Genomic DNA, 55974 nt, shown 5'->3' on the forward strand with positions numbered 1-55974 from the left:
GGATCAGGCCGAACGGCGCGGGCATGCGTTCGTAGAGATCGATGCTGACCTCGGCATCGGACTTCATCAACGCGTCGGCGGCGTAGATCCCGGCCGGCCCGGCGCCCACGATCGCGATGCGGAGCGGGCGTGCGCCGCTGGCCGGCGCTGCACTCTGTTCGGTCATCTTTTACGCGCACCCTTATCGGTCGAAAACTTCAACTGGAGTTTGTTCTCAGCTTAGGCCCTTGTAGTTAGCCCAGGCTAAGTCGACTCATCGATCCGGCCACCACGTCGGTGTGGACGTCAGCCGCTCGCCGTCGGAATCCAGGTCACGGCGGCTCCTCGCGGGGCCGTGGTCGGCAATTCTATCGGTGGGGTCCGAACGCGCTCGAACCGTGGTCCCCGCCGTCTCCCACGCTACCTGTGTGAGCTCGGCGGGCAACCACAGCGGCCGGGGGGCGCCGCCCGTCCGTGCCTGCTCACCAGGGATCATCGAGGGATGGCCGACAGCGAACCCTCAGCACAGGACGAGCCCGTCATCCCGATCGATCAGACCGACGAGCGGTCGATGACGCCGTTCATCGCCGCCGCGGTGGTCGCGGTGCTGGTGGTGGTCGGCATCGTGCTCGGCGCGATCCTGTCGCCCGCTGAGAAAAATGTCACAGAGGCCGACCGGATCACCGCGGCCGTGCAGAACTTCGTGGAAGGCACCAATGCCACCGACGAGGTGCCGCCGCCCGGTTCCGCCTGCGCGGATTTCGACCCCGGCCGTTCGCCCCTGGCCGATCAGGAAGGTATCGGCAAGACAATCGAACTGAGGTCGGTGACCGGTCAGACCGTCATTGGCGATCGCGCGAAGGCCACGGTCACGACCGCTGTCGACGGTGCGGAGCGGACCGCCACCTGGAACCTGGTACGCGTCGACCGGGGATGGCTCATCTGCACCGACTGAATCGGTTGACAGCGCGACTTCACGGCAGGCAATCTCAGTGCCGAGGTCATGAGTACCAGCGCCAAGCCCCGGCTGGCTGGTCGGCAACCCTCCTCCGCGGTGGGGTGCTCCGGGTGACGACCCGGCCGTACCGACGACGGTGCGGCAAGTGCGGATTCACAGGAGGTTGGAATGAGTTATGCCGGGGACATCACCCCGTCTCAGGCGTGGGAGCTGTTGCGTGACAATCCCGCGGCTGCCCTGATCGACGTGCGCACCGAAGCCGAATGGCGCTTCGTCGGCGTGCCCGACACCAGTTCCATCGACCGGCCCACCACGCTGATCGAATGGGTCGACGGCACGGGCTCGCCCAATCGGCGCTTCGCCGAGCAGTTGAGCAAGGCGCTGGCCGGTCGCGATCCCGAGGCCCCCGTCGTCTTCCTGTGTCGTTCCGGCCAGCGCTCCGCCAACGCCGCGACCTTGGCCACCGATCTGGGAATCGCTCCCGCCTACAACGTGATCGACGGTTTCGAAGGTCCGCTGGACGCCGACGGGCGTCGCGGCGGCGCGGGCTGGCGGGCCGAGGGGCTGCCGTGGAGGCAGTCGTGATCACCGGAGGTTCGTTCGACAAGCCGCTGCCCGAGGGCGTCGGCCCCGCCACCGTCGGGGTGCGCGGCGGGCTGCGCCGCTCCGGTTTCGAGGAGACCTCCGAGGCGCTGTACCTGACCTCCGGATTCGTCTACGAGAGCGCCGAGGCCGCCGAGGCCGCGTTCACCGGCGAGGTCGAGCACTTCGTCTACTCCCGCTACGGCAACCCCACCGTGGCGATGTTCGAGGAGCGCATCCGCCTGATGGACGGCGCGGAAGCCGCGTTCGCCACCGCCAGCGGTATGTCGGCGGTGTTCACCGCGCTCGGCGCGCTGCTGAAGGCCGGTGACCGGCTGGTCGCCGCGCGCAGCCTGTTCGGTTCCTGCTTCGTGGTGTGCAACGAGATCCTGCCGCGCTGGGGCGTGGAGACGGTGTTCGTCGACGGCGAGGATCTCGACCAGTGGGAGCAGGCGCTGTCGGTGCCCACCACGGCCGTGTTCTTCGAGACCCCGGCCAACCCGATGCAGACCCTCGTGGATGTGCGCCGGGTGTCCGAACTCGCCCACGCCGCGGGCGCGAAGGTGGTGCTGGACAACGTCTTCGCCACCCCGCTGCTGCAGAAGGGCTTCGATCTCGGCGCCGACGTGATCGTCTACTCCGGCACCAAGCACATCGACGGCCAGGGCCGGGTACTCGGCGGCGCCATCCTCGGCGATCGGGAATACATCGACGGCCCGGTCAAGAACCTCATGCGTCACACCGGCCCGGCGCTGAGCCCGTTCAACGCGTGGACCCTGCTCAAGGGCCTGGAGACCATGCCGCTGCGGGTTCGGCACTCGACGGAATCGGCACTGAGGATCGCGCGGTTCCTCGAAGGCCACTCCTCGGTCGCATGGGTGAAGTACCCGTTCCTGGAGTCGCATCCGCAGTACGACTTGGCGCGCGGCCAGATGTCCGGCGGCGGCACCGTGGTCACCTTCGAGCTCGCGGCCGGTGACGGCGAGGGCAAGAAGCGCGCATTCGAAGTGCTCAACCGGTTGCGGATCGTCGACATCTCCAACAACCTGGGAGATGCCAAGACACTGATCACCCACCCGGCCACCACCACCCATCGCGCGATGGGGCCGGAAGGTCGAGCCGGTATCGGCCTGAGCGACGGCGTGGTGCGCATCTCCGTCGGCCTGGAGGACGTCGAGGATCTGCTCGGCGATCTCGAACACGCCCTGAGCTGAGACGATCGAGCCGAACCGGGCTCGACACGACTCGGAGCGCATCGAGTTCGGCTCGCGCACAGACTACTTCGGCCCCGCCGCTCGAGATGAGCGGCGGGGCCGAAGTCGTGCACTCGACCGGGTGCGCGACACGGTGCGGCTCAGGCGTGGACATGATCGACCCCGCTCGTGTGTTCGCCGAGGCCGCTGAGGGCGGCTGGCTGCGCAGGCCGGGCCGCCCCGGCCGGGTCGGCGACCCGACCGGTGGCCGACCCGATCGGCGGCGGTCCGATTCAGCCCAGTGCGCGCAGGCGCGGGGCGAGATCGCGCTGGAACAGCCCGAGGAATCGGCGCTGGTCGTGGCCGGGCGCGTGGAAGACCAGGTGGTTCAGGCCCGCGTCCAGGTACGGCTTGATCTGCTCCACGGCCTCGTCCGGGTCGCTGGCCACGATCCAGCGCTTGGCGATCTGCTCGATCGGCAGCGCGTCAGCAGCGGCCTCCATCTCGATCGGGTCGGTGATGCTGTGCTTCTGCTCGGCGGTCAGCGACAGCGGCGCCCAGAAGCGCGTGTTCTCCAGCGCCAGTTCGGGATCGGTGTCGTAGGAGATCTTGATCTCGATCATCCGGTCGATGTCGCCGACCGTGCGCTCGACCTTCGCCGCGCCCTCGGCCAGCGCGGGCATCAGCTTCTCGGTGTAGAGCTCCATGCCCTTGCCCGAGGTGCAGATGAACCCGTCGCCCGCGCGACCGGCGTAGCGGGCCACCAGCGGACCGCCCGCGGCGATGTAGACCGGCAGGCCACCCTCGGGCACGTCGTAGATCGACGCGCCGACGGTCTTGTAGTACTGCCCGTCGAAGTCGACGCGATCACCGGTCCACAGCGCCCGCATCAGGTCCACCGACTCGCGCAGCCGCGCGAACCGCTCCTTGAACTCCGGCCATTCGCCCTGGTAGCCGGTGGCGATCTCGTTGAGCGCCTCACCGGTGCCGACACCGAGCATGACCCGCCCCGGGTACAGGCAGCCCATGGTGGCGAACGCCTGCGCGATCACCGCGGGGTTGTAGCGGAAGGTGGGGGTCAGTACGGAGGTGCCCAGTTGGATGCGTTCGGTGCGCGCGCCCACCGCCGCCATCCAGGCCAGCGAGAACGGCGCGTGCCCGCCCTTGTGCCGCCATGGCTGGAAGTGGTCGCTCACGGTGGCGGAGTCCATGCCGTGCTCCTCGGCCAGGACCGCGATGTCCACCAGTTCGCGCGGACCGAATTGTTCCGCCGACGCCTTGTATCCCAGCTTGAGATCGCCCGTCTCGAGATCACCCATGTGCGTGTCTCTCCTGTCGCTTGTGTGCTCTGCTCTCGCACGGCCGATTTCCGACATTAGTCACGTCGGCCGTGCGCGGAACAGACCGTCCCTGCCGAAGAGGACGCGCCGAGGGGTCAGTCGACCGGCGCCACCCGGATCAGATTGCCGTCGGGGTCGGTGGCGAGGAAGGTGCGCCCGAACACCTCGTCGTGCGGTTCCATCGCGATGCGCACACCCCTGGCCACCCAGTCGCGGTGCAGTGCGTCGATCCGCTCGGCGCCGCCGTCGACCGTCAGGCACACCTCGCTGGTCCGCGTGACGGAGCCGAGGCTGTCGTCTTCGACCCCGCTCCACAGCGCGAGCTGAACGCCGCCGCCCAGGTCGAAGGCGATGAAGCGGGGGCTCTCGTAGAGCGGCTTCATGTCGAAGAGCTCGCCGTAGAACCGGGCCGAGGCCGGCGCGTCGGTGACGTAGACGATGAACATGTTCGGTGCGGTCATGCGCGTTCTCCTTGTGTCGTTGACAGTGACCGCAGCACAGTGCCATTCATATAAGACGGAATCCGTCGTGATTTCTGGAATTCTCGGAAATATGACCCCGGACCGCTTCTTCGCCCTGCTGCTCGCCCTGCAGACGCGCGAGTGCCTCACCACCGCCGACCTGGCCGATCAGGTAGGCGTCTCGCCGCGCACGGTGGTGCGCGATTTGCGGTGGCTGCAAGACGCCGGCTTCCCGATCCTGATTCGCCGCGGCCGGTGGGGTGGAGTCTCGCTGCTGCCCGGCGGCAGCCTCGACACCGCCCGCCTGACCCCCGACGAGCGCGATCACCTCGCCTTGTCCGGCCTCGACGACGCCCAGCGCGACCAGCTCGGCGGCCGTGCCGACGGCCGTAGAGCCCTGGACAAGGTGATCCCGCGTGGCCGGACGCGTCCGGGACAGCTGCTGCCGCTGAGCGCGGTGGTCGTCACCGACAACCGTCCGTGGTTCTCCGTGCAGGCCGGCGGTGTGGAACCGGCGCGGCTGCTGGGTGATCTGCGGCGCGGCGTGCGCCTGCGCATCAACTACCGCCGCGCCGTCGAGACGGAACCGACCTGGCAGGTCGTCGACCCCTACGGCCTGCTCGCCAAGGGCGGTCGGTGGTATCTCGTCGCCGACAAGCAGGGCAGTCCACGCCTGTATCTGCTCGAACGTCTCGTCGAGTGGGAGCCGCTGCGCGTCCCGCGCCGATTGCGGCCGGGCGTCACCGCGGCGCAGATCGCCGCCCAGCTCACCGCGAACTGGGAGAACACCGAGAACCTGCGCGTCGAAGGCCTGCTGCACGTGGCCCAGGTGGAACGCGCCCAGCGCATACTCGGCACCCGCCTGACCCTCCACCCGCCCGCGGACGGCGAGCAGATGCCGTTCACCCTCACCTGCCGCGTCCTTCAGGAAGTGCGACAGCTCCTGCCGTTCGCCGACCAGGCGATCGTCACCGCTCCCGCCGAAGCCCGCGCGTACCTGCGTGACCTGGCCGCCCGCACGCTGGCCCGATACAGCTCACCGTGACGGCCGTGCGCGAGGTCCACCCGGCGATGGCGCAGAATACGACGGGTGACCAAGAGCCAGGCGAGCGAGAGCCACCTCAGCGACGACGAGCCCGTCCTGTCCTACCTGACCGACATGGACGGCGTCTTGGTCAGCGAGGACCACCTGGTCCCCGGCGCGGACAAGTTCCTCGCCGAACTGCGCACGAACGAGATCCCCTTTCTCGTCCTCACCAACAACTCCATCCGCACCCCGCGCGACCTGCAAGCCCGCCTGCGCCTGACCGGCCTGGACATCCCCGAGGAGGCCATCTGGACCTCCGCCCTGGCCACCGCCGCCTTCCTCGACGCCCAGCGCCCCGGCGGCACCGCCTACGTCGTCGGCGAATCCGGCCTCACCACCGCCCTGCACGAGATCGGCTACGTCCTCACCGACCGCGACCCCGACTACGTCGTTCTCGGCGAAACCCGCACGTACTCTTTCGAAGCCATCACCACCGCCATCCGGCTGGTCGAGCGCGGCGCCCGGTTCATCGCCACCAATCCCGACGCCACCGGGCCCTCCCGCGAGGGGCTGCTCCCCGCCACCGGCTCGGTCGCCGCCCTGATCACCCGCGCCACCGGGCGCGAGCCGTACTACGTCGGCAAGCCGAACCCGCTGATGATGCGCTCGGCCCTGCGTCGCATCGGCGCGCACTCCCAATCGGCCGTCATGATCGGCGATCGGATGGACACCGACGTCATCTCCGGCCTCGAGGCCGGTATGCGCACCATCCTGGTGACCACCACCGGCATCTCCACCCGCGCGTCGGTCGAGCAATTCCCCTACCGCCCGACACTGGTGCTGGACACGGTAGCCGATCTCGTCGGCCGGACCGCGAACCCCTTCGCCTGAATCCTCGCCGTTACGCCTGCAAGAGAAGACGGCACCAGCGAGATCGCGGGGTGCTCCAGATCAGTCGAGACCGTCGAAACCTTCGTCTCACGGATTCTTATGAAGTACCGTTCAGCCGTCGTCGGGGGCCTGGTCGTAGGCGCGGCGAGCTCGTCATCGCCACATACGGCGCGACCCGTGGCCAGGCGTGGCCTGTATGGCCGGGCCGCTGATCGGGGTCGCGGTCCTGCTTGCCTGGTCCACGTCGCTCTCAGCTGTGCAATCGAGGCCACGCCGTCCCGGTGTCTACTCGCCGCCGCGATTCGGTGGTTATCCGCTGCTCGGGAGTGCCCGGTCGAACTCGCCGGATGACAATGCCTATCGCGAAACAAGCTGTGCCAAGGGTAATCTCAAAGCTGAAGCCGAAGGCTGCCATGAGAACGTAGGTAGAATCAACGGGCTGTCACTGGCCGAACGAGGGGGCATGATGGGGTTGCAGTCAGCGAACTGGCGTGACTGGTACCGCTTCCGCCATAAGGAAGAATGCTTCCACTCTGGCGCACCGTATGAAGAGTACGTCGCCACAGTCCTGGCACGCTTCCATGATGACTTCATAAACCCTGCTCCGGCTGGTCGCCTTGGCGATGGAGGATGCGATGGCATCGCGGAGAGTGGTACCATCGCCTACGCTTGCTACGGTCAGAGACCTGGACGAAATGCCGAGAACGAGTTAGCCAAAAAGATTCGTAAAGACTTCGATCGTGCCTACAGTCAGTGGAAGACGTTCGAAACCTGGCGGTTTGTAACCAACGCGCCGGTTGGTCCGAAGGCGGCGCAGGTATTCGTCGACCTTCAGCAGGCTCATGGAGCACATCCGCTGCGCCCACTCAAGATTCGCCACTTCGACACAGAGAAGTTGTGGATCGAGGTGGTGAGCAAGCTTGAAGTAGGCGTCCTAAACGAGATTTTCCCTGGAGTGCCCGGCGCTACGAATGTGGAAATGAACGACTTGATCCCGCTACTCGATAAGCTCGGCGCTGCGGCCTCCGCCCCGTACCCACCCGATACGATCCGACCGGTTCCACCAGATAAGATGGAGTTCAACTCGCTCCCCGAGAGTAGTCGCGTCGAGTTCAACAATGGCCGCCTCCTCGCGCCCCGGATCAATGAGTGGTACGCGAGTGCCGCAGACCCGACTCTCTACGACACGCACGGCGACCGCTTCCGAGCCCTATACCGGGATGCCCGGGCGGTGACGACACAGCCCGCCGAGATCCTGGAGCGGCTGTATGTGGCAGTTGCCGGCTCGGACGCACGCATGGACGCCAAGCGCGCCAACGCAGCCTACGCTGTAGTGTCGTACTTCTTTGACTCATGTCACATCTTCGAAGAGCCGCCCGGCGCGGTTGCGGCATCCGGCGAGGAGGTTGCAAGTGCTCTTGCCCACTAAGGGAGTCTCGGTCGACCGCGCCATGATTACGGTCGGTGCCGACCTCCTGGAAGATCTATGCGACCCGCTGTCGGTATCCGCGCTATGGGAACGCTACAGCGAACGTCAGCGCCTCTCAAGGAAGACGGGAAAAATTACCTTCGACTGGTTCTCATTGTCGCTTGCAGCCCTATATGCAATGAGGCTCATTGACATCTCAGCCGACGGCTACCTGCGGCGGACGCATGTTTCTTAGTGAACTCACCTGCTCGGATCCAAGATTCAAGACATTGAATTTCCGATCGGGTCTGAATATTCTCGTTGCGGATCGAACCGAAGTTTCCGATCAGGGGGAGAGTCGCAATAGTAGCGGCAAGACCAGCTTCGTCAAGATCCTGCGTTACTTGGTGGGTGGGGATCTTCCGTCGGAGCTCAGGTCGGCTCAACTCGCCCAGCACGTGTTTACGGCACACCTGAACCTGCCTGTTTCTGACGACTCGGAGCCAGCACTCGTTAGCGTCAGTCGAGCAGTCCAAGCGGGGAACCGAGTGCAGGTTCTCGGTTGGGCGGGTAGATCCTCCCCGCTCGGTTCCGAGCTTCGAGTGGACGAGTGGAAAGATCTGCAGGCGAGGCATTTATTCCACATTCCCGCCAATGCTGAACGTCCGACCACCAGCCAATTGTGGGCTCAGCTGATTCGCACCCATTTCGGTAATCCAGTTAAAAGCTTTCCTGCAGAATCGGATTGGGAGTCGGGGGTGCGGCTCGGCTTCATGCTTGGACTTGCCCCAGAAACTCTCGGCAGAGCTGGCGAAATAGATCGTCTTGACAAGCAGGGCAGAGCGATTCGCAAAGCCGTCAAGGAAGGTGTCTTCACTCACCTGTCACTCGATGAATCCGACCTGCGAGCTCAACTTGCCATCGCGCGTCGACGCCGTGACCGGTTACAGGAGGACCTGCACAGCTTTCAAGTCGATGAACAGTACAGCGAACATCAACGCGAAGCCGACCGCCTCACCAGGGACATAGAGAGGCTAAACGACGAAGGGCTCTCACTTCAGCGCCGAACACGGGAAATTGAGCAGGCGCTGCGTGATGAGGTCTCAGCCACATCGAGCGGCGAGTTGACCGAGAAAGTCAAGCGAGTCTATGCCGAGATCGGTCTTGTGCTGCCGGAATCGGTCACGCGTCGTTATTTTGAGGTTGCTGCGTTCCATGAATCTATAGTTCGCAATAGACGGATATTTCTACAACAGGAACTCGATATAGCTCAATCCCGTCTGGCGGCCATCGATCGCGAGCGCCGAGATTTGGGTCATCGGCGTAGCCAGGTAATTCGCCTGCTTCGCGATACCGTTGCACTCGACACCTTTCTTAGCGCGCAACAGGACTTGGCCACGCTCGAAGCTGATGTCGCCGATATCGAACGCCGTCTCGATGCGGCCCAGTCGATCAGCTCGATCAACGACACGATCAAGATAAAGACGGCTGAACTGGTAGCCGCTGTTCGGGCCGAGACCCATGAACGAGCAAATCAGCTCGATGAGTCTATATCGCTGTTTAATGAGTTGGGTGCGGAAATATATTCCGACCGTGACGCTTCCTTGTATATTGCGCCGTCCTCGAAGGGGATACTTAAGGTTGAGCCCAGGATTTCGGGCGATGCAAGTACTGGGGTGAGAAGCGTCGAAACATTTATGCTTGATTTAGTTTGCACCCTCGCTTCGATCAAGGCGGGGCGGGGGCCGAGAATCCTTGTCCATGACAGCCACCTATTCGATGCGATCGACTCGCGTCAGGTGGCATCTTGTCTAAATATCGGGGCCCGTCTCGCCGATAAGCATGGATTTCAGTACATCGTGGCCCTCAACTCTGATTTCCTGGGTAGTGTAGAAACACAAAGCGAGCGCGCATTCGATGCCGGACCGTATATTCTCGATCAGCGACTGACTGATGAGACGGAGACCGGTGGGCTATTCGGATTCCGCTTCGATTGAGTCTCGGACATATTGTCCGTCCTTCTGGCTTCCGTCAGCAATAGCCCCGCCCTGGACCAGATTCTGAGCCAGGCGGATCTGCCATGCGGTCCGCTCGCGCGGGTAAGCCGACATGCCGCTGATCGCTGACTGCAGGTAGGCGGTCGCCGTCCGGTGATCGGCCAGGCGCATGTAGGCCAGGCCGGTCAGGCCGTAGAGCTGGGCTTCTGGCATGTGTGCCAGATACTCGGGATCATTCCCTCTTGTCGATTCAGTCGGAGCGCGGCTTCTTCGCAGGCAGCCACCGCCCCGAGCTGTTTCTGGTACGGACGAAGGGCCGCTCGCGCCAGTCTCCGTACTTATCAACAAGTTCCGGTCGCCACACGGCCCAGATCTGGGTACTCATATGTGCTTTGCAGCGATAATACTTCGGTGTCCTCAGTGCCATACCGGTTCCATCCGCGTGATACTGCCGAAGGTCTGTTCGGTGCTGAACTACGCGCCCGCCGTATCGAGGCGGGATTGTCGCTGCGTCGGCTGGCACCGCTGGTGCTGGTGAGCCACGACCTGCTGGCCAGGGTTGAGAAGGCGCAGCGGCGACCGCAGTCCGATCTGGTCGAACGGCTCGATACCGTACTCGGCGCAGACGGTGAACTTCGGCGGCTGGCAGCGCCTTTCACCGATTGGACCGCGCCGCGTCGGCCACAGGGCGTGGAGTTGGAGCCAGAGACCGCCGTGTCTACGGTGCGGTCGCTGATCGCACAGGTGCGGGCGGCGGATCACACGATGGCCGCCGCGCATCTCGAGGAGATTTCGGCCTATACCGCAGCTGCGCGGCAGGTCGTTGTGAAGCTTGCGTCCCCGCAGCGGCAGATGCTGTATCAGCTCATCGCCGAGGCACATCAGTTGTCGGGCTGGGTGTTGTTCGATCGGGGGAGCCTTGCTTTGGCTGAAAAAGCTTTCGCTGCGTCGAGAGTGGCAGCCGAGCAGGCGGATGCGTTGGATCTGATGGCCTATATCGGTGGGCCGAACTCGGCCTTCATGAGTATCTGGTCCGGCGAGCCCGCACGCGGCGCGGAACGCGCCTACGGTGCGTTGTCATGGGCGCGGCGAAGTGGAAACCGGCGATTGTCGGCGTTCGTGCTGACCATGTCGGCTCGCTCGCATGCGCGCCTCGGTGAGTCGGAGTTGTGCACGCGGATGCTGCGAGAAGCGGAGTCGGAGCTTTCGAGACATCGCCCTGACCAGCCTGATCCGATCTGGCTGGAAGTCTTCGATGCCGCCGCACTGGCTGGGCATCGAGGGTCTTGCCTTCTCGATCTCGGCCATCACGATCATGCGATCGCTGCTTTGCAAGAGCAGGCATCCGCGAGCGACGAACGGTTCGTTCGCAATCGCACGATCTGGCTGCTCGAACAGGCGGAAGCACAGCTCCGGCTCGACCGGCGTGAGGCTGCCGCGTACACGGTGAACGAGGCGTTGAACCAGGTAGGTGGCGGAACTGTCTCCCCCAGGGTGCGGCGCATGTTTCGTGCGGTGCAACTGAGGATGGGCACATGCGCGGACCCGGCCGTTCGCGATATTGCCGAGAGGTTGCGAGAGTTCAACGCGCAGAGCGCGTGAACGGGTATGTCGCCCAGTAAATTTCAGGGCCATTGGGCGTATCTGCCACCAGCAAGAGTTCCCCTAGTAGGCGACCGGCCACTGCGCGGAACCGTCCGGGACCTTCCTCGACGAATCGGGTGTCTGTCATTGCGGGCTTACGCGCAAGACAGGCGTGTAGACCGTCGGATTCCCATCGGAACAGGGTCTCATCAGCTTCGGACCACCAACTACCCAGCAATGGCTCGATATGGGGCGGGCATTCGGCCAGCCACCACTGCGGTGGCGGGGGAGCGGGGTGTTCGACGATGGCCTCGCACAGGATCTCCGCCGCCAGATCGCCGGGCTCGATTCCCCGGGTGGTATTGGCCAGAACCGCCACCGAAAGACCACTAGCGCGATCGAGCGCAAGCGCGGATTGGAAGCCAGGCATCGCGCCGGTGTGGCCGGAGATGATGACACCGTCGCGTCGTTCCAGGATCAGGCCGAGCCCCCAACCTCGGGTCCAACCGGAGGTGTCGACCATGACGTGCAGGGTGTGCATCTTCTCGACCACCGTCTCGGGCAGCACCGAAGGCTCGTTGCCGCCCAACGCGTGAGCCCAGCACAGGAGATCACCGGCTGTGGACCACAGTTGACCGCCGGCGCCGATCGCACCTTGATCCATGACGGGCTCGCGGTGCACTGTGGCTACGAACGGATCCAACCGGTAGCCGAGTGCGGCCTTCTCGGGCTGGGTCCAGCATGTTCGGTCCATTCCCAGCGGCCGAAGCAGGGTTTCGTCGATCACCGATTCGAACGGCCGACCCGCGACTGCCTCGATCACCTGACCGAGGATCGCGTAGCCGAGGTTGGAGTAGTGCCACCGTTGACCTGGCTCGGCAACGAACTCGACGCGGGAGAACCTTTCCCGGAGTGCGGCGGGAGACGGGCCGAGCATGCTCTCCCACATGTCGGTGGGCGCCTCCCGTTGCAGGCCGCTGGTATGTGACAACAGCATGCGTAGCGACACATGTCCGAACGGTGTGCCCGGCAGGTAGCGCTGAACGCGGTCGTCCAACCCCACTTCGCCGGAGTCGGCCAGCAACACCGTCGATGCGGCGGTGAAGGTCTTGGTGATCGAGCCGATGCGGTAGCTGACTTCTTCAGTCGCCGGAACCCGGTTCTCCGCATCCGCGCAGCCGGACACGGCCACAGCCCGTGACGCGCCACCGACGCCGATCGCCGCCAGCAGACTCGGAATTCGCGCGCTGGACTGCACCTCGGCCACTCGCGCGGACAGCCTGGTCTGCAAGTCCCTGTCCATCGGTTCCTTCCCGTCACCACCAGGATCGCACGAACGAAGATCCGACTTCTGTGCCGTCTGCGCGACCGGTACAGCACTGCTCAGGTGCGCGTCCTGTGCGCTCTTGCGCGAGCGAGAAAGCCCTGCACCGCAGGGGAATTGACCGACAAGGGGTTGATCGGGCCGACGGTCCTCACTCTCGGCTGCCTCATGCGCAGGCAACTGGTGGGTTCCCGGGTGATGCGCCGCTCCGATCTCGAGCGTCCGACCCCGGTCTATACGCTGACCGGCAAGGGCGAAATCGTCGCCGCCGAAATGATTGCCGCCCATATTCAGTGCTGATGGGGTGCGGCGGCTGGACCGCGACCTGCCAGAGCCTGACCCGGGCGAGAGCGTCGCCGTACACGGTGGCCACATCCCCCGGCCCTCGATGTGGAAGCCGGCGTGGCGGTCTCCGAGGAGATTTCGACGGTTTCACACTGCGACGACGGCGATTCCCGGCCCGCACAGCAGCGTGAGATCTTCGGTATCGGAGGTGAGAACGGTGACGGGCGGTGGCGCTGTCCTCGCCACAGCGGCCAGGACGGCATCGATGGCGTACTTGTGGCCGTGGAGACTGTGCGTCCGGATCAGCTCGGCGGCGTCGTCGCTCACCCGTCGAGTGATCTCATGGACGTCCAAGCGGGACAGCGTCCACGAGATTCGATTCTTCGGGAGACGGCCGTGCTCGGCCCCCAGCCGGGTCATCGTGGTGGTGCCGACCCGGATGTTCTCCAGACGCGCGGCTTCGACCCAGGTCACCACCGCGCGATCGCCGCGATAGAGCTTCGACAGCCCTTCGCTGTCGAGCAGCAGTGTGCCGGCCATCAGGCAGCGGCCCCGGACTTCCCGTCGGAGTCGTGGCGCAGCGCGGCTCGGGCGGCATCGATCTCTTCCTGAGTCAGCGGCCCATGGTCCCGGGTGTGGTCCTCGACGATTTCACCGAGCTTGTCCATGGCCACCCGGTGCTCCAGTGCCTCGGTGACATAAGAGGAGAAGCCGCCGGGGCCGACTTGGGCGCGGATGGCCTCGGCCAGCGACTCCGGCAAGCTGACGGAGTATTTTCTACTACCGCTCATGCCACTTATCCTACCATCAGTAGTGTAGTTGCGGTGACGGCGATCGGTGAATTGCACCGATCGCCGGTCGCTCGTGTCCGGATCGACCCCGGTCGGGGTTGGCGGGATCGATCCGGGTTCAGCAGGTGCGCCTGGCCCGCGTAGCGCACGCGGCCGGTGGATCGCGGTTGTGCGATCAGGGAACGAACACTTCTGTTGTCGCCGGGATGCTCGGGCGGTCGGTCCGCACGGTGAGCGCGACCCGTCCGGGCCCCGGGTGGACGTACACGAAGTCGGGGTGGGAGCCCGTCCGCCACGCGGGGATGAAGCGGGTCACCGAGCCGCGCTGGCCGGTGTCGAGGTTGTGCCAGTCGATGATGGCCGTCACGTCGCAGGCCAGCAGGCTCGGCGCCCAGTCGCCCAGCGGGGAAAAGCCTTGCAAGAGACGCAGTTCGATGGAATGGGTGCTTCCCGGCGCGCCGTAGTCGGTGCTGGGCAGGGGCCCGTCGTAGGCAGTGCCTCCGGCGGTGAGCATGCCGACGCAGACGCCGTTGCCCAATGTCCACGTCGGAGCCGAGTTGAACTGCGTCATGGCGCAGCTGCGGGGGCCGACGTTGGACCATCCGAGTTGACAGGGGTCGGCGGCGTTGGCGGTGCCCGGCGCTGCGACGGCCATCGCGGTTCCGACGAGTGCGGTGGCTACGGTGGCTACGAGTCCACGTCCGATTTTCATATACGGATGATCGAGGGCTGTCGTGCGAACATTACTGTTCTCTATGTCTCGATTCGGTCTCCGTGTGGTTCGCCGCAGGACTGCGCCCGGTCGGAATCCGCGGCGGCGCTTGGGTAATGCCCTCAGCGGAGCAAGGATTCGATCAGGTCCATCTCGGATCCGCGCGCGACGGGAGGGCGCCGCCGTCAGCGGGCGGAGCGCACCTTCTGCGACCACAAATCTGAGCACATGCGCAGGACCGTAACAGCGCGCCTCGCACAGGATCGCGCCATTTCTCCGTGAACTCTCGCCGACAGCGATGAGTCCTCGGGCACTGCTCCGTCCTATCAGTTGAACGCGCTACCAACCCGGCGCGACCGACCAGAAGGACCGGATATGACCATCGCCAACCCCTCCGCCGCATCCTCCGCCGACGTCACCAACCGCCCCGGCGCGATCCGCAACCGTGTCCTGTGGACCCTGCAGATCCTGCTCGGCCTGTTCTTCATCATAGCCTCCGGCGGGCCGAAGCTCCTCATGCCGAACGCGCTGGCCGAGAACGCCCCCGAGAATCTGACCATCCCCCTGGCACTGCTGATCTTCATCGGAGTCGCGGAGGTCGCCGGCGGCATCGGCCTGATGGTGCCCCGGCTCAGTGCCCTCGCCGCCGCGGGCCTGTCCGTTCTCACCGTGCTCGCCGCCGCGACGCAGGCGTTCATCGCCGACAAGCCCGCGATGGCGATCTTCCCGCTGGTGCTCGCCGCGATCTTCGCCTGGATCGCCTACGAACGTCGCGCCACCGTTGCCGATCTGCGTAACTTGTTCGCGAGGTGACACTTCCATGATTACGACCGGCGATCGGTGGCACCCACCGATCGCCGCTCGTGCGTTCCCGGATCGATCCCCCGTCGGGTTGGCGGTGCTCGATCCAGCGGCCATCCGGTACGCGGCGCCCCGGCGGGGCGCCGCCTTCAGGTTGCCGTCATCGCGTCCGAGCGTAAGCGGCTCACCGAGGCCGTGCGCTCGCTGCTCGCTGGAGCATGGTCCAGCCGGTCCAGCCGCGCTCGGTCAGCAGCTCGATCAGTCGACGGGCGGGCGGCCAGGTGTCGAATGCCAGTGCGTCCAGCAGTTCGACCAGCATGGGTTCGATGCCGCCGCCGACGTAGTCCTCGCCTTGTTCATCGGCGATCGTCGTGAGGTAGGCGGTCATCTTGTCGGCGAGTTCGATCATCTGCCGGTCGTCGGTGTGGTCGAGGGCCCGACCGAGGCTGCGATAGAAGTCGGTGAGCCGCGGATCGTCGAGTTGTCCTTGTTTGCGGGCGATCCAGTCCAGGATCTTGTCGGGTGAGCGCGCGGCAAGCGGGATCCAGCCGTCGCGTTCGATCCGGACGACCCGCTCGTCGATCCCGAGGGCTCGCAGCCGGTCGAGAAACTCGACCACTTCCGGTGGCAGGACCAGGCGGTCTCCGGCGGTGAGGCGGGCGATCTGTTCTCGGTGTCGCTGCCGCTCGCGGATCTCGGCCTGGAGTCGCTTGTCGATGTCGGCGATGGCTGCGGCGAAGCCTTCCGTATCGGCCTGTAGCAGCTCTCGCACGCGTGCCAGCGGGACGCCGGCTCGGGCCAGCGTCCGGATCTTGATCAACTCGACCAGATCGTCGGCGGTGTATCTGCGATAGCCGGAGTGGTCTCGCTCCGGTTCCGGCAGCAGCCCTTTCGCGTGGTAGTGCCGCACCGCCCGCACGGTGACTCCGGCGTACGATGCCAGCTCGCCGATGGTGAGCATCAGATGACTCTCCTGGACTTCGGTGTCGCTGCTGCCGCCGCTCAGGCGACCGGATGTCGTCGACCGTGCAGGATCCGGGCGATGTGCGGGGCGTGCGTGATGACCGATCCATGGTCGGCGTCGAGCCATGATGTGGTGATGTGCGGTCGCGCGCGGAGCAGCCGCTCGATGCCTGCCCGCCAGTTCCGGTTGTACCGTATCGCGCGCTCGTCTGCGTTGTCGCCGGCCATCGACGACGACATGAGCATGTGGATCGGGCAGTCGATCTCCTGGTACCGGTCGAGAAGGCCGGACCGTATCGCGTCCAATTCGACGTTGAGATCGACGATCTGCTCGGTGGTGAGCAATATCTGACGCGGCGTGCCTCGGGCGGCTTCGTTCGCCCACACGGCTTGCTTCCACATCGTGTGGAACGACGATAGTTCGGCCTCGGTGAGGAACGGCTCGGGCACGGGGTTCGCTCCGTCGATGAGAACGAGTTCTGCGGCTTCGCCGGCATGTTCGGCGGCATAGTGCACGATCAGGTCCGCCCCCAGCGAGTGACCGACGAGCAGAGGCGCCGAGGGCAGGCGGAGGCGTCGGAGTTCGGTCATCACGGCGGCGAAATCGCTCAGGAACGCGTCGAAGGAGTACCGTTCGCCCGCCGACGAGAGACCGTGGCCGCGCAGGTCGAACGTCATCACGTCGAAGTCGAGCCGCAAGAGGTGGATGAGTTCTCGCAGATCGGCTTGTGTCGTGAGGAGCCCGGGGCACAGAACCAGCGGTCGGCCTCGGCCGCCGCGAGTGACCGGGATGGTGACCCCGTCGCGGCGAACTGCGAACTGATCGGTTGTCGTCGTCATGTCGCCATGCTGAGGCGTTGCCCCTGCGTCATGGTCAACCGCCGGCGAGCCGGAGCGATACCGAATCGGCTCGAGGTGGGTCGCCGGTCCGGCCCGGTGTCGGCTACGGTGAGCCGACCGCACGGGCTACGAACAGGAGGCGATGAATATGGCTGCGCACAGCCTGTTTCGTCATGTCCTCCGGCAGGAGCACTCCCGGCGCTAGCGCCATCGGCTCCCGCCTCTCCCGAACAGGAGCATTCCCGTGCCGATCGATTCCGATCACTCTCGTACTTTCGAAACCCCCGGCGCTGCCGATGATCTCGTCACCGCGCGGCTGCGCCTGCGTCGCTGGACGCCCGATGTCGCCGCCGAAGTCGCCTACGGACGCCGCAGCCCGCGGTGGGCCGAGGACTTCCCCGCCGACGGCGACATCGTCATAGCCACCGAGCTCTCGAATCACCCGTCCTGGTACGGCCCCTTCGGCCACCGCCTGATCGTCGAAGCCGCGACCGGGTTGCTCGTCGGCTCGACCGGCCTGTTCTGGCCACCCGCGGACGGCATGCTCGAGATCGGCTACGGCATCGCCGAGTCCCGGCGCGGGCGCGGCTACGCCACGGAGGCCGTCGCCGCGCTCACGGCCCACGCCCGCACGGCACCCGAGGTGCGGACGGTGTTCGCGCGGGTCTCGACCGACAACCCGGCTTCGATCGCGGTCCTGCGTGCCTGCGGATACCGGGCGACCGGAAGCGACGGCGGCATCCTCCGCTACGAGGCGTAGCCGCTCCCGATCATCGGCGGGCGAGCACATCGACCGGCTCGCCCGCCGATGCCCGGACACACCGGCACGCCTCGAGGGCGCACGATCCGCCCCGACCGCTGCCACGAGGCGATATCGGCGGTACCGAACGAATCAGCCTGCGCGCCTATGCGGTATCCAAGTCGCGTTCCCGGAACGCAAAGGCGCCCGCAACCACCGCCGCGGCCGCCAAGGCGGTGAGCACGACGAGCGCGGGCCAGCGCATCTCTTCCATCGGTATGCGGGCGATGTGCTGGAACGGGGACAGGTCGTGGATCCATTGCGGCAGATTCATGAGCGGTCCGAAGAAGCCGAGAACCATCGAGAATCCGAGCAGGGCCCAGGTGGCACCGACAGCTTGCGGGAAGAACCCATAGAGCAGCGCGGCGACCGCCAGCACCAGGAGTACCGCGGGAGCGAACAGCAGGTGGGCGAGGAGGGCGTCGACAATGTATGCGCCGTCGCCGACCGACAGCGACAACGCGATGCCGAACGCCGCGCCGGTCGCGGCGAGCAAGGCGAGCACCCCGATGGCCGCGACACCGATCCACGCGGCGAACCACCCCGCCCGGCCGGTCGCGGTCGCCAGCACCGGTTCGGTGCGACCTCTGGTTTCCTCGGTTCGCAGGGATTGCACAGCCAGGATCGCGAAGACGGCGACCAGGAGCGCGTCGAACAGCGCCATGGTGCCCAGATAGCCGTCGAGCATACGGCCGGCATCACCGCCCATCACATCGATCATCTGATCGGGCAGGTCGTCGAAGGAGTCGACGATCGTGTTGCCGATCCCGCCGTAGAGTGCGCCGCCGGCGACCAGGGCACAGGCCCAGCCGACGAGACCGGCGCGTTGCAGCCGCGCTGCCAACGCTACGGGGGTGTCCATCCAGTTCGCGGCATGTCGCGGGCCGGGCCGTGCGGGGACCAGTCCGGCGCCGAGGTCGCGGCGCGCCGACAGGAGGTAGGCGAGGACGGCGAGAATCAGAGCCGAAGCGATCGAGAGCGACAGGGGCCACCACCGCCCTTCAGCGTAGGCACGGGTCTGCTGCGACCACGCCAGCGGCGAGAGCCACGACAGCGCGCTACCACCCTCTCGAATCGCGTCCCCGGCCGCACGGAGGACGTAGGCGATGCCGAGGGTCAGCCCGGCGAGTCCGGATGCCGCGCGCGAATATTCGGTGACTTGGACGGTGATCGCGGTGATCGCGGCGAATACGAGGCCGACCGCGCCGACTCCGGCTCCGAACAGCAGTGCGTCGGAGGTGTCGAGGCCGGTCGCGGCGAACGAGCTCGCGATCAGCACTGCCACCGCGATGTCTGAGATGAGAGCGACGAGCAGGGCGGCGGTGAGCTGGGCGTGGCGGCCGACCGCGTTGGCGCGGACCAGTTCCGCGCGTCCGGCCTGTTCCTCGACACGGGTGTGGCGAGAGATGAGCAGGATGTTCATCAGCGCGGCGAGCAGCAGGAAGTACAGGCCGTACACGGCGACGATCACCGATTCGATCGTCGGGTCCGCCAGTCCGAAACCGGGTCCGGAGATGAGTGCTCCGACGACTCCTTCGGCGAACTGGCTGACCGCTCGCAAGTCCTCGGGCGTCTTGTACACCTGCTGCAATGCGCCGGCGTAGTAGAAGCTCATCGCCGTGATGCCCAACAGCCACATCGGGAGCTTGATGCGGTCGCGGCGCAGGTCGAGTCGCAGCAGTATGCCTGTGCCCGCGAGTGGACCGCGCCAGGTGCCCGGCCCCGCGTCGGGCGGGGCAGCGGAAGGTGCGCCGGAATAGGTTGTGGTGCTGGTCATTTGAGCGCCCCATTACCCGAAGTGGCGAATTCGCCGCCGTAATGACGCAGCATGAGCTCTTCGAGCGTGGGCGGGTGGCTGGTCAGCGCGCGGAGCCCGGCGCGGCTGATTTCAGCGACCGCGTCATCGAGCGTATCGGCGTCGACATCGAAGCGAACCTTGCCGTCCTCGGTGTGCACGTTGTGCACGCCGGGCAGGCTGCAGAGATCGCCGATCGGGCGTTCGGTGACGGCTTCGATCGTGGTGCGGGTCAGGTGCCGCAGTTCGGTGAGGGTGCCGGTCTGCACCACCCGGCCGGCGCGGATGATGCTCACCCGGTCGGCGAGTTTCTCCACCTGGGCCAGGATGTGGCTGGACAGCAGCACCGTGCCCCCACGTGCCTTCACTTCGGCGACGACATCCTGGAACACCACTTCCATCAGCGGGTCGAGCCCCGCGGTGGGTTCGTCGAGCAGGAACAGTTCCGCGTCCGAGGCCAAGGCCGCGATCAGCGCGACTTTCTGACGATTGCCTTTGGAGTAGGTGCGGGCCTTCTTGGTCGGATCCAGGTCGAACCGCTCGATCAGCTCGTCGCGGCGGGCCGGGTTGGCCGCGCCCCGCAGCCGGGCGAACACATCGATGGCCTCCCCACCGGTCAGATTCGGCCACAGCTCCACATCACCGGGCACGTAGGCCAGGCGTCTGTGCAGTGACACCGCGTCGCGCCACGGGTCGCGACCCAGGAGTTGGACCGATCCGCCGTCCGGGCGTAGCAGACCCAGCAGCACGCGGATCGTCGTGGTCTTCCCGGCGCCGTTGGGACCCAGGAACCCGTGTACCTCGCCTCGGCTCACCTCGAGATCGAGCTCATCGAGGGCGGTGGTGCGGCCGAAAGTCTTACGCAGGCTGGAGATTGCGATGTCCATCCCCTGAGCGTACATAGATTTCACAAATGTGTGAATAGTATGAAGGCTATGATGTAGCGGCGGCTTGCCACAGACTCCCGGAGGTTGGTAGTGGACGAGCAGGAACAGGCTGTCCTGCGATTTGTCGAGCAGTTCGCGCTGCTGCTCGTGGATTCCGGCATGCCGAGGATGGCGGCCCGCGTCTTTGCCTATGTCCTCGCCGACGACGCCGAGCGCTACACCGCCCAAGAGCTCGCGACCGGCTTGCGGGTGAGCCCGGCGGCGATTTCGGGAGCGGTCCGCTACCTCGTGCAAACCGGGCTGCTGGGGCGCGAACGTGAACCGGGTGCCCGCGCCGATACTTACCGTGTCTATGACGACGACGTCTGGTACGCGATCACCGCTCAGCGCCAAGAGGCGCTCGACCGCTCGCTGCGCTTCCTGGCCGAAGGGGCCGAATTGCTCGACGAGGCCCGCCCCGGCGGCCGCCGCGTTCGCGAGACCCTGGAGTATTACCGGTTCATGCGCGCCGAACTCCCCGAGCTGATGAGTCGATGGCGGAAACATCGGCGTGAAATGTTTCCCGAGGGCCGCTGACCTGCCCTAGGCGCTCGATTGCCGGCACTCTCTGATGTGCCTCGCCCGCCCGTGCCCGGCCGGCGGGCTGCCCTTCGGGGGACGCCATGTACCGCCGGCGCATCGTTCCGGTCGGCGGTGCCGAGGGCGCAATCGCGCCACGAGCGGGCGGCCGATGCCCGCTTCGGGCCGGTACGTTCGAAGTATCGGCTTCGACAAAGCGAACAACCGGAGGTGCGCGATGGGAATGCTCGGCAAAGCCATCAAGAGTGGTATCGCGATCAAGGCTTTCCAGGTCGTCAAGCGTGAGGCGGCCAAGCCGGAGAATCAGCGCAAGGCTCAGGAATTCGCCGCCAAGCTCGGTCAGCGGCGCCGCTCGCGCTGAATCGTCGCGGAGCCGCGGATCAGCCGGCCCGGTCTGCGCGTCCGTCGTGAGCGGTGATCGTCTCGACCGCGGCGGTCAGCTCGGTGAGGGCGTCGACGATCTCGGCGAGGCGGTCGCGCCCGAGGTGATCGGCGAGTTCGGCGGCTCGGCGGGCGTGCTGGGGATTGATGGCGCGCACGGCGGCGAGCCCTTCGTCGGTGACGGCGACGAGCTTGGCGCGGCGGTGGGCGGGGTTGGGCCGGTATTCGGCCAGACCCTTGATGACCAGCAGGTCGGCGATGCGCTGGACGCTCTGGCGGGTGATGCCCATGGCGCGGGCGATCCCGGCCACGGGCAGCGGCTCGTGCAGAACAGCTCCGAGTACCTGCCACCAGGCGGCGGTCAGTCCGGCGGGCCGGGCCAATTCCTCCGCCAAGGCGAGGAATCGGCCGTTGAGGCGGAACGTGGTGATGGCGGCGGTACTGAACAGCTCCTGTTCGGACGGCGCAGGACCGGCGCTCACGCCCGCGCTGCCTCGTAGGCTTCGAGTTCGGCGTAGGCGGCGGCATCCTGGCTGTCGAAGACGCGGAACCAGGCGTCGAGGATGCGCGGTTCGTAGAGTCCGAGTACGCCGAAGATCTCGCGGGCGAATTCGAACGGCGCGGTGCCCGACGCGGTCACCAGAATGCCCGCGTCGTCGGTGACGGCGGGCTGGGCGATGTAGAGCTCGCTACCCGCGTAACCGCTGTAGGCGAGGAATTCGGGCGCGTTGCTGGTGTGCTTCCTGGTGTCGAGCAGGCCGGCGGCCGCCAGACCGAAGGTGGCGCCGCAGATCGCGGCGACCGGTGTGCCCGCGGCGAGGAACTGCCCCGCGGCGTCGGCGAAGGCGGCGAGTTCGCCGGTGACCCAGGTGTCGGCCCCGGGAAGGATCAGCATCGCGCCGCGGCCGGGGCCGATCTCGTCCAGTGCGAGGTCGGGCACGATCCGAGATCCGCCTTTGGTCCTGATCGGGTCGCGGGTCGGCCCGACCGTCACCACCTCGTAGCGCCCCGGCTCCAGTTGGCCCGAGGGATCGTTGATGTGCGCGGTGGCGGCGCCGATCTCCCAGTCGGCGAGGGTGTCGTAGACGGCGGCGTACACGGGAATCGGGGACATGCGGTTTCCTTCCGGAGGGTTGACAGTATGTTGTCATTGTTGACAGTGTGCTGTCAATAGTTGATCTCCCGTCCGTCGCCTCCGGTTGTCGCGCCACGTGTGGCCCGGCGCGAGGCGGCGACGAGGTGGACCCGGGCGCGATCGGCGCCGCTCACTAAGCTCTGGAGGTATGGCCGAACCTGCTCCGTCCACCGTCTACATCGCCTCCCCCGAGGGAGAGACCGGGAAATCGACGGTCGCCCTCGGCGTATTGCAGATGCTCTGCGCGACCACCGCGCGGGTGGGAGTGTTCCGGCCGATCACGCGCTCGACCACCGAACTCGATCACATCCTGGAACTGCTGCTCGAGCACAGCACCGCCGACATCGACTACACGCAGGCCATCGGCGTCACCTACGAGCAGGTGCACGCCGACCCGGACGCCGCGATCAGCGAGATCGTCGAGCGCTTCCACGACGTCGCCGCCGTCTGCGACGCGGTGGTGGTGGTCGGCAGCGACTACACCGAGGTCGCCAGTCCCAGCGAGCTGCGGTTCAACGCCAGGATCGCGGTGAACCTGGGCGCGCCGGTGCTGCTGGTGGTGCGCGGCGCCGACCGCACGCCCACCGAGATCAAGCATCTGGTCGAGGTGTGCCTGAGTGAGTTGCGCACCGAGCACGCGGGCGCCCCGGTCGCGGTCGTCGCCAATCGGTGCGACCCCGAGCAGATCTCCGAAGTGCTCTCGGCCCTGACGGCATTCGACATGCCCTCCTGGGCGTTGCCCGAGGTGCCGTTGCTGATGGCGCCGACCATGGCCGAGCTCTGCGAGGCTGTCGACGGGCAGATGTACAGCGGCGATCCGGAACTGCTGCAGCGCGAGGCGTTGAAGATCATGGTCGGCGGCATGACGGCCGAGCACATCCTGGAACGGCTGGTCGACGGTGTGGTCGTGGTCGCGCCCGCGGATCGCTCCGATGTGCTGCTGAGCGTGGTGAACGCGCACGAGGCGGTCAGCTTCCCCTCGCTGTCGGGCATCATCATGAACGGCGGCCTGCTACCGCATCCGGCCATCGCCCGGCTGATGGAGGGCTTGAAACCCCGGCTGCCGATCCTCACCACCGCGCTGGGCACCTACGACACCGCCAGTGCCGCCTACCGCGCCAGGGGCAAGATGTCGGCGGGCAACCCGCGCAAGGTCAACACCGCGCTGGCGCTGATGGAACAGCACGTCGACGCGCCGGAACTGCTCAGCCGCATCCGCGTCGAGCACAGCGACGTGGTGACCCCGCAGATGTTCGAATACCAGCTCCTCGAACGCGCCAGGGCCGACCGCAAGCGCATCGTGCTCCCCGAGGGCGACGACGACCGGATCCTGCGCGCCGCGGGCCGGGTGCTGCAACGCAAGATCGCCGACCTGGTGATCCTGGGCGACGAGACCGCCGTGCGTGCCCGCGCCGCCGAACTCGGCGTCGACATCGGCGAGGCCGAGGTTCTCGATCCGCGCACCTCCGAGTACCTGGACAAGTTCGCCGCGACCTACACCGAGCTGCGCAAGCACAAGGGCATGACACTGGACAGGGCGCGCGAAAAAGTGTGCGACATCTCCTATTTCGGCACGATGATGGTGCACGAGGGCATCGCCGACGGCATGGTCTCCGGCGCCGCGCACACCACCGCGCACACCATCCGCCCGTCCTTCGAGATCATCAAGACGGTGCCCGGCGTGGACACCGTGTCGAGCGTGTTCCTCATGTGCCTGGCCGATCGCGTGCTCGCCTACGGCGACTGCGCGGTGGTGCCCGACCCGAGTGCCGAACAGCTCGCCGACATCGCGATCTCTTCGGCGGCCACGGCCGCCCGGTTCGGCATCGAGCCCAGGGTGGCGATGCTGTCGTACTCCACCGGTGAATCCGGCAGCGGCGCGGACGTGGACAAGGTGCGGTCGGCGACCCGCCTGGTGCGTGAGCGCGCGCCGGAGCTGCTGGTGGAGGGCCCGATTCAGTACGACGCGGCCATCGAGCCGACCGTGGCCGATGCCAAACTGCCCGACTCCGAGGTCGCGGGCCGCGCGACGGTGTTCATCTTCCCCGACCTCAACACCGGCAACAATACCTACAAAGCGGTGCAGCGCAGCGCGGGCGCGGTCGCGATCGGCCCGGTGCTGCAGGGCCTGAACAAGCCGGTCAACGATCTCTCGCGCGGTGCGCTGGTGGCCGACATCGTCAACACCATCGCCATCACCGCCATCCAGGCGCAGGGCTGAGCGAGAGACACGGAGAGGTGAGTGGAACGGGCGTGGCTGTGACAGCGTGTGAGAACCACGTGCTGGTGATCAATTGCGGTTCGTCGTCGATCAAATATCAGCTGCTCGAACCGGACTCGGGCGAGGTGGCGGCCTCGGGCCTGGTCGAGCGCATCGGTGAGGACGACAGCGCCATCGAACACCGATGCGGTGAACGCGTGCTGGAACGCCGCGGGCGCATCCCCGACCACCGGGCAGGGTTACGGCAGGTCTTCGAACTGTTCGACGAGACCGGGTTCGATCTGGCCGGGGCGGGACTGCGCGCGGTCGGGCACCGGGTGGTGCACGGCGGTGAGGTGTTCCACCAGCCGACGCTGGTGACCGACGAGGTGGTCGCGACCATCCTGGAGCTCACCGACCTCGCCCCCCTGCACAACCCGCCCAATGCGATCGGCATCGAGAGCGTTCGCGAGCTGCTGCCCGATGTGCCGCAGGTCGCGGTGTTCGATACGGCCTTCTTCTTCGACCTGCCCGCCGCCGCGGCGACCTACGCCATCGACAGGAAGGTCGCCGCCGAATACGGCATCCGCCGTTACGGATTCCACGGCACCTCGCACGAATACGTCTCCGGCCGGGCCGCCGAATTCCTCGGCCGCGATCCGAAGCAGTTGCGCCAGATCGTCTTCCATCTCGGCAACGGCGCCTCGGCCTCGGCTGTGCGCGACAGCAGACCGATCGACACCTCGATGGGGCTCACCCCGCTCGAGGGCCTGGTCATGGGCACCCGGCCCGGCGACCTCGACCCCGGCATCCTCGGCCATCTCGCGCACGCGGGCGGTTTCGATGTCGAGCGCATCGACGCGCTGCTCAACCACGAGTCCGGACTCAAGGGCATGGCCGGGGTCAACGACTTCCGGGAACTGCGCAGGCTCATCGACGCAGGCGACCAGCACGCCCGCCTGGCCTACGACGTCTATGTCCACCGCCTGCGCCGCTACCTGGGGGCGTATCTGGTGGCGCTCGGCGGCGTCGACGTCATCACTTTCACGGCGGGCGTCGGCGAGAACAATCCGCACGTGCGGGCCGACGCGCTGGCCGGTCTGAGCACCTTCGGTATCGAAGTCGATCCCGCCCTCAACGCGTCGAAAGACCGGACAGCTCGGCGGATTTCGCCACCGGATGCGCCGGTCACGGTGCTGGTGGTGCCGACCAACGAAGAGTTGGCGATCGCCCGCGCGGCGAGCCGGGTCGTGACCAGCACCTGAGCCCGGCTCGCAACGGGTCATCAGCGCGGCGAGCCGACCGGCCGGGACGACGAGTTCCGAATCCGGGGTCGTGCGGGATTCTGCGTGGCGCGTCGGGCCGCAGGATCTGTCCCTGGCTCGATGAGGAGAGGACGATCGCGCCGGGTCGAAACCATGCTCAGAACAGGGTTTTCGCGCGGAGCGCGTTGGCCAGATCCACGAGCGCGTAGCGGTGGGTGCGGCCGGGAGCGACGCGGGCGAGCGCGCGCAGACCGGCTTCGGTGCCCTCGCGCAGGTCGCGCTCGGTGAACGGCGCGCCGAGAAGTTCGGCGCCGCGGCGGCTGGGTTCGTTGCCCGCCCGCAACCAGGCCAGGGCCGTGCCGAGCACGATCACGCGCATCTGCGGGACCCGGCCCTCACCCGCGGGCAGTGCCGCGATCCGGCCCGCGGCGACGTGCAGGGTCGTTTCGGGCAGTTCGGCGACCGGAGCGGCGGTGAGCAGCAGCAGGATCGCGGTGAGCCGGGCGGTGGTGAAGGCGCGGGAGGTGGCGGGGACCTCGTCGAGAGCGCGCACCGCGTCGTCCACCCGGCCCGCGGCGGCGAGCTGACGGGCCAGGCCGAAGGCGGCGCTCACCACGGCGCGGTCGGTGCGCCAGACGGTCTCGTAGTACTTCTCCGCGTAGGCGCGCCACTGCTCGCGGTCCGGAGAATCCCAGTGCTGGAGAATCAGTTCGGCGGTGGCGGCGAGTGCGAGCTTGGGCGCGATCTCGCCGGGCAGCAGTCGCAGCACCTCCTCGAAACCGGCGAAGGCGGACTCGAACTGCTGCTCGCGCAGGTCGGCGAGTCCGCGGAACCAGTGCACCCGCCAATCGCCCGGCTCGAGTCCGGCGAGCAGGCGCAGCGATTCGGCGGCATGCCCCTGATCCAGACGGATGCGGATCTCGGCCAGACGCAGTTCCGTGCGCGCGGTGTCCGGGGCGTGCTCGGGATCGGCCTCGATCCGTTCGCACGCCGCGCGCAGTGCCTCGAGCGCCTGCTCGGGGTCGGGTTGCAGGGTCGCGGCCAGCAGTCCGGCGGCCGGGTCGGTCGGGTCGATGAGCGGGATGGGCAGGGCGAGCGCGACATCGGTGGCGCGCAGCAGGGCGTCGCGGGCGACGCCGTCGACGTAGGCGTCGGTGCGGCTGATGAGTTCCTCGGTGCCGAACCCGGCCCGCTGGGGACTGAACACTGTGGACAGCTGAGGATGTTCCTCGCCGGTCTCCAGCGCGAGGATCTCCCGCAGCACGCCCGCCGCCTGCGCCGACATCGCGCGTGCCGAAGGGAACCGCCGGGTGGGGTCGGGGTCGGTCGCGCACAGCAGCAGCCGGTGGAAGAACTCGTGACGAGCGAGCACCGGATGGCCGGCCGGGTCGGGGATACCGGCGATGTAATAGCCGCGGTCCATCGGCAGATCCAGCGTCAGCACCGCCAGGGTGCGGCCGACGGTGTGGATGTCGGTGGCGACGGTGGGTCCGGTGGAGGCGATCTCGGGGGCTTGGAAACCCTTGGTGCCGTACAGCGTTCCGTAGGCGTCCAGCGCGGTGACCGCGCCGAGGTCGATCAGTTTGACCTGGTCCTCGGTGATCATGATGTTGTCGGGCTTGAGGTCGTTGTAGGCCAAGCCGATCGAATGCAGGTAGTCCAGCGCGGGCAGGATCTCGAGCAGGTAGGCGATGGCGACGGTGACCGGCATCCGCTCCGGGCGCGGATGATCGTCGAGCAGCGACCGCAGCGACCGGCCGCCCACGTACTCCATGACGATGTAGCCGACCGGCTCGCCGTCCTTGCCGGGATGCTCGACGAAATTGTGGATCTTGACGATGCTCGGATGCGCCACTTCGGCCAGGAACTGCCGCTCGGCCACCGCGACCGCCTGCGCTTCGGCGTCCCCCGCGTGCAACAGGCCCTTGAGCACCACCCACCGGTCGCTGACATTGCGGTCGATCGCCAGATAGATCCAGCCCAGCCCGCCGTGCGCCAGACAGCCCTGGATCTCGTACTGTCCGGCCACCATGTCGCCCGCGCGCAGCGACGGCCGGAAATCGTAAGGCGCGCCGCAGTTCTCGCACACGCCCGCCGAAGTCGCCGGGGTCACCGCCGTCGCCCGGCCCACCGGTTTCGCGCACCGCCCGCAGTAGCGCCTGCCCTCGCTGACCACCGGGTCGGTCAGCACGGCGGCCAGCGGATCGGCGGGCGGGATCGCCGGGACCGGAACCAGCCCGCCGCCGAGCCTGCGCACGGTGGGCCGGGATCGGGAGGTGCGGACGCTGCGGCCCGAGGCGGTCGGCATCGAACCCGGGCCCGTGCCCGAGCTGTGCTTCGCGTTCGTCCCGAAGCCCTTCGAGCGCGGTCCGGGGCTGGGCTCGGAAACCGGTCTCGGGGTGTATCCCGTGGCCTCGGCACCGGATTCGGGTCGAGGCATCGCGCCTGTCGGTGGGACGTCGTCGTTGCCGGGTGGGGCGACCGCCTCGGTCGGTGGGAAACTCTCGGCACCGGGCCGACGCACCGCTCCCGTCGGTGCGTAGTGCTCGGCAGTGACGCCCTGCGAGGTGTCGGTGCGCGGGAAGTCGTCAGCGGCTGAGCCGGGCATGTCGCCCGTGCGCTGGTCGTTGTCACCGCCAGGCCGGGCATTCGTTCCTGGGGAAGGCTCGGCGTCGGCTCGGGAGACCTGCGCGGCGGGCGGTCGGGACACGAGACCGGTGGCAGGGATGTCACCCGGCTCGCGCGTCGGCCAGGCGACGGTGGCGGGCGCGACCTCGGTGGCGTTCCGTCCGGTGCGCAGTGGCTCGGTGCGGGCGTCCGCCGTCTCATCGGGCGCGTGCGGGAGTGCGGCCTCCGGTTGCCAGGCGTCGGGAGGCGGGGCGTCGGGGCGCGGGGCGTCGGGTTCGGTCATCGGCGCTCAGTCCTGGTAGGTCGCGGCGGGCGGGCTCGGCGCGGGTCCGAGGACCGAAAGCCATTGCTGGTGAAGGCGGGTCCACGTGCCGTCGGAACGCAGGCGTTCGAGCGTGCGGTTGACGAAGCGCACCAGGTCCTCGGCGTCCTTGGGGATGCCGATGCCGTAGGGCTCGGCGCTGATGCTGTCGCCGACCACCTGGGTGTAGGGGTCCTGGGCGGCCAGGCCGGCGAGGATCGCGTCGTCGGTGCTCACCGCGTCCACTTGGCGTTGCTGCAACACCACCAGGCAGTCGGCCCAACTCGGCACGGTCAGCACCGCGGCGGCGGACTGCTCGCGGCGGATGCGGTCCAGCGACGTCGTGCCGCGCACCACGCACACCCGTTTGCCCGCCAGGTCGCCGATGCCGCCGATGCCGGAGTCCTTCATCGCCAGCACCCGCTGGTCGGCCCGCAGATACACCGTCGAGAACGCGACCTTCTCCTTGCGCTCGCAGGTGATGGTCATGGTCTTGGCGACCACATCCACGGTCCGGTCCTGCAACGCCTGCTCGCGATCGCCCGAACTGAGTGTGCGGAACTCGACCAGCTCCGGATCACCGAGCAGGTCGGCGGCGATCTCACGGGCGATGTCGGCGTCGAAACCGACGACCCGGCCGGTGGTCGGATCGCGGAAGCTGAACAGGTTGCTTCCGGTGTCCAAGCCGACCACCAGCCTGCCGCGCCGACGGATCGCGTCGAGGGTGGGCCCGGCGGCCGCCCCATCCGGGCGCAGGCTCGCGGTCGGGTCACCGCAGGCCGCCTCGTCGCGCGGGGGCAGCGGGGCGGCGGTGTCCAGCAGCTCCGCTCCGGCGGGCAGCGGCGGACCGCCGATGTCCGGCCCCGACGGGCGACCGGCCGGCTCCGGCGCCGACCCACAGCCGGTGAGGATCGCGCATCCGGCCAGCAGTGCGGCGCACACCGCGCGCCGGGCCCTCACCGGTACTCCCGCAGTCGCGGCCAGATACCCGCGCAGACGCCGCCGATCGCGAGCAGCACGAGCACCAGCGCGCCGGGGGAGAGAAAGTCCAGCGCACGCGCGGCGTGGGAGATGTGATCGCGTTGGTGGACGCGGGTCTCCTCCAGCGCGCCGTCCAGCGCCAGATCCAGCGCGTCGACGGCCGCCGAGGTCTCCGCGACGCCGGAACCGGTGGCGACCTGCGCGGCGCCCGGGTAGTCGCCGCGCGCCAGCGCGTCGTTCATCCGCTGATGCGACGCGCGCCAGCGGTCCAGCGCCGCCGTGGCCGAGTCGACCGCGTCGGTGGCCGGCGCTTCGTCCGGGTAGCCTTCGAGCAGGTCGGCGATCCGGGCGATGCTCTCGTCGTAGATCCGGTCGTAGTCGCCTGTCGCGTCACGCCTGGCCAGTTTCAGGGTCTCCGCCGTGCGCGCCTGGTGGGTGAGGATGCGGCTCTCCACCAGCCGGGAACCGGGTACCGTGCCCTCGTCGCGACCGCCGATCATCGCCGCCGCCGAGATCGATCCGGCGATCACCGTCCAGGCCAGCAGGATCAGCATCGCCGCCGACGCGGCCAGCAGACCGGGATTGAGCACTCGGCGCCATCGTCGGGTGAGCAATGTCTGTACCCACGCCAGCGCGCCGAGCGCCACGAGCAGCAGCACGATCGCCGTCCACGGTGGCCGCACATGCCTGCGTCCGGCCTCGTCGACCGCCGCCGACCGATGGTCCTCCAGCTCCTCGGCCATCGGCAGCAGCGTGCTCTGCATCTGGTGGGATGCCTCGCTCAGATACGCCGCGCCCACCGGGTAACCGCTGCGATTGTTGGCTCGTGCGGTCTCGACCAAGCCCGTGTACACCGGCAGACCGGTGGCGATGCCGGTGCGCAGTCGGGCGTCGGCTTCGGCGTCGCCCGCGCCGATCACCACTTCGGCCGCGGCCGCGCCGACGGCCTGGGCGTAGCGTTCGCGCACTGTCTGCGGTTCCAGACCGCCGGAGATGAAGGCGGTGCTCGCGGCGGCGTCGGCGATCGACAACGAGGTGTAGAGCCGGTGCGCCGAATGCGCCTCCGGTTCGGTCTCCGCCAGCAGCACGTCCAGTGCCAGCTGCCGGTCTCCGACCATGTCGGCGGTGACGACGGCCGCGCTCGCGCACAACGCGATCAACAGCAATCCCACCGCGATCAGCAACCCCGGCGAGGATGTCGCGAAGGCCCGGACGTTGGCCGGGTCGAGCCGCTCGCGCACGGCGGCGGCCGCGGCGCCTCGCTGCCCGGTGCGTGGCTTCCGCGGCGGCCGCGCCTCCCGTGTCGGCCACGGCTGCCTCGTATCCGCCGTCGTCGGCACTCGATCATCTCCGCCGCCCGGCGCGGGGCCTGCCCGTGTGCCGCGGACTGCCGTCCGCGTCCGCTCGTCGGCCTCCGGATCAGCGTCCGTCCCGGTCCCGAGCCCCGCTCCTGCGCCGCGCCCGCTTTCCGCCCGTGTCATCCGTCCACCTCCGCGGTCCGCGTCCCGGCCGTGCGCCTGCATCGCAGTTTATTGTGGTCATATCGATGCCGCGGTGCGTCGGACACCCCCGGGCGGGTGCGGCGGGGGTGGTGCGTCGCGGCGGAACGAGGATGGTTGCGATGCGTGGTGACGGCGACGGGTGGTCCATCGGCCCGGACGGCCTACGGCACTGGGGCAAGTACGGTGCTGCCGGATTGTTGCTGCGAGCGCCGCTGGCGGGCGGAGGCTCGGCCGTACTGCTCCAGCATCGGGCCCCGTGGAGCCATCAGGGCGGCACCTGGGCGCTGCCCGGCGGCGCCAAGGACAGCCACGAATCCTCCGTGCACGCCGCCGTCCGCGAAGCCGAGGAGGAAGCGGGCATCGCGCACACCGAGATCCGCGTCCGCGCCGAGCGGGTGACCGCGTCGGTTCTCAGCGGCTGGACCTACACGACGGTCGTCGCCGACGCCCCGGCCACACTCGAGACCAGCGCCAACCGTGAAAGCCTCGAACTGGCCTGGGTCCCGGAGGACGAAGTCACCGACCGCCCCCTGCACCCCGGCTTCGCCGCCGCCTGGCCCACCCTGCGCGCCACCCCGGCGCGCGCCGTATGGGAGGAATTGGCGGCCGCCGGTGACGCCGAGGCGATCGCCGCCGCCCTGCCCCGCACGGTGGACCTCGCCGACCAGGGGTTCTACTGGTTGCACGCCGACCCGGCCGGGCCCGGCGGCGAAGCCCACATCGTCGCGGCCGCTGAAGGAGCGGGCCCAGTCTCTGTGTCCACGCTGTCGATGACCGTCCGCCAAATACTCGCCTGAGCTGTTCCACCGGCTCAGGCCGGTCGATCCAGGGGTGGAACTACACGCGGCCGGATTGCGGCGCGCAGGTCGGTTGGGCGCGACCAGCTCGCGCACTACTCCGGGGCGGCGGTCAGCAGGGCGTCTTTGAGTTCCCTAGCCGCGGCCTCCGGATCACGGGCTTCGGTGATGGCCCGCACCACGACGATCCGCCGGGCGCCCGCCGCCAGCACTTCCGGCAGCCGCTGCGCGTCGATGCCGCCGATGGCGAACCAGGGCAGGGTGGGATGGGACTCGGCGGTGGAGCGGACCAACTCCAGACCGGCGGCTTGCCTGCCGGGCTTGGTCGGTGTCGACCACACCGGGCCGGTGCAGAAGTAGTCGATGTTCTCGTCGATCGCGGCGAGCCCGGCCTGGGCTCGGTTGTGGGTGGAGCGGCCGATCACCACGTCGGGACCGAGGATGCGGCGGGCATAGGAGGGTGGCAGGTCCCCCTGCCCGAGGTGCAGGACATCGGCGCCCGCGGCCAGGGCGATGTCGGCGCGATCGTTCACCGAGAGCAGTCCGCCGTGCCTGCGCGCGGCGGCCTTGAGTTCGGCGAGCGCGCCGAGTTCGGCCTCGGCCTCCAGCGGGCCGAATCGGGCTTCGCCCGCGGAGCCCTTGTCCCTGAGCTGGATGATGTCGACGCCACCGGCGAAGGCGGCGTCGGCGAACCTCGCCAGATCGCCCTTTTCGCGGCGCGCGTCGGTGCACAGGTACAGCCGCGCCGTGGCCAGGCGCTCGCGGGGCGGCAGGGGACGGTTCTGGTGGGAGGGATGCACGTCACAGACGGTAGCCGCGCTACCGTGGGGAAGCGAGCACAGGGCGTCCCCGCGCAGCGATCAGGTGCGCAGCGGGTAGGCCGGGTAGGTAGGTGGAAGACATGCGGACTCTGGCCGTCGTCGGCGGCGGCGCCATCGGTTTCGCGGTGGCCTGGCGGGCCGCCGAGGCCGGGTGGCAGGTCACGCTGTTCGACGCCGCCGCGGGTTCGGGCGCCTCCCGGGTGGCGGGCGGCATGCTCGCTCCGTTGTCGGAGGGCTGGCCCGGGGAGGACAGCGTTCTCGGCTTCGGCGCGGCCTCGCTGGCGCGCTGGCCCGATTTCGCGGCGCGATTGGCAGCGGCCACCGGGGTGGACGTCTTCGTCGCCGACCAGACCCTCACCGTCGCGCTCGACTCCGCCGACGCCGCCGATCTGCGCACCGTCGCCGATTGGGTGGGCGAACGGGGCCACGAGCTGCGACTGCTCGACCGCGCCGCAGTCCGTGAGCTCGAACCGGCGCTGGCCAGAACCATCCGGGCCGGACTGCTGTCGAGCGAACCTGCCATCGACAACCGGCTGCTGTTCGGTGCGCTGCGTGAGGCCGCGGTCGCCGCGGGGGTGGACGTGCGCGAGCACGCCGTGACCGATCCGGCCGCGCTGGAGTTCGACCAGGTGGTCGTCTCCGCGGGCGCCGCCTCCGGCGGGTTGTGGCCCGATCTGCCGGTCCGCCCGGTCAAGGGCGAGATCCTGCGCCTGCGGCAGCGCCCCGGCGTCGCGCCCGCGCCCAGCCGGGTGATCCGTGCCAGGGTGCACGGCCGCCCGGTGTATCTCGTACCCCGCGCGGACGGGATCGTCGTCGGCGCCACCCAGTACGAGGTCGGCTTCGACATCACGGTCACCGTCGGTGGCGTGCGCGACCTCATCGCCGACGCGGAAGCGATCTTTCCCGCGATCGGCGAATACGAACTGGCCGAGGCGAGTGCGGGCCTGCGCCCCGGCACCCCTGACAATCTGCCACTCATCGGCAGGCTCACCGATCGCGTGGTCGCCTCGACCGGCCACGGACGCAACGGCATGCTCGCCGTCCCGCTCACCGTGGATGCCACGTTGGCCGCGTTGGCCGGTGACGCGCTGCCCGAGGCCGCGGGCGCCGACCCGCACCGCTTCACCCGGACGCCTGCCCCGGCGTCGCCGTCCGTCTCAGGAGGAGTTCGATGACCGCCATGTCCATCCCGATCGGTGTCACGGTGAACGGCGAGGACCACGAGTTCCCGGAGCCGCTGACCGTGCGCGAACTGCTCGAGCGGCTGACACTGCCGTGCCAGGGCGTGGCCGTGGCCGTGGACGGCGTGGTGTTCCCGAAGTCGCGCTGGGACGAACCGGTCGGCCGCGGCTGGTCGATCGAGGTGCTGACGGCGGTCCAAGGTGGCTGAGCTTTCCACACTGCCGCCGCTGCGCATCGCCGACCGCGAATTCGGTTCCCGGCTCATCATGGGCACCGGCGGCGCGGAGAATCTCACCGTGCTGGAGGAGGCATTGGTCGCCTCGGGCACCGAGCTGACCACCGTCGCCATGCGCCGTGTCGATGCCGCGGGCGGCACCGGCGTGCTGGATCTGCTGAAGCGACTCGACATCATGCCGCTGCCCAACACCGCGGGCTGCCGCACCGCCGCCGAAGCCGTGCTCACCGCGCAGTTGGCCGCCGAAGCGCTCGACACCACCTGGGTCAAGCTCGAGGTCGTGGCCGACGAGCGCACCCTGCTGCCCGACCCGATCGAACTGCTCTCCGCCGCCGAACAGTTGGTCGACGCCGGTTTCACGGTCATGCCCTACACCAACGACGACCCGGTCCTGGCCCGCCGCCTCGAGGACGCCGGTTGCGCGGCCGTCATGCCGCTGGGCGCCCCCATCGGCACCGGTCTCGGCATCGGCAATCCGCACAACATCGAGATGATCGTGGCGGCGGCGGGGGTCCCGGTGATTCTCGACGCGGGCATCGGCACGGCCAGCGACGCCGCCCTGGCCATGGAACTCGGCTGTTCGGCGGTGCTGCTGGCCACCGCCGTCACCCGTGCCAAGCAGCCTCCGATGATGGCCGCCGCGATGGCCGACGCGGTGCGCGCGGGCCTGCTGGCCCGGCAGGCCGGTCGTATCCCCAAGCGTTTCTGGGCCCAGGCTTCGTCGCCGCAGCGCTGACCGGACGGCCGAACAGCCATCCGCTCGGTGACGACCCCGGCGGTCTCGCCGGATGACCCCGAGACCGCCGCGGCTCGAGGTCGATCTCGAGGATGACCGGAATCCACCCCTGAGTGGTGACGCGGAAGGCCCGTCGGTAGGGAATGCTGGTGCCCATGATCGAAGTGAGGGGTCTGACCAAACATTACGGCCGGACCGTCGCCGTCGAGGATCTCACCTTCACCGTCCGACCCGGACAGGTGACGGGTTTCCTCGGACCCAACGGCGCGGGCAAGTCGACGACGATGCGGATGATCCTGGGACTGGACCGGCCCACGGCGGGCACCGCGCTCATCGACGGAAAGCCGTACCAGGAAATCGACAACCCGCTGCGCACCGTCGGCGCCCTGCTCGACGCCAAGTGGGTGCACCCGAATCGTTCGGCGCGCGCGCACCTGCAATGGATGGCCGCGTCCAACGGCATCGAGAAGGCGCGGGTCGAGGAGGTGCTGCGACTGGTCGGCCTGTCCGAGGTCGCCGACCGCAGCGCGGGCGGGTTCTCCCTGGGCATGTCGCAGCGGCTCGGCCTGGCGGGTGCCCTGCTCGGCGATCCGAAGGTGCTGCTGTTCGACGAGCCGGTCAACGGTCTCGACCCGGAGGGCATCCTGTGGATCCGCCGGTTCATGCAGCGCCTGGCCGCCGAGGGCCGCACCGTGCTGGTGTCGAGTCACCTGCTCTCGGAGATGGCGCAGACCGCCGAGCACCTGGTGGTGATCGGCCGCGGCAAGCTCATCTCCGATACCACCACCAAAGAGTTCATCGAGCGCGCCTCCGAGCAGAGCGTACGGGTGCGCAGTCCCCAACTCGACGAACTGCGCAGCCTGCTGACCTCCGAGAACCTGACCGTGCGCGACGACGGCTCGAGCTCGGGAGAACCGGCTCTGCTGGTGGCGGGCGTGACCAGCGACGCCGTCGGCATGCTGGCGAGCAAGAACAACATCACGCTGTTCGAGCTGTCCCCGCAGCGCGCCTCGCTGGAAGAGGCGTTCATGCGGATGACCGGCGGCTCGGTGCAGTATCACGGCGAAGGCGCCGACCAAGTGGGCGTGCCGGGTCCCGGCGCGCAGATGGCAGCGATGGGAGGGGCGCTCCGATGAGCGTGTTGGCCGCGGAACGAATCAAACTGACCTCGACCCGATCGCCCTGGTGGTGCACCGGCCTGGCGATCGTGTTCTCCCTGGGCATCACGGCGCTGTTCGGCCTGCTGCTGAACGTCACGATGAGCGCCTGGAAGGACGACCCGTCGATCGCGCCGGAACCGCCGCTGGCCGACAACGTGCTCTCCGCGCTCGGCATCACCGGCGCGGCCTTCCTGCCCGGCTTCGGCTACATCCTCATCATGATCATGTGCGCCCTGGCCGTGACCAGCGAGTACCGCTTCGGCACCATGCGCGCCACCTTCCTGGCCGTCCCCAACCGGACCGCGGTGCTGGCCACCAAGGCCGGGATGCTGGCGGTGGGCGCGGCTGTGCTGTCGGCGGTGCTCACTTTCCTGGGCTTCCTGATCCTGAAGGTGGTCACCACCGACGAGGTGGGGGTGAAGCTCAGCCTCACCGAGGGCGACACCAAGATCTTCTACGCGGTCCCGATCTTCATCGCCCTGGTGGCCGTGCTCTCGGTCGGTGTGGGTGCGCTGATCCGCCAGTCGGCGGGCGCGATCTCGCTGTTGATCGTCTGGCCGGTACTCATCGAGCCGATCATCGGCGCCTTCGGCAAGTACGGACGTAATATTCAAGTGTTCCTGCCGTTCCAGAACGCGAACCGCTTCCTCGGCATGGAGGACCCGGGCCTTCCGTGGCACTGGGGAGCGTGGCCCGCGCTCGCGTACTTCACGGCTTTCGTCGCGGTCGTCTTCACCGCCGCGGTGGTCGTGGTGAACAGGCGGGACGCCTGACACAGAGCCCCCCGGGCAGCGCCCTCGCCGCCCGGGAACGCGGAGGCGACCTCGTCAGCAGGTCCGCTCCGCGTCGGCGCGATCATCACTGCCCGATGGTCGCGCCCCCCGCCGGCCCGGTGTGTGAAGGACTTCCTTCCACACCGGGCCGTCGGCGTTTCCTCGGAGCCAGCCAGGGCTTTCGACGATCAGTCTTCCCAGGGATTGACGATCTCGATGCCGATCTCGGCGAAGTCCTTTACGTTGCGGGTAGCGACAGGGCAGTTTTTCGCCGCGCAAATGGACGCTATCTGTGCGTCGGCGTAGCCGATGGGGCGGCCGAGTCGACGGCGTGTCGAGACGATCCGGCCGTACAGACGCGCCGCTTCGTAGTCGAACGACTCGATTTCCGCCCCGAATTCGTCGAACAATTCCTCTGCGAGCCCACGCAGACCTGTTTTCCGTCGGCCGTCAGGTAGGTTTTCGATTCCCGCCCAAATCTCACCGACGGTCACCGACGTGATCGTGACGTCGGATGTGCTCTCCAGCCAAGTGACGACCTGAGGTGCCGGGGTGGGCCTGAACAGCTCCGACACGACGTTGGTATCAGCGATGATCACAGTGGCGCTGCTCCGGCCTCCGGCTGCTCCGGGATGTCCAGATCCGCGGCGTACGGTCGGCTGCGTTCGTACAGTTCGCGCAGTAGAAGCTTCGGTTTGACAGCTTCGGAGAGAATGGCCCGCGCCTCGGATTCCATGCTCCTGCCGTGCGCTGCGGCTCGGCGCCGCAGGCGCTCTTTCACGTCGGGATCCAGGTCGCGGATAGTGATGGCAGCCACGAAATCAATGCTATCAATGATTCGATCGTGTGTCTCGGATCGTGCGGCGGCGCGGCGCCGAACTGCCCGTGTGGCAGGATCATTCGTTCTCGGTGAGACAACGTGATCCCATCGGATTCACTCGCCGCTGATCGCGGGCGCGGGCCGCCGCCTATCCGATGGGCGCTGCGTTCAGCCCAGCCCCCAGAAGAGTCCGGCCGCGGCGGCGAGCGCGCCGCACGCCGCCAGCCCGATCGCCAGCGGCCGGGAGGTCTTCCAGAGCGAGTAGGCGCCGCCGAGCAGGAAGCCGGCGAGGGCGAGCATCAGCATCATCGTCACGTCGGGGGACATTGGGCCGATTCTGCCGTGTCGCTGGATCGGGCGGTGCACGATAGGCGGGTGGCGCGTCCGCATGGGCTCGCCGGTGCGGCGTATCCGCGGGTTCCGGCTGTCCGGGCAGGGCGCTGACCTGCATGGACAATTAACAAGCACGCTAGCTTGATTTTTTCTTGCCCGGATGTGATGCTGGGCCGGACACGAACGACGAGGCATGTCGAAGGGAGGCCCCGGGCTGATGGGCAGACTTGCCGCCGACCCCGAGGTGATCAGGATCGGCAATTGTTCCGGGTTCTACGGCGACCGGCTCTCCGCCATGCGCGAGATGCTGGAGGGCGGGGATCTCGATGTGCTCACCGGTGACTATCTGGCCGAGCTGACCATGCTCATCCTCGGCCGCGACCGGATGAAGGACGCGAGCCTCGGCTACGCCAAGACCTTCGTCGCCCAGATCCGCGACTGCCTCGGCCTCGCACTGGACAAGGGCGTGCGCATCGTGGTGAACGCGGGCGGACTGAACCCCGCCGGTCTGGCCGACAAGGTGCGCGAGATCGCCGCCGAACTCGAACTGGACGCGAAGGTCGCCCACGTCGAAGGTGACGACCTGCTGCCGCGTGCGAGCGAACTCGGGCTCGGCGCGCCGTTGACCGCCAACGCCTATCTCGGCGCGTGGGGCATCGTGGAATGTCTCGGCGGTCGCGACGGTCGGCACACAGCCGCCGACATCGTGGTCACCGGCCGCGTCACCGACGCCTCGGTCATCGTCGGACCCGCCGCCGCGCACTTCGGCTGGACCCGCACCGACTACGACGCCCTCGCCGGCGCGGTCGTCGCCGGGCACATCATCGAATGCGGCACCCAGGCCACCGGCGGCAACTACGCTTTCTTCACCGAGATCGCCGACCTGGGCCGACCGGGCTTCCCCATCGCCGAGATCCGCCGCGACGGCAGCAGCGTCATCACCAAGCACGACGGCACCGGCGGCGCGGTCACCGTCGATACGGTCGAAGCCCAGCTCATGTACGAGATCCAGGGCGCCCGCTATGCCGGACCGGATGTCACCGCCCGGCTGGACAGCGTGCGGCTCACCCAGGACGGCCCGGACCGGGTCCAGGTCTCCGGTGTCACCGGGGAGGCCCCGCCGCCGCGGCTCAAGGTCTCGCTGAACACCCTCGGCGGCTTCCGCAACGAGATGGAGTTCATCCTCACCGGCCTGGACATCGAGGCCAAAGCCGACCTGGTGCGCGGGCAGCTGGAGTCCTGGCTGCCGGTGCGCCCGGCCGAGCTGGACTGGACGCTGGTGCGCCTGGACCGCCCCGACGCCGAGACCGAGGAGCAGGCCAGCGCTCTGCTGCGCTGCGTGGCGCGCGACCCGGATCCGAAGAAGGTGGGCCGCGCGTTCTCCGGGACGGCCGTGGAGCTGGCGCTGGCGAGCTACCCGGGGTTCAGCTCCACCACCCCGCCCGGCAACGGTTCGCCCTACGGCGTCTACACCGCGGGCTTCGTCGACGCCGCCGAGGTGCCGCACGTCGCGGTGCTGCCCGACGGCTCGCGAATCGACATCGCGCCGTCCGAGCAGACGAGGCCGCTCGAACCCGTCGGCGAACCCGAACTGCCGCAACCGTTCTCGAGTGAGCGCTCCCGGCGCGTCCCGTTGGGAACGATCGCGCTCGCCCGCAGCGGCGACAAGGGCGGCGACGCGAATATCGGCGTCTGGGTGCGCACCGACGACGCCTGGCGCTGGCTCGCGCACACCCTCACCGCCGACAAGCTGCAAGAACTTCTGCCCGAAACCGCGGGTCTGACCGTCACCCGGCATGTCCTGCCGAATCTGCGCGCGGTGAACTTCCTCGTCGCGGGTTTGCTCGGCAAGGGCGTGGCGTACCAGGCCCGGTTCGACCCGCAGGCCAAGGGACTCGGCGAATGGCTGCGGTCCCGTCACATCGATATTCCCGTGGAGTTGCTGTCATGACTGCATCTGTCAATCCGTGGACGACCCCGGAGCGTCGCGAATTACGCGCCACCGTGCGCGGTTTCGTCGAGCGCGAGGTGCTGCCCCACCTGGACCAGTGGGAGCGTGACGGCGAGCTGCCGCGCGATCTGCACAAGAAGGCGGGCGAACTCGGCCTGCTCGGCCTGCAGTTCCCCGAGGAGGTCGGCGGTGGCGGCGGCACGGCCATCGACACCGCGATCCTCTGCGAGGAGATCCACCAGGCCGGCGGCTCGGGCGGGCTGTTCGCCTCGCTGTTCACCTGCGGCATCGCGGTCCCGCACATCGTCGCCTCCGGCAACCAGGAGCTGATCGATCGCTACGTCAAGCCGACCCTGGCCGGCGACATGATCGGCTCGCTGGCCATCACCGAGCCCGGCGGCGGCTCCGACGTCAACAACCTGTCGACCACCGCGCGCCTGGAAGGCGACCACTACATCGTCAACGGCGCCAAGACCTACATCACCTCCGGCTGCCGCGCCGACTTCGTGGTCACCGCGGTCCGCACCGGTGGCAAGGGCTCCGCCGGCATCTCGCTGCTGGTCGTCGACAAGGGCACCCCCGGCTTCACCGTGAGCCGCAAGCTGGAGAAGATGGGCTGGCAGGCCTCCGACACCGCCGAACTGTCCTATGTGGACGTCAAGGTGCCGGTGTCGAACCTGGTCGGCCCGGAGAACGCCGGTTTCTACCTGATCGCGGGAGCGTTCGTCTCCGAGCGGCTCGGCCTGGCCGTGCAGGGCTACTCCCAGGCCCAGCGCTGCCTGGACCTCACCCTGGAGTGGGTGCGCAACCGCGAGACCTTCGGCCGCCCGCTGATCAGCCGCCAGGCCGTGCAGAACACCGTCACCGAGATGGCCCGCCGCATCGATGTGGCGCGCGTCTACTCCCGCGAGGTCGCCCGCCGCGCCGCCGAGGGCGAGACCGATCTGATCGCCGAGGTGTGCTTCGCCAAGAACACCGCCGTCGAGGCCGCCGAATGGGTCGCCCACCAGGCGGTTCAGCTGCACGGCGGCATGGGCTACATGCGTGAGGCCGAGGTGGAGCGCCAGTACCGCGACATCCGCCTGCTCGGCATCGGCGGCGGCACCAGCGAGATCCTGTTGGGTCTGGCCGGTAAGCGTCTGGGCTACCAGGCGTGATCGGGGGCGGACAGGCATGACCGTGTTGCGTAGCGTCCTGGACTCCGGCACATCGGAGTACCGTGCGGCCGCCGAGGCGATGAGCGCCAAGCTCACCGAGGTCGAGGCCGAATTCGTCAAAGCCGTGGAAGGCGGCGGGCCGGACAAGCTGGCCCGGCACCGCAAGCGCGGCAAGCTCACCGCTCGTGAGCGCATCGAACTACTCGTCGACGAGGATTCCGCGTTCCTCGAACTGTGCCCGCTCGCCGCTTGGGGCAGCGAATTCCATGTCGGCGCCAGCGTCGTCACCGGCATCGGAATCGTGGAAGGCGTCGAGTGCATGGTCGTCGCGCACGACCCCACCGTGCGCGGCGGCACCTCCAACCCGTGGACGCTGCGCAAGAATCTGCGCGCCAACGACATCGCCCGCCAGAACCGGCTGCCGCTGGTGAACCTGGTGGAGTCCGGCGGCGCGGACCTGCCCACCCAGAAAGAGGTGTTCGTTCCCGGCGGGCGGCTGTTCCGCGACATCACCCAGCTGTCCGCCGAGGGCATCCCGACCATCGCCCTGGTGTTCGGCAACTCCACCGCCGGTGGCGCGTACGTGCCGGGCATGTCGGATTACACGGTGATGATCAAGGAACGCTCCAAGGTGTTCCTCGGCGGCCCGCCGCTGGTGAAGATGGCCACCGGCGAGGAATCCGACGACGAGTCCCTCGGCGGCGCGGACATGCACGCCCGCGTCTCCGGCCTGGCCGACTACCTGGCCGCCGACGAACAGGACGCGATCCGCCTCGGCCGTTCCATCGTCAAGCGCCTGAACTGGCGCAAACAAGGCCCAACCCCCCAGCCCGCGCTCGAACCCCGCTACGACGCCGAGGAACTGCTCGGCATCGTGCCCTCGGATCTGAAGATCCCGTTCGATCCGCGCGAGGTGATCGCCCGCGTCGTCGACGATTCCGATTTCGACGAGTTCAAGCCCCTCTACGGCAGCAGCCTGGTGACGGGCTGGGCGCGACTGCACGGCTACCCGGTCGGCATCCTCGCCAACGCGCGCGGCGTGCTGTTCTCCGAGGAAGCGCAGAAGGCGGCCCAGTTCATCCAGCTGGCCAACCAGTCCGACACGCCACTGCTGTTCCTGCACAACACCACCGGCTACATGGTCGGCAAGGAGTACGAGCAGAAGGGCATCATCAAGCACGGCGCGCTGATGATCAACGCGGTCTCGAACTCGAAGGTCCCGCACCTGACCCTGCTGATGGGCGCCTCCTACGGTGCGGGCCACTACGGCATGTGCGGGCGCGCCTACGATCCCCGTTTCGTCTTCGCCTGGCCCAGCGCCAAATCCGCCGTCATGGGCGGCGCGCAGCTGGCGGGCGTCATCTCCATCGTGGGCCGCGCCGCCGCCGAAGCGCGCGGCAAAGCCTTCGACGAGGAGGCCGACGCGGGCATGCGCGCCATGATCGAAGCGCAGATCGAAGCCGAGTCGCTGCCGATGTTCATGTCGGGCAGGCTCTACGACGACGGCGTCATCGATCCCCGCGATACCCGCACGGTGTTGGGCATGGCGTTGTCGGCCGTCCACAACGCCCCGATCGAAGGCGCCGCGGGCTTCGGCGTCTTCCGGATGTGAGGCTGTCATGACAAGGGATCGGGACACATCGATCTCCACCGTGCTGGTGGCCAATCGCGGCGAGATCGCGCGGCGGGTCTTCGCCACCTGTCGCCGGATGGGGCTGGGCACCGTGGCGGTCTACTCCGACGCCGACGCGCAGGCTCCGCACGTCGGTGACGCCGACGCCGCCGTCCGCCTGCCCGGCAACACTCCCACCGAGACCTATCTGCGCGGCGAGTTGATCATCGAGGCGGCGCTGTCCGCCGGTGCCGACGCGGTGCACCCCGGCTATGGATTCCTCTCCGAGAACGCCGAATTCGCGCGGGCCGTGCTCGACGCGGGTCTGACGTGGATCGGTCCGCCGGTGGCCGCCATCGAGGAGATGGGCTCGAAGGTCGCCTCGAAGAAGCTGATGGCCGCGGCGGGGGTTCCTGTTCTTCCGGAACTGGACCCCGCCGAGGTCGCCGAGAGCCACCTGCCGGTGCTCATCAAGGCATCGGCAGGCGGCGGCGGTCGCGGCATGCGCGTGGTCCGCGATCTGAGCGAGCTGTCCGGACAGATCGAGGCCGCCCGCCGGGAAGCCGAATCCGCGTTCGGTGACCCGACCGTGTTCTGCGAGCGGTACCTCGAGACCGGCAGGCACATCGAGGTCCAGGTGATGGCCGACACCCACGGCACCGTGTGGGCGCTGGGCGAGCGGGAGTGCTCGATCCAGCGCAGGCATCAGAAGGTCGTGGAGGAAGCGCCCTCGCCGCTGGTCGAGCGCATCGACGCGGCGTCGGCCGACGACCGTCCCGGTATGCGGGACCGGCTGTTCGAGGCCGCCCGGCTGGCCGCGTCCGCGATCGGCTACACCGGCGCGGGCACCGTCGAGTTCCTGGCCGACGAGACCGGCGAGTTCTACTTCCTGGAGATGAACACCCGCCTGCAGGTGGAGCATCCGGTCACCGAATGCACCACCGGCGTCGATCTGGTCCGGCTCCAGCTGGCGGTGGCCGCCGGTGATCGGCTGCCCGCCGAGCCGCCGGTGATGCGCGGCCACTCCATCGAGGTCCGCCTCTACGCCGAGGACCCCGCCCACGACTGGCAGCCGCAGAGCGGCACGGTGCACCGCATCGACATTCCGCACGTGGCAGCCGAGTTCGAACCCCTCACCCGCGCGGGCATCCGCCTGGACACCGGCGTGCTGGACGGTTCCGTGGTGGGCGTGCACTACGACCCGATGCTCGCCAAGGTCATCGCCTTCGCCGAAACCCGCACGGAGGCAGCTCGACTGCTGGCCTCGGCATTGCGACGCGCCCGCATTCACGGCTTGGTCACCAACCGCGACCTGCTGGTCCGCGTCCTGCGCCACCCCGCGTTCCTGGCGGGCGACACCGACACGGCGTTCTTCGCGACCCACGGTCTGGACACCCTCGCCGCCCCGCTGGCCGAGCCCGCCGACGAACGCCTGTCCGTCGTGGCCGCCGCACTGGCGGACGCCGCCGTCAACCGCGCGAGCGCGCGGACCGGCGGCGGATTGCCCAGCGGCTGGCGCAATCTGCCCTCGCAGTCGCAACGCAAGTCCTACGACAGCCGTCGCACCGGCACCCACGACATCGACTACCGGTATGTCCGTGGCCGCGCCACGGTCGAAGGACACGACGGCCTCGAGGTCGTCTCGGCCGGTCCCGACCGGGTCGTGCTGTCCGTGCCGGGCGAACGCGGCCCCGTGCGCCGGAGCTTCGACATCGCCCGCTACGGCGAACTGGTCTGCGTCGACTCTCCGCTCGGCCCGGTGAGCGTGCGCAGACTGCCGCGCTTCAGCGACCCCGCCGACCAGTTCGCCACCGGTTCCCTGCTCGCCCCCATGCCGGGAACCGTGATCCGGCTCGGCGCCGCCGTGGGCGATCGGGTGAGCGCGGGCCAACCGGTGCTCTGGCTGGAGGCCATGAAGATGGAGCACACCATCGCGGCGCCCGCCACGGGCGTGCTCAGCGCGTTGAACGTCGAGGTGGGCCGTCAGGTCGAGCTCGGCACAGTACTGGCCGTCGTAGATCCCGACGACGCGATCGACGAGAAGTAAGGACCGACCATGAGTTTCATCGAAACCGACGAACGCAAGGCGCTGCGCGCAGCTGTGGCTCAGCTGGCCCTCAAATACACCTACCGCGACTATGTGCTGCCCAAGGCGCGCAAGGGCGAGCCGCTCACCGAACTGTGGCAGGAGGCGGGCGCGCTCGGCTTCCTCGGCGTGAACATCCCCGAGGAATACGGCGGCGGCGGCGCGGGCATGTACGAGCTGTCGCTGGTCATGGAGGAACTGTCCGCCCAGGGCGCGGGCCTGCTGCTCATGGTCGTCTCGCCGGCCATCTGCGGCACCATCATCAGCCGCTACGGCACCGACGAGCAGAAGCAGAACTGGCTGCCGCGCATCGCCGACGGCTCGGCCAAGATGGTCTTCGGCATCACCGAGCCCGACGCGGGCTCCAACTCGCACCAGATCACCACCACCGCCCGCCGCGACGGCGACGACTGGCTGCTGACCGGCCGCAAGATCTTCATCTCCGGCGTCGACCAGGCCGAGGCCGTGCTGATCGTCGCGCGCACCGAGGACCACAAGACCGGCAAGCTCAAGCCCGCGCTGTTCATCGTCCCCACCGACGCCCCCGGCTTCACCAAGGTGGCGCAGGAGATGGACATCATCGAGCCCGACCACCAGTACAACCTGTTCCTCGACGACGTCCGGCTGCCCTCGACAGCGCTGGTCGGCAAGGAGGACGCCGCGCTCATGCAGCTGTTCGCGGGCCTGAACCCCGAGCGCATCATGGGCGCCGCCATGGCCGTCGGCGTGGGCCGCTACGCCATCGATCGCGCCGTCGAATACGCCAAGGAACGCACCGTCTGGAAGACCCCGATCGGTGCCCACCAGGGTATTTCGCACCCGCTGGCGAAGGTGAAGATCGAACTCGAGCAGGCCAAGCTGATGATGCAGAAGGCCGCCACCCTCTACGACGCCGGCGACGAGATGGGCGCCGCCGAGGCCGCGAACATGGCCAAGTACGCGGCGGGCGAGGTCAGTATCAACGCACTCGACCAGGCCATCCAGACCCACGGCGGCGCGGGCCTGACCGCCGACTACGGTCTGGCCGCCATGCTCGGCGCGGCCCGCATCGCGCGGATCGCGCCGGTCAGCCGGGAGATGATTCTCAACTTCGTCGCCCAGCACTCGCTCGGTCTGCCGCGCTCGTACTGATCCACGCCTGTTCGTAAGGAGACCACGATGTCTGATCCCCGGCCGTCCGAAGGCGCGGCGTCCCGTCCGGCCTCGTCCGAGGCCGGGGTTCCCGGGGGCGTCAGCTCCGATGCCGCGACCTCGGATGACGCGCCGTCGGGTGTGGAGGTGTCCGCTGCGACGCCGCCGCTGGTGCGCTACGAAGTCCGTGACCGTTTCGCGGTCCTGACCTTGGACTCCCCGCGCAACCGGAACGCACTGTCGACCCGCCTGGTCGCCGAACTGCTGCGCGGTCTCGACGACGCGGCGGCCGACCCGGCGGTGCGCGGCGTCGTGCTCGCCCACACCGGCAACACCTTCTGCGCCGGCGCCGATCTCACCGAGGCGAGCGACGCCGATCCCGCCGTGGCTGCCGACCAGCGGACCAGGACCATGATCGGTGTCCTGCGCAGGCTGGTGGACCTGCCCAAGCCGGTCGTGGCGCAGATCGAGGGCAACGTCCGCGCGGGCGGTATGGGCATCGTGGCCGGCTGCGACCTGGTCGTGGCGGGCCCGTCCAGCTCCTTCGCCCTCACCGAAGTGCGCATCGGCCTGGCCCCGTTCATGATCTCGCTGACCCTGCTCCCGCGGCTGGATCCCCGCGCGGCGAGCCGCTACTACCTGACCGGCGAGAAATTCGACGCCGCCGTCGCCCAACAGATCGGCCTGGTCACGGTCACCGCCGACGACCCCGCCGCCGAGGTCGCCCGGCTGTGTGCCGAACTGCGCAAAGGCGCGCCGCAGGGCTTGGCCGAGGCGAAGCGGCTGGTCAACGCCGCCGTCCTCGCCGAGTTCGATCGCTCCGCGGAGGAATTGGCGCGACGCTCGGCCTCGTTCTTCGGAACCCCGGAGGTGCGCGAGGGCATGACGGCCTTCTTGCAGCGCCGGCCGCCGCACTGGGCAGAATGACGATCATGGCGACACCGCACGAACCCAAGCAGGACCGCAGCCGGGCCACCCGGCAGCGGCTGCTCGAGGCGACCATCGACTGCCTGGCCGAAATGGGCTGGGCCGCGGCCACGGTCGCGGTGGTCGCCGAACGCGCGGGCGTCTCCCGTGGCGCGGCCCAGCACCACTTCCCGACCAGGGAAGAGCTCATCACCGCCGCCCTCGAGTACATGTTCGACGTCCGCACCGAACAAGCCCTCAGCGAAGCGGGAGCCCTCTCCGAGCATCTCGACGGCATCGCCCGCACCGAGGCGGTCGTCACCGGCCTGGTCGAATCCTGCACCAGCCCCTTGTTCAAAGCGGCCCTCCAGGTCTGGACCCACGCCGCCGCCGACCCCGCCCTCCGTGAACGCATCGTCCCCCTGGAAGCCCACTTCGGCCGAGCCTCCCACCGCCGCGCCGTGGAAGCCCTCCGAGTCGACGACTCCGATCCCGTCACCCACCACCTCGTCCAGGCCACCCTCGACCTCGCCCGTGGTCTCGGCCTGGCCGACGTGCTGACCGACGACTCGCAGCGGCGTAAGCAGATCGTCAAGCAGTGGGCCGCCACCCTCCACACGGCACTCGCCACGACATCGGCCGTGAACCTCGGTTGACGTCTGCGAGGCCCGGTCGCGCCTACCGGGAACGTCTTCGTCGACAACGTCCCCGTCGGCACGCACACCATCTCGGCGTGGTGTCCGAACGGCGGGATCGCGACAACGACGGTGGAGATCACGGGCTGACCTGACATGACAGGCTGAACAAACGAGTCCACCCGGTGTATCCGCGCCGGGTGGATTATTTCGTGAGCGTTCAGAGGCCTGTGGTTCCGTCGATGCGTTCGCGGATGAGGTCGGCGTGGCCGCAGTGGCGGGCGTACTCGGCGATCATGTGCGTGTAGATCCAGCGCAGACTCACCTGGCTGTCCATGAACGGACTCGTGTCGTCCAGGTGGCGGGTGGCGCAATTGCGGCGGGCGTGGGCGATCTCGTCCTGCCAGACGGCCAGGGCGGTGTCGTAGGACGAATGGTCGAACACCGCGAAGCCGCCGTCGTGCCCGGCAGTGTCGGCGCGCGGGTCGTGGATCGGCGGGGCGGACTCCCCCGCGAGGACCCTGCGGAACCAGTTGCGTTCGACCTCGGCCATGTGCTGAACCAAGCCGAGCAAGGTCAGCGGAGAGGGCGCCGCGGAGGCGATACGCAACTGAGCGTCGTCGAGTCCCCGGCACTTCATCACCAGCGTTGTGCGGTAGAAGTCGAGCCACGATTCCAGCGTGGCGCGCTCGTCGGCGTTCAGCGGCGGCATGGGCCGTTCATCGATCGTCACGAAGGTCGATGGTGCCATCGGGGTCCGACATGGCACGCACACCATTGGGCTCGGAGCCGCGTTCAGAAGGTTTCGCCGGTCCGCTCCAGGTAGCGGGCGACGATACCCAGTTCTTCTTCGGTGAACTCGGCGTTGGCCTGGTAGAGGGTCTCGGTGTGTTGCCCGTAGCGGCTGATGATCGGTGCGATCTGCTCCCAGTCGAGTTCGATGTTGACCCGCCGACGATCGCCGGGATCGTGCGCGCGCCGCAGGTAGCCGGCGTTTTCGAGTCGATCCAGAACTCGCGTCACGGTACTGGTCGGCAAGCCGGTGGTCTGGCTGAGTCGCTTCGGGGTGCGCACGTCTTCGCGCAGGACGAGCAGGTGCAGCGTCTGCAGATCGGTGACCAGCAGGCCGAATTCCCGTGCGATGCGCTCGTTTCCGAGCACGGCGTTGACCAGGGCGCTCTGCAGGGCGCGCTGGATACGGACGCTGTTGGGGCTGGACACCGCATGCCTCCCGGTTCTAGTATTCCCGTTACGGGATTGTTCCGATGCGGGAATAAACGTGAACGGGACGTTCCCGCCTCCGAAATTCTAGGGGACTCCAACGCCATGACCACGCGCGATGCGGTCCCACCGTGTTCCACAGAGGGAGTCGGCACATGTCGGATGTAGGGGCGTTGCCCGGATGGTTGAAGCCCGCGAACCACGTCGTGAAGTTCTTGCACCGCCTCGGCGTCCCGCTCGGCACCATCCACATCATCACGATCCCCGGCCGCGTTTCCGGCGAGCCGAGATCGACGCCGGTCTCACCGCTGACGGTGGACGGACGGCGATATGTCATCGCGGGACTGGCGAATTGCAGCTGGGCGAAGAACGCCAGGGCCGCTGCTCACGGCACGCTGAGCAAAGGGCGTGCGCGTGCGGACATCACTCTTACCGAAGTCACCGATCCGGCGATGCGAGAGAAAGTCATGACCGCCTTCCCCGCCGAGGTGCCGCACGGCGTGCAGTTCTTCATTCGCATCGGCGTGGTCGAGAGCGCCGACCCCGCCGAATTCGGCGCGGCCGCCGACAAAGTCGCTGTGTTCGAGATTCGCCCGGCCGCGGGCACGTCTTCGAACCGTTGAGTAGCTCGGGCGGCGAATCACGGCCCCGATACTCGGCGAGAGCTTCGAGCGGGTCACCGTGGTCGAGCGCGACCCGTCGCCGAACCGAGCGCAGGATCGTCCGCCGTTCTCATAGTTCGCACATGAAACGAATCGTCTTGTGCCTCCGATGATTCGAGCAGCACCTGTCACCCAGCGGGGCTCAACCCTCGGAGGAAACATGAACCGATCCGTTCTGCTCATCGTTGCCACGACCACCGCCGCGGCCGTGCTCACCGCGTGCGGCGGCGAAGACGCCTCCGACAAGGGCTCCGCGGCCTCGACCGCCGTGTCCACGAGCGCGTCGGCCCCGGCGACCGCACCCGGCGCCCCGGCCCCCGGTCCCGATGCCGGAACCGCGGCCCCTGCTCCCGAGACCACCGTGCCGGCCCCCGAGGCGACGGTGCCCGCTCCCGAGGCAACGGTGCCCGCTCCGGAGCCGACCGTGCCCGGCGACACCGGCGTGACCGAATCCCCGGCGCCGTCGGAGGACCACTGTGCCATAGTGGGAGACGAGTATCTGACCACCTCACTACAGATGACGGGTGGTTCCACTCGCCTTGTCCCGCTCCAGGACTCGCGCTGCACCGGCACTTTCGCCTCGGCGAACCACTGGCCGGAGGGCGCCCAACATCCCGAGCTGTACCTGTTCCGGTACTCCGAGGCGCACGGGCACTGGCGCTTCGTCGAACACGGCTACGGCGGCATGAACTGCGCCGGCAAGTACGGCCTGTCGGCGGAGGACGCCTCGATCCTCCGCTGCTGATCGCGCATCCTCACCGGGTGGCCGATCAACGTCCTTCCGGCCGGACGAATCCGTCGAGGTCTTCCACCGACTCGACAGGCGTTGTCACCTGAGGTCACCCGCTCGCTTCGACCCCGGCAATCCGCTCGCCAATCTGGGGTTCCGCGGCTGACCTACGGAGCATGCGTCGTGGCCGGAGGTGGCGGGCACGGTCAGCGCGGAGCGGTCAGGTCGTAGACGGTCACGCCGTCGACCTCGGTCGGGGTGAAGTTCTGCTCGACCCAATCGCTGATGCGCGAACTCTCCGACTCGGCGCTGCCGCCCGGACCAACGCGCCCGCCGCCGAGGAAGTAGTGGATCTCGCGGTCGCGCACGTACTGCTGGAACTGTTCGAGGGTGGGGGACGGATCGCTGCCGTTGAACCCGCCGACGGGCATGACGGGCATTCCGGTCGCCAGCTGCACACCCGCGGCGCTGTTGGAACCGACGGCCGCGGCGACCCAGGTGTAGTGCGAGCTGTCGGTTTCCATCAGGGCGACGAGTTCGCTGCCCGCGGTGGCTGCGGCGAGCAGGCCGCCGGGGCCGCCCGGCATACCCGGGCCGCCGATCCCGCGTCCGACGGGGGGAACGCTCGCCGGTTGCCCGGCGACGGCCTCGTTCGGCGCGGTCGGGGCGGATCCGCTCGAATTGCGTGCGGCGCCGAGGAACGGGTCGGTGTCGTCGGTCGATCCATCGCTGGGCCGCGACGGCGAGGGGAACGGACCTCCCGGCATCGGGGAGCCGCCGGGCATGGCGCGCAGCTCGCCGGGCATACGTGGTCCGGGCCCGCCCCAGCCTCCGGTGACGGGGCCCGCGGTGGGGATGGAGCCCTGATGGGAGTCGCCGAGCGTCTGGACGGTGTAGGCCACCGGACCGGCGAGGCTCGCGAAAGCCGCTGCCACGGCGACACCGGTCAGCGCCGTGCGCGGCGCGCGAACGAGCACACCCACGGCGGCGGAGATGCCGGTCACCAGAACCGCCCAACGCAGCCAGGGTACGAAATCCGCGCTGCGCGACAACAACATCCACGCGGTCGCCGCGCTGAGGGCCGCCGCGGCCGCGAGGGCGAGCCGCACCCACGGCCGGTCACGCTCGCGCCAGGCCAGTACCGTTCCCGCGCCCACGAGCGCGGCGATGCCGGGGGCCAAGGCGACCGTGTAGTACTGGTGAAAGATGCCCTGCATGAAGCTGAACACCAGGCCGGTGACGATCAGCCAGCCGCCCCACAGGATCAGCGCGGCGCGCTTGTCGTCGGTGCGGGGAGCCCGGCCGCACAGCACGAGCCCGGTCGCCAGCAGGACCAGTGCGGCGGGGATCAACCAGGCGATCTGACCGCCCTGGGCGTTGTCGAACATCCGGGTGAGGCCGGTCTGCCCCCACATGCCGTTGCCGCCGGGCGGCAGTTCACCACCGGGGCCGACACTGCCGGTCTCGTGACCGTTGAGCCTGCCCAGACCGTTGTATCCGAGCGTCAGTTCGATGATCGAGTTGTTCTGCGAGCCACCGATCCACGGTCGCGACGACGCGGGCCACAGCTCCACCGCCAACAGCCACCAACCGGCCGCGACCACCATCGCCGCGCCCGCCGCGAACAGCTGGGCGAGGCGCTTGCCGAGCCGCGGCGGCCCGGCGACCAGATAGGTCAGCGCGAGCGCCGGCACGACCAGCAGCACCTGCAACTGCTTGGCCAGGAAGCCGAAGCCGATGAACGCGCCGGTCAACACCAGCCACCGCCAGCGCCCGTCCGCCACCGCGCGGGTCATCGCCCACGCGGCCGCCACCATCAGGAAGATCAGCAGCGCTTCGGGATTGTTGAAGCGGAACATCAACGCCGCCACCGGGGTCACCGCCAGCACCAGCCCCGCCAGCAGGCCGGCGGCAGGGCCGAACACTCTGCGCACGGCGGCCCACAACAGCGCCACGCTGCCCACGCCGAGCAACACCTGCGGCACCAGCATGCTCCAGCTGTTGAGCCCGAACAGCCGCGCCGACAATGCCATCGGCCACAGCGAGGCGGGCGGCTTGTCGACGGTGATCGAGTTCGCGGCGTCGGAGGAACCGAAGAAGAACGCCTTCCAGGATTCCGAACCCGCCTGCACGGCGGCCGAATAGAAGGCGTTGGCCCAGCCGTTGGCGGAGAGGTTGTAGAGGTAGGCCACGGTGGTGCCGACGAGAAGCAGTGCCAGCAGCACATATTCGCGGCGGAGCCGGGGAGTTGTGACCGAATCCTGCCGCGCGGTCGCGGGGGTCGGCGTGGCAGGGTTCGATGACGTGGTGAGTGTGCCGGTCACCGGGCGGCTCCTGACGTGTCGTCGGTGCGAGGGGTGTCGGCCGTGCGCGCGGCGTTCCGAGCGTGGCCGGAGGGACGGATGAGGTCGGCCGTGCAGGTGGGATCCCGACCGGCGCCCGGGTGAGCGGGGCAGGCGGGGGCGCTCGATACAGCGGGATTGCACCCGACTACGGCGCAGCGGGCCGTGTGGTGCCGACCGATCAACCCGTCACCTCCCGCGTCGCGGAACACCCAGCGCAGGCCGACGAAGCGGGCGACGGTGGCGACCAGGTTGGCCGACACCAGCACGCCCAACTCGACGTACACGGGCGCGTCGGCGGCCCAGCGGTGCAGGGCGAACAGGGAGCCGCTGGTCACCAGCAGTCCGAAGCCGAAGACCAGCAGCCCTTGGAACTGATGGGTGAACACGCGCGTAGAACCCCGCACGCCGAAGGTGAAGGCGCGATTGGCGGCGGTATTGGCGACGGCGGTCAGCAGCAGGGCGACGAAGTTGGCGGCCTGCGCGCCCGCGACCGGCTGCAGCAGCAAATACAACAGGATGTAGGCGAGCGTCGACCCCACGCCGACCAGTGCGAAGCGCACCACCTGCCCGACCATGCCGAGCGGGACGCCGGGCACCAGCGGTTCGCGCCCGATGGCCGCGCGCACTTCCTCCAGCGGTAGTGCGCCGGTGGCGATCGCCCTGGCCAGCCGCCAGACGCCGCGCAGGTCTTTGCGCGCGGTGTCCACGATGTCGACGCGGCTGTCGGGGTCGTCGATCCAGTCGACCGGCACCTCGTGGATCCGCAGTCCGGCGCGTTCGGCGAGGACCAGCAGTTCGGTGTCGAAGAACCACTCACCGTCCTCGATCAGTGGCAACAGGCGGTGCGCCACCTGTGCGCGGATCGCCTTGAAGCCGCATTGCGCGTCGGAGAAGTGCGCGCGCAGAGCGGCTTTCAGGATGAGGTTGTAGCAGCGGGAGATGATCTCGCGCTTGGGCCCGCGCACCACCCGTGACGAGGCGTCCAGGCGGGTGCCGATCGCCAGATCCGAATGCCCGGACACCAGCGGAGCCACCAGCGGGAGCAGCGCGTCCAGATCGGTGGACAGGTCGACGTCCATGTAGGCGAGCACCTGCGCGTCGGAGCGTTCCCACACCGCACGCAACGCCCGTCCGCGCCCCTTGGCGTCCAGGTGCATCACCCGCACGCCCGGCATCGACGCGGCGAGATCGTCGGCGATGCGCAAGGTGTCGTCGGTACTGGCGTTGTCGGCGATGGTGATGCGCGCGGAGAAGGGGAAACCGCCGCGCAGGTACTCGTCCAGGCGGCGCACACAGGCACCGAGCCCGGCTTCCTCGTTGTAGACGGGAATCACGATGTCCAGCACCGGCGCCCGGTCTTCGGCGGTGGAATCACGCGCCGCCGCATCGGCTGTTGCCACGGTCTCGGTCATGAGCTCCACGATCGAGCCCGCTGCTCCCGCGCCGCTGGGACGGAACTGGGAGATTCCTGGGAACATCGCGCCGGGTACTTGCCCGGCGGGGTGCGATCGGATTCGGCTGTGACCAGCACCGCGGGCGGGCTTGTTCGCGTACCACCGACGTGGGGGTCATCGGACCCGCCGCGCGGTGGGCAGCCGGTCGCCACAGCGACCGGCTGCCCTGGTCACCACATCGCCGCACGCGGTGATCCGCGTGCCCGCTTCACCGGCATGCGAATGGTGCGGCCTGGTCAGCGATCGGATTCGGCTGCCGGTCGGCGCAGGCGAAGGACCGTGTCGGCCCGGGTGCCGACCTGCCCTTCGGGACCGGTCATTTCCTTTTCGACCCGTTCGTTCGTCTCGACCGACCACGGCCCATAGGGATCGAGAAGCGCGAGGGTGCCCTCGATGGTGGGGAATTCGAAGATCGGCGGCTCGGTCATCCAGCTCGGCCAGCCCGCGTGCCCCACGATCAGGAACACCCCGCCCGGCGCGACGGCCTCGGCCGCGCGGAACATGATCGAGTCACGCTCGCCGGGCGCGGCCACCGGGGAGTGCAGGAATTGCGCGGAGACCAGGTCGAAGGTGCCCTCGGGGAAGGTCTCGATCAAGTTGTGCCGGACGAAGGTGATGCGGTCGGCGACCTCGGCGTCGGCGGCGTGCTTCGCGGCGCGTTCGAGCGCGGTCGCGGAGATGTCGGTGGCGGTGACCCGCCAGCCGCGTTCGGCCAGCCAGATCGCGTCCGCGCCCTCACCGCAGCCGAGGTCGAGTGCGGTGCCGGGGGCCAGCGCGTCGGCCTCGCGGGCGAACAGGGGGTTCACTTTGCCCGACCAGACGTTGTCGCGTTCTCGGTAGAAGTCTTCCCAGAACTGTTCGGGTGTGGGCTCGGCCATCGTTGCTCCTCGTCACGTGGGACTGATCATGACGATGGTGCACGCACCCGGTCATAGGCGGCAAACAAAGTTGCCGATTCGGCAAAGATGGTCGGCACGGCCGTGGAGAAGGCCCGACCGGTCCCCGGGAGGCGGGGTGATGCCGGTCGGGCGAGGTGTAGTCGTCGTCACGCGTGGAACGCCGGTGTTCCGTGGCCGCGCCGTTGCGGTGGGTGGCGGCGACTGGGTTCAGTATCGCGCTCGGGTCCGACAGGTTCGCCGCACCCGCGAGGCGTGATCAGGACTGGTGCAGCCGCCAGAGCGGGGACACCGGGCCGTGTCCGGCGCCCAGGTCGTAGGCGGCGGCCAGGCAGCGACGGGTCCATTCCTTGGCGAAGGCGACCGCGTCGGGCACCTGGTAGCCGTGGGCGAGGGCGCAGGCGATGGCGGCGGCCAGGGTGTCGCCGCCGCCGTGATCGTTACCGGTGGCGATCCGTGGTGCGGTGAACTCGTGGAAGGCATGTCCGTCGAACAGCAGGTCGGTGCTGACCTGGGAAGACCGGAGATGTCCGCCCTTGACCACCACCCAGCGCGGGCCGAGCGCGTGCAGGGCTTCGGCGGCCTTGCGGGCGGTGGCGTGATCGGTCACCTCGATGCCGGTGATCAGCCTGACCTCGTCGAGATTCGGCGTCACCACAGTGGCCAGCGGGAACAGGGTGTGACGGACGGCGTCGAGCGCTTCCTCGTGCAGCAGCGGATCGCCGTGCATGGAGGCCGCGAC

The 55974-nt window shown here is 68.5% G+C and carries 58 protein-coding genes and 1 riboswitch (1 of these 59 only partly in view); of the genes, 31 read left to right on the plus strand and 27 right to left on the minus strand.

What is annotated here, in order from left to right; translation table 11 throughout:
* Window positions 1-166 (minus strand): FAD/NAD(P)-binding protein (locus IU449_RS22575; RefSeq protein ID WP_195004155.1); only part of this gene is annotated, 166 nt, incomplete at its 3' end.
* A 315-nt stretch (window positions 167-481) separates the two neighbouring features.
* Between IU449_RS22575 and IU449_RS22580 the strand changes: the two genes are divergently transcribed.
* From IU449_RS22580 to IU449_RS22590, 3 genes are all read left to right on the plus strand, one after another.
* A complete protein-coding gene (locus IU449_RS22580) occupies window positions 482-934 on the plus strand; it encodes a hypothetical protein (protein WP_195004156.1) in 453 nt (150 codons plus the stop codon).
* Window positions 935-978: 44 nt separating this feature from the next.
* Window positions 979-1091: riboswitch (SAM riboswitch) on the plus strand.
* A gap of 14 nt (window positions 1092-1105) precedes the next feature.
* Window positions 1106-1522 carry a rhodanese-like domain-containing protein gene (locus IU449_RS22585; protein WP_195004157.1) on the plus strand — a complete coding sequence of 139 codons (417 nt, stop codon included), beginning with the start codon at window positions 1106-1108 and terminating at the stop codon, window positions 1520-1522.
* Window positions 1519-2733: an O-succinylhomoserine sulfhydrylase gene (locus tag IU449_RS22590; RefSeq protein ID WP_195004158.1), complete on the plus strand. Its 1215-nt coding sequence runs from the start codon at window positions 1519-1521 to the stop codon at window positions 2731-2733. Before IU449_RS22585 ends, IU449_RS22590 begins: the two co-directional genes overlap by 4 nt.
* 272 nt (window positions 2734-3005) lie before the next feature.
* On the opposite strand, the gene fgd is transcribed toward IU449_RS22590, so the two are convergent.
* Both fgd and IU449_RS22600 read right to left on the minus strand, forming a co-directional pair.
* Window positions 3006-4031 (minus strand): glucose-6-phosphate dehydrogenase (coenzyme-F420), encoded by a 1026-nt coding sequence (fgd, locus tag IU449_RS22595; RefSeq protein WP_195004159.1) that lies wholly within the window; start codon window positions 4029-4031, stop codon window positions 3006-3008.
* Between the two features lie 116 nt (window positions 4032-4147).
* Window positions 4148-4513: a VOC family protein gene (locus IU449_RS22600; RefSeq protein WP_195004160.1), complete on the minus strand. Its 366-nt coding sequence runs from the start codon at window positions 4511-4513 to the stop codon at window positions 4148-4150.
* Between the two features lie 91 nt (window positions 4514-4604).
* Here IU449_RS22600 and IU449_RS22605 point away from each other — a divergent pair, with 91 nt between their 5' ends.
* The 5 genes from IU449_RS22605 (at window position 4605) to IU449_RS22625 (ending at window position 9836) form a co-directional block, all read left to right on the plus strand.
* The gene (locus tag IU449_RS22605; RefSeq protein WP_195004161.1) at window positions 4605-5558 is read left to right on the plus strand and encodes a helix-turn-helix transcriptional regulator; all 954 of its coding nucleotides are present in this window, start codon (window positions 4605-4607) and stop codon (window positions 5556-5558) included.
* 114 nt (window positions 5559-5672) lie between these two features.
* Complete coding sequence (locus tag IU449_RS22610; RefSeq protein ID WP_195004386.1) at window positions 5673-6431, plus strand: HAD-IIA family hydrolase; 759 nt, start codon at window positions 5673-5675, stop codon at window positions 6429-6431.
* A gap of 196 nt (window positions 6432-6627) precedes the next feature.
* Window positions 6628-7860 (plus strand): ABC-three component system protein, encoded by a 1233-nt coding sequence (locus tag IU449_RS22615; protein WP_195004162.1) that lies wholly within the window; start codon window positions 6628-6630, stop codon window positions 7858-7860.
* A complete protein-coding gene (locus IU449_RS22620) occupies window positions 7844-8095 on the plus strand; it encodes an ABC-three component system middle component 6 (RefSeq protein ID WP_195004163.1) in 252 nt (83 codons plus the stop codon). Before IU449_RS22615 ends, IU449_RS22620 begins: the two co-directional genes overlap by 17 nt.
* 346 nt (window positions 8096-8441) lie before the next feature.
* Entirely contained in the window at window positions 8442-9836 is a 1395-nt protein-coding gene (locus tag IU449_RS22625; RefSeq protein WP_324188390.1) for an ABC-three component system protein, read from the plus strand.
* Here the strand turns inward: IU449_RS22625 and IU449_RS22630 are convergent.
* Window positions 9813-10049, minus strand: coding sequence for a hypothetical protein (locus tag IU449_RS22630; protein ID WP_195004165.1), 237 nt, complete (start codon window positions 10047-10049; stop codon window positions 9813-9815). The two genes, IU449_RS22625 and IU449_RS22630, sit on opposite strands and share 24 nt — an antisense overlap.
* Before the next feature lie 198 nt (window positions 10050-10247).
* Here IU449_RS22630 and IU449_RS22635 point away from each other — a divergent pair, with 198 nt between their 5' ends.
* Window positions 10248-11438 (plus strand): helix-turn-helix domain-containing protein, encoded by a 1191-nt coding sequence (locus tag IU449_RS22635; RefSeq protein ID WP_195004166.1) that lies wholly within the window; start codon window positions 10248-10250, stop codon window positions 11436-11438.
* On the opposite strand, the gene IU449_RS22640 is transcribed toward IU449_RS22635, so the two are convergent.
* The gene (locus tag IU449_RS22640; protein ID WP_195004167.1) at window positions 11419-12687 is read right to left on the minus strand and encodes a serine hydrolase domain-containing protein; all 1269 of its coding nucleotides are present in this window, start codon (window positions 12685-12687) and stop codon (window positions 11419-11421) included. The two genes, IU449_RS22635 and IU449_RS22640, sit on opposite strands and share 20 nt — an antisense overlap.
* Before the next feature lie 174 nt (window positions 12688-12861).
* Here IU449_RS22640 and IU449_RS22645 point away from each other — a divergent pair, with 174 nt between their 5' ends.
* Window positions 12862-13044 carry a hypothetical protein gene (locus tag IU449_RS22645; RefSeq protein ID WP_195004168.1) on the plus strand — a complete coding sequence of 61 codons (183 nt, stop codon included), beginning with the start codon at window positions 12862-12864 and terminating at the stop codon, window positions 13042-13044.
* A 132-nt stretch (window positions 13045-13176) separates the two neighbouring features.
* Here IU449_RS22645 and IU449_RS22650 read toward each other — a convergent pair whose 3' ends face one another.
* The 3 genes from IU449_RS22650 to IU449_RS22660 all read right to left on the minus strand — a co-directional run bounded on the left by IU449_RS22650 (window position 13177) and on the right by IU449_RS22660 (window position 14532).
* The gene (locus IU449_RS22650) at window positions 13177-13569 is read right to left on the minus strand and encodes a DNA-binding protein (protein WP_195004169.1); all 393 of its coding nucleotides are present in this window, start codon (window positions 13567-13569) and stop codon (window positions 13177-13179) included.
* A complete protein-coding gene (locus IU449_RS22655) occupies window positions 13569-13820 on the minus strand; it encodes a hypothetical protein (RefSeq protein WP_195004170.1) in 252 nt (83 codons plus the stop codon). Before IU449_RS22655 ends, IU449_RS22650 begins: the two co-directional genes overlap by 1 nt.
* A 175-nt stretch (window positions 13821-13995) precedes the next feature.
* Window positions 13996-14532, minus strand: a complete 537-nt coding sequence (locus tag IU449_RS22660; RefSeq protein ID WP_228805565.1) for a hypothetical protein — start codon at window positions 14530-14532, stop codon at window positions 13996-13998.
* A gap of 375 nt (window positions 14533-14907) precedes the next feature.
* Between IU449_RS22660 and IU449_RS22665 the strand changes: the two genes are divergently transcribed.
* Window positions 14908-15345, plus strand: coding sequence for a DoxX family protein (locus IU449_RS22665; protein WP_195004171.1), 438 nt, complete (start codon window positions 14908-14910; stop codon window positions 15343-15345).
* 172 nt (window positions 15346-15517) lie between these two features.
* On the opposite strand, the gene IU449_RS22670 is transcribed toward IU449_RS22665, so the two are convergent.
* Window positions 15518-16294 carry a MerR family transcriptional regulator gene (locus IU449_RS22670; protein WP_195004172.1) on the minus strand — a complete coding sequence of 259 codons (777 nt, stop codon included), beginning with the start codon at window positions 16292-16294 and terminating at the stop codon, window positions 15518-15520.
* Window positions 16295-16335: 41 nt separating this feature from the next.
* Entirely contained in the window at window positions 16336-17136 is an 801-nt protein-coding gene (locus IU449_RS22675; RefSeq protein ID WP_195004173.1) for an alpha/beta fold hydrolase, read from the minus strand.
* Window positions 17137-17380: 244 nt separating this feature from the next.
* Here IU449_RS22675 and IU449_RS22680 point away from each other — a divergent pair, with 244 nt between their 5' ends.
* Complete coding sequence (locus IU449_RS22680) at window positions 17381-17896, plus strand: GNAT family N-acetyltransferase (RefSeq protein WP_324188391.1); 516 nt, start codon at window positions 17381-17383, stop codon at window positions 17894-17896.
* 145 nt (window positions 17897-18041) lie between these two features.
* Here the strand turns inward: IU449_RS22680 and IU449_RS22685 are convergent, their stop codons facing one another.
* Complete coding sequence (locus tag IU449_RS22685; protein ID WP_228805566.1) at window positions 18042-19712, minus strand: ABC transporter permease; 1671 nt, start codon at window positions 19710-19712, stop codon at window positions 18042-18044.
* Window positions 19709-20617, minus strand: coding sequence for an ABC transporter ATP-binding protein (locus IU449_RS22690; RefSeq protein ID WP_228805567.1), 909 nt, complete (start codon window positions 20615-20617; stop codon window positions 19709-19711). The genes IU449_RS22685 and IU449_RS22690 overlap by 4 nt, the downstream gene beginning before the upstream one ends.
* A gap of 90 nt (window positions 20618-20707) precedes the next feature.
* On the opposite strand from IU449_RS22690, the gene IU449_RS22695 reads away from it, so the two are divergent.
* On the plus strand, window positions 20708-21193 hold the full coding sequence (locus tag IU449_RS22695) for a GbsR/MarR family transcriptional regulator (protein WP_324188392.1): 486 nt from the start codon (window positions 20708-20710) through the stop codon (window positions 21191-21193).
* Between the two features lie 220 nt (window positions 21194-21413).
* Window positions 21414-21557: a hypothetical protein gene (locus IU449_RS22700; RefSeq protein WP_195004175.1), complete on the plus strand. Its 144-nt coding sequence runs from the start codon at window positions 21414-21416 to the stop codon at window positions 21555-21557.
* A 19-nt stretch (window positions 21558-21576) separates the two neighbouring features.
* Here IU449_RS22700 and IU449_RS22705 read toward each other — a convergent pair whose 3' ends face one another.
* Entirely contained in the window at window positions 21577-22059 is a 483-nt protein-coding gene (locus IU449_RS22705; RefSeq protein ID WP_195004176.1) for a MarR family winged helix-turn-helix transcriptional regulator, read from the minus strand.
* Window positions 22056-22691: a DJ-1/PfpI family protein gene (locus IU449_RS22710; protein ID WP_195004177.1), complete on the minus strand. Its 636-nt coding sequence runs from the start codon at window positions 22689-22691 to the stop codon at window positions 22056-22058. Before IU449_RS22710 ends, IU449_RS22705 begins: the two co-directional genes overlap by 4 nt.
* A 169-nt stretch (window positions 22692-22860) precedes the next feature.
* Here IU449_RS22710 and pta point away from each other — a divergent pair, with 169 nt between their 5' ends.
* Together pta and IU449_RS22720 are read left to right on the plus strand one after the other, a co-directional pair.
* A complete protein-coding gene (pta, locus tag IU449_RS22715) occupies window positions 22861-24933 on the plus strand; it encodes a phosphate acetyltransferase (protein WP_195004178.1) in 2073 nt (690 codons plus the stop codon).
* 38 nt (window positions 24934-24971) lie between these two features.
* Window positions 24972-26177, plus strand: a complete 1206-nt coding sequence (locus IU449_RS22720) for an acetate kinase (protein ID WP_195004391.1) — start codon at window positions 24972-24974, stop codon at window positions 26175-26177.
* 157 nt (window positions 26178-26334) lie between these two features.
* Here IU449_RS22720 and IU449_RS22725 read toward each other — a convergent pair whose 3' ends face one another.
* From IU449_RS22725 to IU449_RS22735, 3 genes are all read right to left on the minus strand, one after another.
* Window positions 26335-28617, minus strand: a complete 2283-nt coding sequence (locus IU449_RS22725) for a serine/threonine-protein kinase (RefSeq protein ID WP_195004392.1) — start codon at window positions 28615-28617, stop codon at window positions 26335-26337.
* Between the two features lie 477 nt (window positions 28618-29094).
* Window positions 29095-30066 carry a glutamate ABC transporter substrate-binding protein gene (locus IU449_RS22730; RefSeq protein WP_195004179.1) on the minus strand — a complete coding sequence of 324 codons (972 nt, stop codon included), beginning with the start codon at window positions 30064-30066 and terminating at the stop codon, window positions 29095-29097.
* Window positions 30063-31328 (minus strand): hypothetical protein, encoded by a 1266-nt coding sequence (locus tag IU449_RS22735; protein ID WP_195004180.1) that lies wholly within the window; start codon window positions 31326-31328, stop codon window positions 30063-30065. The genes IU449_RS22730 and IU449_RS22735 overlap by 4 nt, the downstream gene beginning before the upstream one ends.
* A 380-nt stretch (window positions 31329-31708) precedes the next feature.
* Here IU449_RS22735 and IU449_RS22740 point away from each other — a divergent pair, with 380 nt between their 5' ends.
* Window positions 31709-32386 carry an NUDIX domain-containing protein gene (locus IU449_RS22740; protein WP_195004181.1) on the plus strand — a complete coding sequence of 226 codons (678 nt, stop codon included), beginning with the start codon at window positions 31709-31711 and terminating at the stop codon, window positions 32384-32386.
* Window positions 32387-32481: 95 nt separating this feature from the next.
* Here IU449_RS22740 and thiE read toward each other — a convergent pair whose 3' ends face one another.
* Window positions 32482-33186, minus strand: coding sequence for a thiamine phosphate synthase (gene thiE, locus IU449_RS22745; protein WP_195004182.1), 705 nt, complete (start codon window positions 33184-33186; stop codon window positions 32482-32484).
* 101 nt (window positions 33187-33287) lie between these two features.
* Between thiE and thiO the strand changes: the two genes are divergently transcribed.
* The 5 genes from thiO (at window position 33288) to IU449_RS22770 (ending at window position 37293) form a co-directional block, all read left to right on the plus strand.
* Window positions 33288-34382 (plus strand): glycine oxidase ThiO, encoded by a 1095-nt coding sequence (gene thiO / locus IU449_RS22750; protein ID WP_195004183.1) that lies wholly within the window; start codon window positions 33288-33290, stop codon window positions 34380-34382.
* Complete coding sequence (gene thiS / locus IU449_RS22755) at window positions 34379-34597, plus strand: sulfur carrier protein ThiS (protein ID WP_195004184.1); 219 nt, start codon at window positions 34379-34381, stop codon at window positions 34595-34597. The genes thiO and thiS overlap by 4 nt, the downstream gene beginning before the upstream one ends.
* Entirely contained in the window at window positions 34590-35360 is a 771-nt protein-coding gene (locus IU449_RS22760) for a thiazole synthase (RefSeq protein ID WP_195004185.1), read from the plus strand. Before thiS ends, IU449_RS22760 begins: the two co-directional genes overlap by 8 nt.
* 155 nt (window positions 35361-35515) lie before the next feature.
* Window positions 35516-36496, plus strand: coding sequence for an ABC transporter ATP-binding protein (locus IU449_RS22765; RefSeq protein WP_195004186.1), 981 nt, complete (start codon window positions 35516-35518; stop codon window positions 36494-36496).
* Window positions 36493-37293: an ABC transporter permease gene (locus tag IU449_RS22770; RefSeq protein ID WP_195004187.1), complete on the plus strand. Its 801-nt coding sequence runs from the start codon at window positions 36493-36495 to the stop codon at window positions 37291-37293. The genes IU449_RS22765 and IU449_RS22770 overlap by 4 nt, the downstream gene beginning before the upstream one ends.
* A gap of 188 nt (window positions 37294-37481) precedes the next feature.
* On the opposite strand, the gene IU449_RS22775 is transcribed toward IU449_RS22770, so the two are convergent.
* The 3 genes from IU449_RS22775 to IU449_RS22785 form a co-directional block, all read right to left on the minus strand.
* A complete protein-coding gene (locus tag IU449_RS22775; protein ID WP_195004188.1) occupies window positions 37482-37892 on the minus strand; it encodes a type II toxin-antitoxin system VapC family toxin in 411 nt (136 codons plus the stop codon).
* Window positions 37889-38110 (minus strand): FitA-like ribbon-helix-helix domain-containing protein, encoded by a 222-nt coding sequence (locus tag IU449_RS22780; protein WP_195004189.1) that lies wholly within the window; start codon window positions 38108-38110, stop codon window positions 37889-37891. Before IU449_RS22780 ends, IU449_RS22775 begins: the two co-directional genes overlap by 4 nt.
* A 171-nt stretch (window positions 38111-38281) precedes the next feature.
* Entirely contained in the window at window positions 38282-38440 is a 159-nt protein-coding gene (locus IU449_RS22785) for a hypothetical protein (protein WP_195004190.1), read from the minus strand.
* A gap of 223 nt (window positions 38441-38663) precedes the next feature.
* Between IU449_RS22785 and IU449_RS22790 the strand changes: the two genes are divergently transcribed.
* From IU449_RS22790 to IU449_RS22820, 7 genes are read left to right on the plus strand one after another with little or no spacing between them, the layout of a single operon-like run.
* Complete coding sequence (locus IU449_RS22790) at window positions 38664-40397, plus strand: acyclic terpene utilization AtuA family protein (RefSeq protein WP_195004393.1); 1734 nt, start codon at window positions 38664-38666, stop codon at window positions 40395-40397.
* On the plus strand, window positions 40394-41554 hold the full coding sequence (locus tag IU449_RS22795; protein ID WP_195004191.1) for an acyl-CoA dehydrogenase family protein: 1161 nt from the start codon (window positions 40394-40396) through the stop codon (window positions 41552-41554). Before IU449_RS22790 ends, IU449_RS22795 begins: the two co-directional genes overlap by 4 nt.
* Before the next feature lie 16 nt (window positions 41555-41570).
* Window positions 41571-43166 (plus strand): acyl-CoA carboxylase subunit beta, encoded by a 1596-nt coding sequence (locus IU449_RS22800; RefSeq protein WP_195004192.1) that lies wholly within the window; start codon window positions 41571-41573, stop codon window positions 43164-43166.
* A 7-nt stretch (window positions 43167-43173) separates the two neighbouring features.
* Entirely contained in the window at window positions 43174-45213 is a 2040-nt protein-coding gene (locus IU449_RS22805; protein WP_195004193.1) for an acetyl/propionyl/methylcrotonyl-CoA carboxylase subunit alpha, read from the plus strand.
* A gap of 9 nt (window positions 45214-45222) precedes the next feature.
* Window positions 45223-46383 carry an acyl-CoA dehydrogenase family protein gene (locus IU449_RS22810; RefSeq protein ID WP_067852169.1) on the plus strand — a complete coding sequence of 387 codons (1161 nt, stop codon included), beginning with the start codon at window positions 45223-45225 and terminating at the stop codon, window positions 46381-46383.
* A gap of 27 nt (window positions 46384-46410) precedes the next feature.
* Complete coding sequence (locus IU449_RS22815) at window positions 46411-47310, plus strand: enoyl-CoA hydratase family protein (protein ID WP_195004194.1); 900 nt, start codon at window positions 46411-46413, stop codon at window positions 47308-47310.
* Between the two features lie 5 nt (window positions 47311-47315).
* The gene (locus IU449_RS22820) at window positions 47316-47945 is read left to right on the plus strand and encodes a TetR/AcrR family transcriptional regulator (RefSeq protein WP_195004195.1); all 630 of its coding nucleotides are present in this window, start codon (window positions 47316-47318) and stop codon (window positions 47943-47945) included.
* 199 nt (window positions 47946-48144) lie between these two features.
* On the opposite strand, the gene IU449_RS22825 is transcribed toward IU449_RS22820, so the two are convergent.
* Together IU449_RS22825 and IU449_RS22830 are read right to left on the minus strand one after the other, a co-directional pair.
* Window positions 48145-48657, minus strand: coding sequence for a DinB family protein (locus tag IU449_RS22825; protein ID WP_195004196.1), 513 nt, complete (start codon window positions 48655-48657; stop codon window positions 48145-48147).
* A gap of 62 nt (window positions 48658-48719) precedes the next feature.
* Window positions 48720-49145 (minus strand): MarR family winged helix-turn-helix transcriptional regulator, encoded by a 426-nt coding sequence (locus IU449_RS22830; RefSeq protein ID WP_195004197.1) that lies wholly within the window; start codon window positions 49143-49145, stop codon window positions 48720-48722.
* Between the two features lie 155 nt (window positions 49146-49300).
* Here IU449_RS22830 and IU449_RS22835 point away from each other — a divergent pair, with 155 nt between their 5' ends.
* Window positions 49301-49768: a nitroreductase/quinone reductase family protein gene (locus IU449_RS22835; RefSeq protein ID WP_195004198.1), complete on the plus strand. Its 468-nt coding sequence runs from the start codon at window positions 49301-49303 to the stop codon at window positions 49766-49768.
* A gap of 199 nt (window positions 49769-49967) precedes the next feature.
* Entirely contained in the window at window positions 49968-50552 is a 585-nt protein-coding gene (locus tag IU449_RS22840; RefSeq protein ID WP_195004199.1) for a hypothetical protein, read from the plus strand.
* 191 nt (window positions 50553-50743) lie between these two features.
* Here the strand turns inward: IU449_RS22840 and IU449_RS22845 are convergent, their stop codons facing one another.
* The 4 genes from IU449_RS22845 to thiD form a co-directional block, all read right to left on the minus strand.
* Entirely contained in the window at window positions 50744-52861 is a 2118-nt protein-coding gene (locus IU449_RS22845) for an ArnT family glycosyltransferase (RefSeq protein ID WP_195004200.1), read from the minus strand.
* The gene (locus IU449_RS22850; RefSeq protein WP_228805569.1) at window positions 52858-54294 is read right to left on the minus strand and encodes a bifunctional glycosyltransferase family 2/GtrA family protein; all 1437 of its coding nucleotides are present in this window, start codon (window positions 54292-54294) and stop codon (window positions 52858-52860) included. The genes IU449_RS22845 and IU449_RS22850 overlap by 4 nt, the downstream gene beginning before the upstream one ends.
* Window positions 54295-54572: 278 nt before the next feature.
* A complete protein-coding gene (locus IU449_RS22855) occupies window positions 54573-55214 on the minus strand; it encodes a class I SAM-dependent methyltransferase (RefSeq protein ID WP_195004201.1) in 642 nt (213 codons plus the stop codon).
* A gap of 277 nt (window positions 55215-55491) precedes the next feature.
* Window positions 55492-55974: the 3' portion of a bifunctional hydroxymethylpyrimidine kinase/phosphomethylpyrimidine kinase gene (gene thiD / locus IU449_RS22860; protein ID WP_195004202.1), read on the minus strand. Its footprint extends 363 nt past the window's final position; only the last 483 of its 846 coding nucleotides appear in the window; its start codon lies off the right edge, out of view; its stop codon occupies window positions 55492-55494.

Origin of the sequence: Nocardia higoensis (assembly GCF_015477835.1) — a bacterium.
Classification (GTDB): Bacteria; Actinomycetota; Actinomycetes; order Mycobacteriales; family Mycobacteriaceae; genus Nocardia; species Nocardia higoensis_A.

Bases quoted from the DNA above. Each gene is read 5' to 3' on its own strand.
- IU449_RS22580 (WP_195004156.1), top strand. From the start codon at position 482: ATGGCCGACAGCGAACCCTCAGCACAGGACGAGCCCGTCATCCCGATC.
- IU449_RS22585 (WP_195004157.1), top strand. From the start codon at position 1,106: ATGAGTTATGCCGGGGACATCACCCCGTCTCAGGCGTGGGAGCTGTTG.
- fgd (WP_195004159.1), bottom strand. From the start codon at position 4,031: ATGGGTGATCTCGAGACGGGCGATCTCAAGCTGGGATACAAGGCGTCG.
- IU449_RS22600 (WP_195004160.1), bottom strand. From the start codon at position 4,513: ATGACCGCACCGAACATGTTCATCGTCTACGTCACCGACGCGCCGGCC.
- IU449_RS22605 (WP_195004161.1), top strand. From the start codon at position 4,605: ATGACCCCGGACCGCTTCTTCGCCCTGCTGCTCGCCCTGCAGACGCGC.
- IU449_RS22610 (WP_195004386.1), top strand. From the start codon at position 5,673: ATGGACGGCGTCTTGGTCAGCGAGGACCACCTGGTCCCCGGCGCGGAC.
- IU449_RS22615 (WP_195004162.1), top strand. From the start codon at position 6,628: ATGGCCGGGCCGCTGATCGGGGTCGCGGTCCTGCTTGCCTGGTCCACG.
- IU449_RS22630 (WP_195004165.1), bottom strand. From the start codon at position 10,049: ATGCCAGAAGCCCAGCTCTACGGCCTGACCGGCCTGGCCTACATGCGC.
- IU449_RS22650 (WP_195004169.1), bottom strand. From the start codon at position 13,569: ATGGCCGGCACACTGCTGCTCGACAGCGAAGGGCTGTCGAAGCTCTAT.
- IU449_RS22655 (WP_195004170.1), bottom strand. From the start codon at position 13,820: ATGAGCGGTAGTAGAAAATACTCCGTCAGCTTGCCGGAGTCGCTGGCC.
- IU449_RS22660 (WP_228805565.1), bottom strand. From the start codon at position 14,532: ATGAAAATCGGACGTGGACTCGTAGCCACCGTAGCCACCGCACTCGTC.
- IU449_RS22665 (WP_195004171.1), top strand. From the start codon at position 14,908: ATGACCATCGCCAACCCCTCCGCCGCATCCTCCGCCGACGTCACCAAC.
- IU449_RS22670 (WP_195004172.1), bottom strand. From the start codon at position 16,294: ATGCTCACCATCGGCGAGCTGGCATCGTACGCCGGAGTCACCGTGCGG.
- IU449_RS22675 (WP_195004173.1), bottom strand. From the start codon at position 17,136: ATGACGACGACAACCGATCAGTTCGCAGTTCGCCGCGACGGGGTCACC.
- IU449_RS22685 (WP_228805566.1), bottom strand. From the start codon at position 19,712: ATGACCAGCACCACAACCTATTCCGGCGCACCTTCCGCTGCCCCGCCC.
- IU449_RS22690 (WP_228805567.1), bottom strand. From the start codon at position 20,617: ATGGACATCGCAATCTCCAGCCTGCGTAAGACTTTCGGCCGCACCACC.
- IU449_RS22700 (WP_195004175.1), top strand. From the start codon at position 21,414: ATGGGAATGCTCGGCAAAGCCATCAAGAGTGGTATCGCGATCAAGGCT.
- IU449_RS22710 (WP_195004177.1), bottom strand. From the start codon at position 22,691: ATGTCCCCGATTCCCGTGTACGCCGCCGTCTACGACACCCTCGCCGAC.
- pta (WP_195004178.1), top strand. From the start codon at position 22,861: ATGGCCGAACCTGCTCCGTCCACCGTCTACATCGCCTCCCCCGAGGGA.
- IU449_RS22725 (WP_195004392.1), bottom strand. From the start codon at position 28,617: ATGCCTCGACCCGAATCCGGTGCCGAGGCCACGGGATACACCCCGAGA.
- IU449_RS22740 (WP_195004181.1), top strand. From the start codon at position 31,709: ATGCGTGGTGACGGCGACGGGTGGTCCATCGGCCCGGACGGCCTACGG.
- thiO (WP_195004183.1), top strand. From the start codon at position 33,288: ATGCGGACTCTGGCCGTCGTCGGCGGCGGCGCCATCGGTTTCGCGGTG.
- thiS (WP_195004184.1), top strand. From the start codon at position 34,379: ATGACCGCCATGTCCATCCCGATCGGTGTCACGGTGAACGGCGAGGAC.
- IU449_RS22765 (WP_195004186.1), top strand. From the start codon at position 35,516: ATGATCGAAGTGAGGGGTCTGACCAAACATTACGGCCGGACCGTCGCC.
- IU449_RS22770 (WP_195004187.1), top strand. From the start codon at position 36,493: ATGAGCGTGTTGGCCGCGGAACGAATCAAACTGACCTCGACCCGATCG.
- IU449_RS22785 (WP_195004190.1), bottom strand. From the start codon at position 38,440: ATGTCCCCCGACGTGACGATGATGCTGATGCTCGCCCTCGCCGGCTTC.
- IU449_RS22790 (WP_195004393.1), top strand. From the start codon at position 38,664: ATGGGCAGACTTGCCGCCGACCCCGAGGTGATCAGGATCGGCAATTGT.
- IU449_RS22795 (WP_195004191.1), top strand. From the start codon at position 40,394: ATGACTGCATCTGTCAATCCGTGGACGACCCCGGAGCGTCGCGAATTA.
- IU449_RS22800 (WP_195004192.1), top strand. From the start codon at position 41,571: ATGACCGTGTTGCGTAGCGTCCTGGACTCCGGCACATCGGAGTACCGT.
- IU449_RS22805 (WP_195004193.1), top strand. From the start codon at position 43,174: ATGACAAGGGATCGGGACACATCGATCTCCACCGTGCTGGTGGCCAAT.
- IU449_RS22810 (WP_067852169.1), top strand. From the start codon at position 45,223: ATGAGTTTCATCGAAACCGACGAACGCAAGGCGCTGCGCGCAGCTGTG.
- IU449_RS22815 (WP_195004194.1), top strand. From the start codon at position 46,411: ATGTCTGATCCCCGGCCGTCCGAAGGCGCGGCGTCCCGTCCGGCCTCG.
- IU449_RS22820 (WP_195004195.1), top strand. From the start codon at position 47,316: ATGGCGACACCGCACGAACCCAAGCAGGACCGCAGCCGGGCCACCCGG.
- IU449_RS22835 (WP_195004198.1), top strand. From the start codon at position 49,301: ATGTCGGATGTAGGGGCGTTGCCCGGATGGTTGAAGCCCGCGAACCAC.
- IU449_RS22840 (WP_195004199.1), top strand. From the start codon at position 49,968: ATGAACCGATCCGTTCTGCTCATCGTTGCCACGACCACCGCCGCGGCC.
- IU449_RS22850 (WP_228805569.1), bottom strand. From the start codon at position 54,294: ATGACCGAGACCGTGGCAACAGCCGATGCGGCGGCGCGTGATTCCACC.
- IU449_RS22855 (WP_195004201.1), bottom strand. From the start codon at position 55,214: ATGGCCGAGCCCACACCCGAACAGTTCTGGGAAGACTTCTACCGAGAA.